General features: G+C 67.5%; 57 protein-coding genes (1 of these 57 only partly in view). 33 read left to right on the top strand and 24 right to left on the bottom strand.

The features are described 5' to 3' along the window. Window positions 1–203: 203 nt before the first annotated feature. Together ABH900_RS14390 and ABH900_RS14385 are read right to left on the bottom strand one after the other, a co-directional pair. The gene (locus ABH900_RS14390; protein ID WP_429623690.1) at window positions 204–779 is read right to left on the bottom strand and encodes a TlpA family protein disulfide reductase; all 576 of its coding nucleotides are present in this window, start codon (window positions 777–779) and stop codon (window positions 204–206) included. After that, entirely contained in the window at window positions 776–2,050 is a 1,275-nt protein-coding gene (locus ABH900_RS14385; RefSeq protein ID WP_429623687.1) for a YihY family inner membrane protein, read from the bottom strand. The genes ABH900_RS14390 and ABH900_RS14385 overlap by 4 nt, the downstream gene beginning before the upstream one ends. A 77-nt stretch (window positions 2,051–2,127) precedes the next feature. Between ABH900_RS14385 and wrbA the strand changes: the two genes are divergently transcribed. The 3 genes from wrbA to ABH900_RS14370 all read left to right on the top strand — a co-directional run bounded on the left by wrbA (window position 2,128) and on the right by ABH900_RS14370 (window position 3,618). Further along, a complete protein-coding gene (gene wrbA, locus ABH900_RS14380; RefSeq protein WP_429623702.1) occupies window positions 2,128–2,721 on the top strand; it encodes an NAD(P)H:quinone oxidoreductase in 594 nt (197 codons plus the stop codon). Further along, window positions 2,718–3,053: a DUF2069 domain-containing protein gene (locus ABH900_RS14375; protein WP_429623686.1), complete on the top strand. Its 336-nt coding sequence runs from the start codon at window positions 2,718–2,720 to the stop codon at window positions 3,051–3,053. Before wrbA ends, ABH900_RS14375 begins: the two co-directional genes overlap by 4 nt. A 79-nt stretch (window positions 3,054–3,132) precedes the next feature. Next, the gene (locus ABH900_RS14370; RefSeq protein ID WP_040009892.1) at window positions 3,133–3,618 is read left to right on the top strand and encodes an asparaginase domain-containing protein; all 486 of its coding nucleotides are present in this window, start codon (window positions 3,133–3,135) and stop codon (window positions 3,616–3,618) included. 193 nt (window positions 3,619–3,811) lie between these two features. Here the strand turns inward: ABH900_RS14370 and ABH900_RS14365 are convergent, their stop codons facing one another. The 3 genes from ABH900_RS14365 to sufT form a co-directional block, all read right to left on the bottom strand. After that, window positions 3,812–5,551 (bottom strand): S8 family peptidase, encoded by a 1,740-nt coding sequence (locus ABH900_RS14365; RefSeq protein ID WP_429623684.1) that lies wholly within the window; start codon window positions 5,549–5,551, stop codon window positions 3,812–3,814. Window positions 5,552–6,002: 451 nt separating this feature from the next. Next, the gene (locus ABH900_RS14360; RefSeq protein ID WP_429623682.1) at window positions 6,003–7,097 is read right to left on the bottom strand and encodes a branched-chain amino acid aminotransferase; all 1,095 of its coding nucleotides are present in this window, start codon (window positions 7,095–7,097) and stop codon (window positions 6,003–6,005) included. Window positions 7,098–7,156: 59 nt separating this feature from the next. Then, entirely contained in the window at window positions 7,157–7,708 is a 552-nt protein-coding gene (sufT, locus tag ABH900_RS14355; RefSeq protein ID WP_429623681.1) for a putative Fe-S cluster assembly protein SufT, read from the bottom strand. A gap of 122 nt (window positions 7,709–7,830) precedes the next feature. Between sufT and ABH900_RS14350 the strand changes: the two genes are divergently transcribed. Next, complete coding sequence (locus ABH900_RS14350; protein ID WP_429623679.1) at window positions 7,831–8,250, top strand: hypothetical protein; 420 nt, start codon at window positions 7,831–7,833, stop codon at window positions 8,248–8,250. Between the two features lie 179 nt (window positions 8,251–8,429). On the opposite strand, the gene ABH900_RS14345 is transcribed toward ABH900_RS14350, so the two are convergent. Both ABH900_RS14345 and ABH900_RS14340 read right to left on the bottom strand, forming a co-directional pair. Beyond that, on the bottom strand, window positions 8,430–9,890 hold the full coding sequence (locus tag ABH900_RS14345; protein ID WP_429623677.1) for an NAD(P)(+) transhydrogenase (Re/Si-specific) subunit beta: 1,461 nt from the start codon (window positions 9,888–9,890) through the stop codon (window positions 8,430–8,432). Continuing rightward, window positions 9,887–10,207: an NAD(P) transhydrogenase subunit alpha gene (locus tag ABH900_RS14340; protein WP_005408173.1), complete on the bottom strand. Its 321-nt coding sequence runs from the start codon at window positions 10,205–10,207 to the stop codon at window positions 9,887–9,889. Before ABH900_RS14340 ends, ABH900_RS14345 begins: the two co-directional genes overlap by 4 nt. Before the next feature lie 98 nt (window positions 10,208–10,305). Between ABH900_RS14340 and ABH900_RS14335 the strand changes: the two genes are divergently transcribed. From ABH900_RS14335 to ABH900_RS14325, 3 genes are read left to right on the top strand one after another with little or no spacing between them, the layout of a single operon-like run. Next, complete coding sequence (locus ABH900_RS14335; RefSeq protein WP_429623675.1) at window positions 10,306–10,890, top strand: RNA polymerase sigma factor; 585 nt, start codon at window positions 10,306–10,308, stop codon at window positions 10,888–10,890. After that, window positions 10,887–11,207, top strand: coding sequence for a hypothetical protein (locus ABH900_RS14330; RefSeq protein WP_429623674.1), 321 nt, complete (start codon window positions 10,887–10,889; stop codon window positions 11,205–11,207). The genes ABH900_RS14335 and ABH900_RS14330 overlap by 4 nt, the downstream gene beginning before the upstream one ends. 3 nt (window positions 11,208–11,210) lie before the next feature. Next, window positions 11,211–11,672 carry a DUF3106 domain-containing protein gene (locus ABH900_RS14325; RefSeq protein WP_429623672.1) on the top strand — a complete coding sequence of 154 codons (462 nt, stop codon included), beginning with the start codon at window positions 11,211–11,213 and terminating at the stop codon, window positions 11,670–11,672. Window positions 11,673–11,793: 121 nt separating this feature from the next. Here ABH900_RS14325 and ABH900_RS14320 read toward each other — a convergent pair whose 3' ends face one another. After that, complete coding sequence (locus ABH900_RS14320; RefSeq protein WP_429623671.1) at window positions 11,794–12,873, bottom strand: NAD(P) transhydrogenase subunit alpha; 1,080 nt, start codon at window positions 12,871–12,873, stop codon at window positions 11,794–11,796. A 52-nt stretch (window positions 12,874–12,925) separates the two neighbouring features. Next, window positions 12,926–15,247 (bottom strand): DUF1631 domain-containing protein, encoded by a 2,322-nt coding sequence (locus ABH900_RS14315; protein ID WP_429623669.1) that lies wholly within the window; start codon window positions 15,245–15,247, stop codon window positions 12,926–12,928. Between the two features lie 331 nt (window positions 15,248–15,578). Between ABH900_RS14315 and ABH900_RS14310 the strand changes: the two genes are divergently transcribed. Genes ABH900_RS14310 through ABH900_RS14295 form a run of 4 tightly spaced genes read left to right on the top strand, consistent with a single transcriptional unit; the run spans window position 15,579 to window position 18,448 of the window. Further along, window positions 15,579–16,160, top strand: a complete 582-nt coding sequence (locus ABH900_RS14310; protein WP_429623668.1) for a nitroreductase family protein — start codon at window positions 15,579–15,581, stop codon at window positions 16,158–16,160. Further along, a complete protein-coding gene (locus ABH900_RS14305; RefSeq protein ID WP_429623666.1) occupies window positions 16,157–17,107 on the top strand; it encodes a 5'-3' exonuclease in 951 nt (316 codons plus the stop codon). The genes ABH900_RS14310 and ABH900_RS14305 overlap by 4 nt, the downstream gene beginning before the upstream one ends. Further along, a complete protein-coding gene (locus tag ABH900_RS14300) occupies window positions 17,104–17,658 on the top strand; it encodes an NUDIX hydrolase (protein ID WP_429623665.1) in 555 nt (184 codons plus the stop codon). Before ABH900_RS14305 ends, ABH900_RS14300 begins: the two co-directional genes overlap by 4 nt. After that, window positions 17,651–18,448: an N-formylglutamate amidohydrolase gene (locus tag ABH900_RS14295; protein ID WP_429623663.1), complete on the top strand. Its 798-nt coding sequence runs from the start codon at window positions 17,651–17,653 to the stop codon at window positions 18,446–18,448. The genes ABH900_RS14300 and ABH900_RS14295 overlap by 8 nt, the downstream gene beginning before the upstream one ends. A gap of 108 nt (window positions 18,449–18,556) precedes the next feature. Here the strand turns inward: ABH900_RS14295 and ABH900_RS14290 are convergent, their stop codons facing one another. Both ABH900_RS14290 and ABH900_RS14285 read right to left on the bottom strand, forming a co-directional pair. Beyond that, on the bottom strand, window positions 18,557–19,231 hold the full coding sequence (locus ABH900_RS14290) for a DUF7716 domain-containing protein (RefSeq protein ID WP_429623661.1): 675 nt from the start codon (window positions 19,229–19,231) through the stop codon (window positions 18,557–18,559). Then, entirely contained in the window at window positions 19,228–20,646 is a 1,419-nt protein-coding gene (locus ABH900_RS14285) for an MFS transporter (RefSeq protein ID WP_429623659.1), read from the bottom strand. Before ABH900_RS14285 ends, ABH900_RS14290 begins: the two co-directional genes overlap by 4 nt. Before the next feature lie 105 nt (window positions 20,647–20,751). Between ABH900_RS14285 and ABH900_RS14280 the strand changes: the two genes are divergently transcribed. Further along, on the top strand, window positions 20,752–21,636 hold the full coding sequence (locus ABH900_RS14280) for a LysR family transcriptional regulator (protein WP_429623701.1): 885 nt from the start codon (window positions 20,752–20,754) through the stop codon (window positions 21,634–21,636). Window positions 21,637–21,801: 165 nt separating this feature from the next. On the opposite strand, the gene pip is transcribed toward ABH900_RS14280, so the two are convergent. Beyond that, window positions 21,802–22,743, bottom strand: coding sequence for a prolyl aminopeptidase (gene pip / locus ABH900_RS14275; protein WP_429623658.1), 942 nt, complete (start codon window positions 22,741–22,743; stop codon window positions 21,802–21,804). Window positions 22,744–22,791: 48 nt separating this feature from the next. Further along, window positions 22,792–23,649: a peptide chain release factor N(5)-glutamine methyltransferase gene (gene prmC / locus ABH900_RS14270; protein ID WP_429623656.1), complete on the bottom strand. Its 858-nt coding sequence runs from the start codon at window positions 23,647–23,649 to the stop codon at window positions 22,792–22,794. A 340-nt stretch (window positions 23,650–23,989) separates the two neighbouring features. Between prmC and ahpC the strand changes: the two genes are divergently transcribed. From ahpC to ABH900_RS14245, 5 genes are all read left to right on the top strand, one after another. Further along, window positions 23,990–24,553: an alkyl hydroperoxide reductase subunit C gene (gene ahpC, locus ABH900_RS14265; protein ID WP_004144811.1), complete on the top strand. Its 564-nt coding sequence runs from the start codon at window positions 23,990–23,992 to the stop codon at window positions 24,551–24,553. A gap of 225 nt (window positions 24,554–24,778) precedes the next feature. Continuing rightward, window positions 24,779–26,371 (top strand): alkyl hydroperoxide reductase subunit F, encoded by a 1,593-nt coding sequence (gene ahpF, locus ABH900_RS14260; RefSeq protein WP_429623654.1) that lies wholly within the window; start codon window positions 24,779–24,781, stop codon window positions 26,369–26,371. 85 nt (window positions 26,372–26,456) lie between these two features. After that, window positions 26,457–27,422, top strand: a complete 966-nt coding sequence (locus ABH900_RS14255; protein WP_429623652.1) for a LysR substrate-binding domain-containing protein — start codon at window positions 26,457–26,459, stop codon at window positions 27,420–27,422. Window positions 27,423–27,545: 123 nt separating this feature from the next. Then, window positions 27,546–27,950, top strand: coding sequence for a nucleoside diphosphate kinase regulator (gene rnk / locus ABH900_RS14250; protein ID WP_429623650.1), 405 nt, complete (start codon window positions 27,546–27,548; stop codon window positions 27,948–27,950). Window positions 27,951–28,000: 50 nt separating this feature from the next. Further along, a complete protein-coding gene (locus ABH900_RS14245) occupies window positions 28,001–28,957 on the top strand; it encodes a transaldolase (RefSeq protein WP_429623648.1) in 957 nt (318 codons plus the stop codon). A 423-nt stretch (window positions 28,958–29,380) separates the two neighbouring features. Here the strand turns inward: ABH900_RS14245 and msrA are convergent, their stop codons facing one another. Then, a complete protein-coding gene (gene msrA, locus ABH900_RS14240) occupies window positions 29,381–30,046 on the bottom strand; it encodes a peptide-methionine (S)-S-oxide reductase MsrA (protein WP_429623699.1) in 666 nt (221 codons plus the stop codon). A gap of 30 nt (window positions 30,047–30,076) precedes the next feature. Then, entirely contained in the window at window positions 30,077–30,340 is a 264-nt protein-coding gene (locus ABH900_RS14235; protein ID WP_010481810.1) for a DUF2007 domain-containing protein, read from the bottom strand. Between the two features lie 212 nt (window positions 30,341–30,552). On the opposite strand from ABH900_RS14235, the gene ABH900_RS14230 reads away from it, so the two are divergent. From ABH900_RS14230 to ABH900_RS14205, 6 genes are all read left to right on the top strand, one after another. Further along, window positions 30,553–32,301: a glutamine--tRNA ligase/YqeY domain fusion protein gene (locus tag ABH900_RS14230; protein WP_429623646.1), complete on the top strand. Its 1,749-nt coding sequence runs from the start codon at window positions 30,553–30,555 to the stop codon at window positions 32,299–32,301. A 43-nt stretch (window positions 32,302–32,344) separates the two neighbouring features. Then, window positions 32,345–32,998, top strand: a complete 654-nt coding sequence (locus ABH900_RS14225) for a hypothetical protein (protein WP_429623644.1) — start codon at window positions 32,345–32,347, stop codon at window positions 32,996–32,998. 48 nt (window positions 32,999–33,046) lie between these two features. Next, on the top strand, window positions 33,047–33,769 hold the full coding sequence (locus ABH900_RS14220; protein WP_429623642.1) for a DUF6348 family protein: 723 nt from the start codon (window positions 33,047–33,049) through the stop codon (window positions 33,767–33,769). A gap of 96 nt (window positions 33,770–33,865) precedes the next feature. Beyond that, window positions 33,866–34,426, top strand: coding sequence for a nucleoside deaminase (locus ABH900_RS14215; RefSeq protein WP_429623640.1), 561 nt, complete (start codon window positions 33,866–33,868; stop codon window positions 34,424–34,426). Beyond that, on the top strand, window positions 34,410–35,477 hold the full coding sequence (rlmM, locus tag ABH900_RS14210; protein ID WP_429623639.1) for a 23S rRNA (cytidine(2498)-2'-O)-methyltransferase RlmM: 1,068 nt from the start codon (window positions 34,410–34,412) through the stop codon (window positions 35,475–35,477). Before ABH900_RS14215 ends, rlmM begins: the two co-directional genes overlap by 17 nt. Before the next feature lie 51 nt (window positions 35,478–35,528). Then, window positions 35,529–35,924: an EF-hand domain-containing protein gene (locus tag ABH900_RS14205; protein ID WP_429623637.1), complete on the top strand. Its 396-nt coding sequence runs from the start codon at window positions 35,529–35,531 to the stop codon at window positions 35,922–35,924. 70 nt (window positions 35,925–35,994) lie between these two features. Here ABH900_RS14205 and ABH900_RS14200 read toward each other — a convergent pair whose 3' ends face one another. Both ABH900_RS14200 and ubiH read right to left on the bottom strand, forming a co-directional pair. After that, window positions 35,995–37,176, bottom strand: a complete 1,182-nt coding sequence (locus ABH900_RS14200) for a UbiH/UbiF family hydroxylase (RefSeq protein WP_429623635.1) — start codon at window positions 37,174–37,176, stop codon at window positions 35,995–35,997. Further along, window positions 37,173–38,381, bottom strand: coding sequence for a 2-octaprenyl-6-methoxyphenyl hydroxylase (gene ubiH, locus ABH900_RS14195; protein WP_429623633.1), 1,209 nt, complete (start codon window positions 38,379–38,381; stop codon window positions 37,173–37,175). The genes ABH900_RS14200 and ubiH overlap by 4 nt, the downstream gene beginning before the upstream one ends. A gap of 109 nt (window positions 38,382–38,490) precedes the next feature. Here ubiH and ABH900_RS14190 point away from each other — a divergent pair, with 109 nt between their 5' ends. From ABH900_RS14190 to ABH900_RS14145, 10 genes are all read left to right on the top strand, one after another. Continuing rightward, complete coding sequence (locus ABH900_RS14190) at window positions 38,491–39,075, top strand: hypothetical protein (RefSeq protein WP_014645992.1); 585 nt, start codon at window positions 38,491–38,493, stop codon at window positions 39,073–39,075. 8 nt (window positions 39,076–39,083) lie between these two features. Beyond that, the gene (locus ABH900_RS14185; RefSeq protein ID WP_429623631.1) at window positions 39,084–39,638 is read left to right on the top strand and encodes a cob(I)yrinic acid a,c-diamide adenosyltransferase; all 555 of its coding nucleotides are present in this window, start codon (window positions 39,084–39,086) and stop codon (window positions 39,636–39,638) included. 9 nt (window positions 39,639–39,647) lie between these two features. Beyond that, window positions 39,648–40,586, top strand: a complete 939-nt coding sequence (locus ABH900_RS14180) for a histone deacetylase family protein (protein ID WP_429623629.1) — start codon at window positions 39,648–39,650, stop codon at window positions 40,584–40,586. An 89-nt stretch (window positions 40,587–40,675) separates the two neighbouring features. Beyond that, the gene (gene lptD / locus ABH900_RS14175; RefSeq protein ID WP_429623628.1) at window positions 40,676–43,156 is read left to right on the top strand and encodes an LPS-assembly protein LptD; all 2,481 of its coding nucleotides are present in this window, start codon (window positions 40,676–40,678) and stop codon (window positions 43,154–43,156) included. Beyond that, window positions 43,153–44,499 (top strand): peptidylprolyl isomerase, encoded by a 1,347-nt coding sequence (locus tag ABH900_RS14170; RefSeq protein ID WP_429623627.1) that lies wholly within the window; start codon window positions 43,153–43,155, stop codon window positions 44,497–44,499. The genes lptD and ABH900_RS14170 overlap by 4 nt, the downstream gene beginning before the upstream one ends. 3 nt (window positions 44,500–44,502) lie before the next feature. Continuing rightward, window positions 44,503–45,483 (top strand): 4-hydroxythreonine-4-phosphate dehydrogenase PdxA, encoded by a 981-nt coding sequence (gene pdxA, locus ABH900_RS14165; RefSeq protein ID WP_429623625.1) that lies wholly within the window; start codon window positions 44,503–44,505, stop codon window positions 45,481–45,483. Next, window positions 45,480–46,283 carry a 16S rRNA (adenine(1518)-N(6)/adenine(1519)-N(6))-dimethyltransferase RsmA gene (gene rsmA / locus ABH900_RS14160; protein WP_429623623.1) on the top strand — a complete coding sequence of 268 codons (804 nt, stop codon included), beginning with the start codon at window positions 45,480–45,482 and terminating at the stop codon, window positions 46,281–46,283. Before pdxA ends, rsmA begins: the two co-directional genes overlap by 4 nt. Before the next feature lie 13 nt (window positions 46,284–46,296). After that, entirely contained in the window at window positions 46,297–46,680 is a 384-nt protein-coding gene (gene apaG, locus ABH900_RS14155; RefSeq protein ID WP_049446387.1) for a Co2+/Mg2+ efflux protein ApaG, read from the top strand. 15 nt (window positions 46,681–46,695) lie between these two features. Beyond that, a complete protein-coding gene (locus ABH900_RS14150; protein ID WP_429623621.1) occupies window positions 46,696–47,715 on the top strand; it encodes a symmetrical bis(5'-nucleosyl)-tetraphosphatase in 1,020 nt (339 codons plus the stop codon). Further along, on the top strand, window positions 47,712–48,359 hold the full coding sequence (locus tag ABH900_RS14145; protein WP_429623619.1) for a DUF1287 domain-containing protein: 648 nt from the start codon (window positions 47,712–47,714) through the stop codon (window positions 48,357–48,359). The genes ABH900_RS14150 and ABH900_RS14145 overlap by 4 nt, the downstream gene beginning before the upstream one ends. An 88-nt stretch (window positions 48,360–48,447) precedes the next feature. Here ABH900_RS14145 and ABH900_RS14140 read toward each other — a convergent pair whose 3' ends face one another. From ABH900_RS14140 to ABH900_RS14110, 7 genes are all read right to left on the bottom strand, one after another. Then, a complete protein-coding gene (locus ABH900_RS14140; RefSeq protein WP_429623698.1) occupies window positions 48,448–48,939 on the bottom strand; it encodes a dihydrofolate reductase in 492 nt (163 codons plus the stop codon). Window positions 48,940–48,944: 5 nt separating this feature from the next. Continuing rightward, the gene (locus tag ABH900_RS14135) at window positions 48,945–49,739 is read right to left on the bottom strand and encodes a thymidylate synthase (protein ID WP_429623617.1); all 795 of its coding nucleotides are present in this window, start codon (window positions 49,737–49,739) and stop codon (window positions 48,945–48,947) included. Continuing rightward, on the bottom strand, window positions 49,736–50,623 hold the full coding sequence (gene lgt / locus ABH900_RS14130; RefSeq protein ID WP_429623615.1) for a prolipoprotein diacylglyceryl transferase: 888 nt from the start codon (window positions 50,621–50,623) through the stop codon (window positions 49,736–49,738). The genes ABH900_RS14135 and lgt overlap by 4 nt, the downstream gene beginning before the upstream one ends. 95 nt (window positions 50,624–50,718) lie before the next feature. Then, window positions 50,719–51,213 (bottom strand): TPM domain-containing protein, encoded by a 495-nt coding sequence (locus tag ABH900_RS14125; protein WP_429623613.1) that lies wholly within the window; start codon window positions 51,211–51,213, stop codon window positions 50,719–50,721. Continuing rightward, window positions 51,213–52,100 (bottom strand): TPM domain-containing protein, encoded by an 888-nt coding sequence (locus ABH900_RS14120; protein ID WP_429623612.1) that lies wholly within the window; start codon window positions 52,098–52,100, stop codon window positions 51,213–51,215. The genes ABH900_RS14125 and ABH900_RS14120 overlap by 1 nt, the downstream gene beginning before the upstream one ends. 3 nt (window positions 52,101–52,103) lie before the next feature. Next, window positions 52,104–52,724 (bottom strand): LemA family protein, encoded by a 621-nt coding sequence (locus ABH900_RS14115; RefSeq protein WP_429623610.1) that lies wholly within the window; start codon window positions 52,722–52,724, stop codon window positions 52,104–52,106. A gap of 711 nt (window positions 52,725–53,435) precedes the next feature. Further along, window positions 53,436–54,252, bottom strand: partial view of an MFS transporter gene (locus tag ABH900_RS14110; RefSeq protein ID WP_429623608.1) — the 3' portion only. The gene runs 344 nt beyond the window's last position; only the last 817 of its 1,161 coding nucleotides appear in the window; its start codon lies off the right edge, out of view; the stop codon is at window positions 53,436–53,438.

Below are 54,252 nucleotides of genomic sequence, written 5' to 3'. Positions count from 1 at the left end.
GGTGGGTCCGGTTGCGGGGGTGTCCGCGGCATGGATGCCGCGGCCAAGCCCCCATGGATGGGTTTACGGCGCCCCCCGCAACCGGACCCACCCCGCCTACCCACAGGAAACCCGCTTTGGCTGTTGCTTTGGCTGTTGCTGGGGCTGCCGGCCAGCGGCCGGCACTACCGCGGGTGCAGGGCGCAGCCCTGCCGACAAACCCACTACTTGGCAGCCGCGATCTGCTTTTCGATGTCGGCGGCAGTCACGGGGCCGAGGAAGCTGTGCGCCAGCTTGCCCTGCGGGTCGATGAGATGCGTCAGCGGCAGGCCACGCGGGGTGGCGAAGTCGGCCGGCGGATCGAATGGATCCACGATCACGATCGGATAGGTCACCGGATGCTTGGTCAGGAACGACTGCATTTCCGGCACTTCGATGTCTTCATAGGCCAGGCCGACCACCTCGATGTTGCTGCGCATCGCATGCAGCGCCGACAGCTCGGGCATTTCCTTGCGGCATGGCGCACACCAGGTCGCCCAGAAATTCACCACCACCCATTTGCCGCGATGCGCGGCCAGGTCGTAGTCGCTGCCATCCACGGCCTTCATCTTCAACGTCGGGAATTCGGCGGTGGTGCGCTCGGCCGGGGTCTCCTCGACCGGTGCCGGTGTCGTTGGCGCGGGCGCCTGTGCCGGCGGCTGGCTGCTGGCCGGTGCGGGCGCCGGTGCCGGCTTGCACGCAGCCAGCGCCAACAGCAGCGCCAGCGGGAGTACCAGCGGCAATGGGGTCTTGCGGGTCATGGCATGTCTCCAGAATCGGTATAGATATCGCTGACCTTGCGCTTGAGGCGTTCGCGCAGGGGCAGCCGCAGGTCGTCCAGCGCCGCCAGTGCGGCGCGGCCCAGGCTGTCGTCGCGGTGCGGCAGGTGCTGCTCGGCCACCGGGATGCGCAGCTGGGTACATTCGTACAGATCGGCCAGGCTGACCTGATCAAGATCGCGGGACAGCAACCACTCGCCGCGCTCGTCGCGGCGCAGCAGGCCGATCTCCTGCAGCTTGCAGGCCAGGTCCTGCAGCAGCGAATCGGTCAGCATCGGCTCCAGCCGCAGGATTTCATCATCGGCCAGGCCCTTGCCCTTGGCCCGGGCATGGTGGAAGCGGCCGAGCAGGCGCAGCAGGCCATAGAACTCATAGCCCTGCGGCAGACGCAGCTCAACGGGCTGGTAGCGGAAGGCCGCCATCGACGACGCCAGCGACGCGCCCAGCAGCACCGCCACCCAGCACAGGTAGATCCACAGCAGCAGGATCGGCACGAACGCTACCGTGCCGTAGAGCTTCTGGTAGGACTGGAAGCTGCCCAGGTAGGCGCCGATGCCCCACTTCACCAGTTCCAGGATCACCGCCGCCAGGATCGCGCCAGGCACCGCGTGCCGCCACTTCACCGTGTGGTGCGGCACCACCCTGAACATCAGCGTGATGCAGACGAACTCGATCAGGATCGGCGCCAGCCGCAGCGCCAGCTCGGCCAGCCAGCGGCCCTCCTGGGTACCGAACAGCGGCATCGCGAACACCCGCGCCGACACCGCCAGCGAAGCAGCGGCCAGCATTGCGCCCAGGGTCAGTACGGTCCAGTAGACCAGGAAGCGGGTCAGCTTGGGCCGGGTCGAGCCGACCCGCCAGATCTGGTTGAAGGTCTCTTCCACGCTGTTGAGGGTGATCAGCAGCGATACCACCAGCGCGACGAAGCCGGCGGCGGTGAGCTGGCCGGCACTGGCCGAGAACTGCCGCAGGTAGCCCTCAGCCGCGCGCGCGGCATTGGGCACGAAGTTGGAGAAGACGTAATCGCTGAGCTGGTCGCTCCAGCGGTCGAAGACAGGGAAGGCCGACAGCACACCGAATACCACGATCGCCAGCGGCACCAGCGCGAACACCGTGGTGTACGCCAGCGCCGCCGCTGCCTGGAACAGGCGGTCGTCGAGGAAGCGATGCCACAGGAAGCGGCCGAAACTGATGGCCCGTGCGCGATCCCGCGCGCGCTCCATCCACAGGTTGAGCGTATCCAAAGGTTCCATCGGCGAAAGGGTACCCGATGCGGAATGCTGGCAGGATAGCCATACTGATGACCAGACGACGAGGAGAAGCGGGCACGATGGGCGAGATTCTGGTGCTGTACTACAGCCGGGGCGGTTCGGTGGCACGGCTGGCGCGCCAGATCGCGCGGGGCATCGGCGAAGTGCCGGGCATGAGCGCGCGCCTGCGCACGGTGCCGCCGGTGGCCGCAGTGACCCAGACCGCGCAGCCCCCCGTCCCCGACGACGGCGCGCCCTATGTCAGTGTGCAGGACCTGGTCGACTGCCAGGGGCTGCTGCTGGGCAGCCCGACCCGCTTCGGCAACATGGCCGCGCCGGTGAAGCACTTCCTCGATGGCCTGGGTGCCGAATGGGTCAACGGCACCCTGTCCGGCAAGCCAGCCGGCGTGTTCACCTCCACCGCCTCGATGCACGGCGGCCAGGAATCGACCCTGCTGTCGATGCAGGTGCCGTTGCTGCACCATGGCTGCGTGATCGTCGGCATCCCGTTCACCGAACCGGCACTGAGCCACACCACCAGTGGCGGTACACCCTATGGCGCCAGCCACGTGGCCGGCGCCGCCGACGACCCGCAGCCAACCGACGACGAGGCGGTGCTGGCGCGGGCCCTGGGGCGCCGGGTGGCCGATATCGCGCAACGGCTGGCCCGATGAGCGCCGCGCCACGCACGGTCCTGCTGCTGGCCCTGATGGGGCTGGCCGCGCTGTTCGCGGGCTGGTTCATCAACGACAAGCACTGGCTGGCCACCCAGCTGGTATTCACCGCACCGCCGCTGGCGCTGGCCATCGCCGTGCGGCTGGGCTGGCGCAAGGCCGGCTTCTGGGCCTCGGTGCTGGCCCTGGGCTGGTTCAGCCACGGCGTGATGAGCGCCTGGAGCCATCCGGAAACGCGTTGGCTGGCACTGATCGAGATCGCGCTGGCGCTGGTGGTGATCTTCAGCGCCAGCCTGCCCGGGCTGCGCGCGCGCTTCGGCAAGCGACGCTGACGCTGCGCCCGCCGGGCCGTATCATCTGCGTTCCTGGCCCCGCGCCGCTGTACCTGTCCTGGTTTCGCGCATGCACATGATGGAAGAGCTCCTGGTCGTCACCACCGGTGGCACGATCGACAAGATCTACTTCGACGACAAGTCGGACTACCAGATCGGCGATCCGCAGATCGGCATGATCCTGCGCGAGCTGGGCGTGACGTTCCGTTTCAACGTGATCCCGATCCTGCGCAAGGATTCGCTGCACATCAACGACGAGGATCGCGAGCTGATCCGTGCCACCATCGCCGCGCAGCCGACCCGGCATGTGCTGGTGACCCATGGCACCGATTCGATGGTGCAGACCGGCAAGGTGCTGGCGACGATTCCGGACAAGACCATCGTGATGACCGGCGCGCTGAGCCCGGCGCGTTTCCGTGGCTCGGATGCGGAGTTCAACATCGGTTGCGCGATCGGTGCGGTGCAGTCGCTGCCGACCGGCGTGTACATCGCGATGAACGGCCGGATCTTCGACCCGCAGCACGTGCGCAAGAACGTGGCCGCGAACCGCTTCGAATCGGTCTGAGGAACCGCGTGCCGACCAAGGTCGGCACCTACCCGAATCCGCGGCGCGGCCGTAGTGCCGAGCCATGCTCGGCAACCGCGCGCGAGCGCGGCACAAAGGTCCGAAGCCGGAGCAGCCGAGCGCAGGCTCGGCTCTACAGAAACAAAAACGCCCCGGCCGAAGCCAGGGCGTGCCCTTGGAGAGGGTCTTGGGCTCAGTACTGGGCGTTGAGGGTCAGGCCCGAGAAGGTGCTGTAGGCCTTCACCCGCACATACCAGGTGCCAGCGGCAGGGCTGTTGATGGTGCAGGTCTCACTGTTGCCGCTCAGGTACGGACGGCAGGTGTAGGTGGTATCGGTCGGGGCACTGCCCTGGCGCACGTACAGGTCGGCATCACCGCTGCCGCCACTGATCGCCACGCGCAGCTGGGTGCTGCCGGCTGGAACGGCGACGGTGTAGTTCAGCTCGGCACCGGTCGCGGCGCCCAGGCCGGTCACCGGCACGTTGTTCTGCAGTACGTTGCCGCCCGGATTCGGGCCACCGCCATTGATCGCCGCAGCGACAGCCGCGTTGGCGTCGACGATGCCGGCGCCGCAACCACCCGAGCAGGCACCCGGCAGCGGGCGTGCGGTGCTCTTGATGATGCTCTCGACCTGTGCCGGACTCAGCGGGCTCGGGGCGACCGACTGCATCAGCGCAACCACACCGGCCACATGCGGCGCCGCCATCGAGGTGCCGTTGTAGGACGCATAGCTGGCGCTGCCCGGCGTGGTGGTGCCGGTGTTGAGGGTGGACAGGATGCTCTGGCCCGGGCCGGAGATGTCGATGCCGGCACCATAGTTGGAGAAGCTGGCGCGCGCGCCGGCCGAGGTGGTGGCCGCCACCGCGATCACGTTCGCGCAGTTGGCCGGCACCGACGAGGACACGTTGGTGTTGCTGTTGCCGGCGGCGACCACCACGGTGGTGCCACGGCTGACCGCGCCGTTGATCGCGTTCTGGTAGGTGGCCGAGCAGGTGCCGCCACCACCCAGCGACATGTTGATGACTTCGGCCGGGTTGGCATTGGCCGGCACGCCGCTGACGGTGCCACCGGACGCCCACACGATCGCGTCGGCGATGTCGGAGGTGTAACCACCGCACTTGCCCAGCACGCGTACCGGGACAACCTTGGCATTGAACGCAGTGCCGGCCACGCCGGTGCTGTTGTTGGTCACCGCCGCCACGGTGCCGGCAACGTGGGTGCCGTGCCAGCTGGAGTTGGAGGCCGGGATGCCCGCGCCGCACTCGTTGGCGCCGTACCAGTCACCCTCGTCGTTCGGATTGTTGTCACGGCCACCGCCGTCGCGCGCCATTGCCGCGTCGCTGATGAAGTCATAGCCGGGCAGGATGTTGGCGTTCAGATCCGGGTGGTTGGTGATGCCGGTATCGATCACCGCGACCACCACTCCAGTGCCGGTGGCCTTGTCCCAGGCCGGCTGCACGTTGATCGAAGCGTTGGAGGTGCCGAAGCCCCACTGTTCGCTGAAGCGGGTGTCATTCGGGGTCAGCGTCGCCCGCATGATCTGGTCGACTTCGACGTATTCCACGTTCGGGTCGGCGGCCAGCTTGCGCATCAGCAGCTCGGATTCGGCCTGGTCGAGCGGACGATCGCTTCGCACCAGGGTCGGGCCGATGGCCAGCTTGCGGACCTCCTGCAGACCCAGCGCGCGGCCCTGGCTGCTGGCCAGGCCGGCGGCGGCGCTCTTCAGCGAAGAGGCCAGCGCAGTGGTGTTGGCCACCGGGGCACTGCCGTCGCGGTACTTCACGATGAAACGCTGATGCGTCGGCGCGGACTGCAGGCCGCTGAGCTGGACATCACCGGCCAGCGCAGGCGTGGCCAGCAGCAGCGATGACAGAACGGACGCACCAAGGACCACCCACACTCGACGCACACGCGGTTGCGTTACCTGGGACATCGTATTTCCCTTTCTAGTGGTGTGAATGCCGGAATCGGCAGAAGCACCGGCCCGAACCATGGGCTGGCTTGCGTTGGCGAGGTTCGAAGTCCGGAGAGTCAGCGGATCCCCCTATCGATCCGCCGTGCAGATGACGCTAATGACCAAAACCGGACACCACAAGATTTTCAGCGTCTTTTCAGCAAGATGAAATGTCTGATCTGAGACTTTCCGGGTCGAGGGTTTGTGAAGGTGAAGGAACTTTCGCGCGCCCTGCACGCACCTGACTGGGTCATCACGTGTCCTGGGATGACTTTGCCGACATCGGCGTCCGCAGATCTGGGGTCAGATCCCTTTTCCTGCGAAAAAGGGATCTGACCCCAGGCCCACAACGCAGAAAGCCCGTCACGGGGACGGGCTTTCCGGAAAAGCAGCCGAGCGTGGGCTCGGCTCTACAGTTGGCCGCGGGCGATCAGCCCAGCTTGACCAGCCAGTTATGGCGGTCCGGCAGGCGGCCGTACTGGATGTCGGTCAGCTCCTTGCGCAGCGACATGGTCACTTCGCCGGCCGGGGCGTTGATGTCGCCGACCGAGAAGCCCTCGCCCTTCAGCTGACCGATCGGGGTGACCACCGCCGCGGTGCCGCAGGCGAACACTTCGCTGATCGCGCCGGAGGCAACACCGTCCTTCCACTCGTCGATGCTGACCTTGCGCTCTTCGACCTTCATGCCACGGTCGCGGGCCAGCTGCAGGATGCTTTCGCGGGTGATGCCCTCGAGGATGCTGCCGGACAGTTCCGGCGTGACCAGCGTGCCGTCCTTGTAGACCAGGAACACGTTCATGCCACCCAGCTCTTCCAGGTACTTGCCTTCGACCGGGTCGAGGAACAGCACCTGCGAGCAGCCCTGCGCCTGCGCCTTCTGCTGCGGCAGCAACGAGGCGGCGTAGTTGCCACCACACTTGGCCGCGCCGGTGCCGCCCTTGGCCGCACGTGCGTACTCGGTCGACAGCCAGATCGCCACCGGCGCAACGCCCTTGGCGAAGTACGGGCCGGCCGGGCTGGCGATGACGTAGTAACCGGCCTTGTGCGCGCCGCGCACGCCGAGGAAGGCTTCGTCGCCGATCATGAACGGCCGGAAGTACAGGCTCGACTCATCGGCCGACGGCACCCAGGCGCTGTCCACGGCAACCAGCTGCTTCAGCGATTCGACGAAGATCTCCACCGGCAGTTCCGGCAGCGCCAGGCGCTGCGCCGAACGCTGCAGGCGGCGGCCGTTGGCATCCGGACGGAAGGTCCAGATCGAGCCGTCTGCATGCCGGTAGGCCTTGATGCCTTCGAAGATTTCCTGGCCGTAGTGCAGCACGGCCGCAGCCGGGTCCAGCTGCAGCGGGCCGTAGGCACGCACGTTGGCGTTGTGCCAGCCGGTGTCCTTGTCCCAGCGCACTTCCACCATGTGGTCGGTGAAGTGCAGGCCGAAACCCGGCTTCTCCAGGATCGTGGCGCGCTCTTCAGCGCTGCGCGGGTGGTCCGAACGGGTGACGGCGAAACTGGGGATGGACTGGGACACCGGAGGATTCCTGTTCTGGTTGCGGGTAGTGCCGGGCCCGCGTCACTGCGGGCCCTGGGTCAAAGCATGCCGGTCTCGAGCCGCGCCGCCTCGGACATCATGTGCTGGTTCCACGGCGGGTCGAACACCAGGTCGACGTCGGCCTCGGCCACCGTCGGGATCATTTCAAGCTTGCTGCGCACGTCGTCGACCAGGATGTCGCCCATGCCGCAGCCCGGCGCGGTCAGGGTCATCTTCACGTCGATCTCGCGCTGGCCCTCGTCCAGGTGCTTGATCTCAACCTCGTAGACCAGCCCCAGTTCGACGATGTTCACCGGAATTTCCGGGTCGAAACAGGTGCGCAGCTGCTGCCACACCAGCTGTTCCACCTGTTCATCGGAGGCGTCGGCCGGCAGCTCCAGCGGTGCCGGTGCCTCCTTGCCGATCGCGTCGCCATCCTTGCCGGCAATGCGGAACAGGTTGCCCTCGACAAACACCGAATAGCTGCCACCCAGCGCCTGGGTGATGTACCCATAGCTGCCGGCAGGCAGGGTCACGGTGTCGCCCTGCGGGACCATCACGGCCTCGCAATCGCGTTCGAAGTGGACAGGTTCGCTGCTACGGGAATACATGGGGACCGATATGGGGCCGTGGCCGCGGCCACGCAAGACGGCATTCTAGCCCAGCCGCCCCGCCGCCGCCGGTGCACCGCGGCAAACCACAGTATCCTGTGGGCGATCCTCAGGAAGCTTCGATGTCCTCCAATGCCGCGCGTGCCAGGACCGTGACCTGGCTCTGGCCCATCATGTTGTTGCTGGGTCTGGTTGTTGCTCCCCTTGCCTGGATGGTGCTGGCGCTGATCACCGGCCGACAGGTCGGCTGGATGGCGGTACTGACCGCCCTGGAACTGGCGTTCATGCTGCGCCTGGGCACGCTCGGCCCCGGCCGGCTGCGCATCGCGCTGGTCGTGCTGGGCACGTTGCTGACCGCCGCCGTGGCCAACTGGGCCATCGCCAGCGCCTGGATGGGGGGCTCGATCGGGCTGGACCTGTGGGACGCGACGATGCGGATGGGCCCACACCTGGCCTGGACCCTGATCACCCTGGCCAATGGCGCGGTGGAATGGCTGTGGCTGGCGCTGGGTGTTGCCGTAGGCGCCTGGCTGGCGCGCTGAGCGCGTAGATCCACGCCACGCGTGGATGGGATCGCCCCGGCTGCTGGCCGGCAAAAGCGTGCGGACCAATGTCCGCACCTACCAGATGCAGCCGCCACGCGTGGACGGGGGTAGTGCCGGCCGCTGGCCGGCAAAGGGGTCAGAGCCCTTTCCTGCGGAAAGGGATCCGACCCCGGTCCTCAATGCCCGCCGTCGAGCGCCTTCAGCTCGCTGACCAGCGAGGCCGCCGCTTCGGCGCCATCGCCGTACAGCATGCGCGTGTTGTCGGCGTAGAACAGCGCATTCTCGATACCGGCAAAGCCCGTACCCTTTCCGCGCTTGATCACCACCACGTTGCGCGCGTTGACCACGTCCAGCACCGGCATGCCGTAGATCGGGCTGGCCGGGTCGGTGCGCGCCACCGGATTGACCACGTCGTTGGCGCCGATCACCAGCACCACGTCGGTGTTGGCGAACTCCGGGTTGATGTCGTCCATGTCGGCGATCAGGTCGTAGGGCACGCCAGCCTCGGCCAGCAGCACGTTCATGTGCCCCGGCATGCGCCCGGCGACCGGGTGGATGGCGAATTTCACCTTCACTCCACGCTGGCGCAGTCGTTGTGCCAGCTCCCAGATCTTGTGCTGTGCCTGGGCCACCGCCATGCCATAGCCGGGCACGATCACCACGCGTTCGGCGAAGGCCATCATCGCGGCGACATCGGCCGCGTCGATCGGCTTCTGCGAACCCGAAATCGCCTGCGCCTCACCGCCGGCGCCAGCGCCGAAGTTGGAGAACAGCACGTTGCGGATCGGCCGGTTCATCGCCTTGGCCATCAACCGGGTCAACAGGATGCCGGCCGCGCCGACCATCATGCCGGCGATGATCAGCGCCTCGTTGCCCAGCACGTACCCTTCGAAGGACACCGCCAGGCCGGTGAACGCGTTGTACAGCGAGATCACCACCGGCATGTCGGCACCGCCGATCGGCAGCGTCATCAGCACACCCAGCGCCAATGCCAGTACGAAGAAGGCCACGATTGCCCAGGTGCTGAGCGTGCTGGCGGCGATGATCGCCAGTACCACCACCGCCAGTGCCACCACCAGGTTCATCACCTGCTGGCCGGGCCAGGTCACTCGTTTGTCGAGACGGCCATCCAGCTTGGCCCAGGCGATCACCGAACCAGACAGCGACACCGCGCCGATGGCCGCACCGACCACCGCCAGCAGCAGCACGGTACCCGATGGCTGGCGCGCGGCCAGGTCGGCCAGCGCCTGTTCGCTCCAGTGGGTGGTATCGCGACGGGCCAGGAAGGCATAGCGCAGCAGCTCCACCGCACCGATCGCCGCCGCCGAACCACCGCCCATGCCGTTGTACAGCGCCACCATCTGCGGCATGTCGGTGACGGCGACCTTGCCGGCCGACCACCAGGCCAGGCCGGCACCGAGCAGCAGCGCGACCAGGATCAACGGCACGTTGTGCAGTTCGGGCAGGAATAAGGTGGCCGCAGTGGCCAGCAGCATGCCCAGCCCGGCCCAGCGGATGCCGCTGCGCGCGGTAAGCGGCGAGGCCATGCGTTGCAGGCCCAGCAGGAACAGCGTGGCGGCGACCAGGTAGCTGGCCTTGACCAGCCAATCGAGCAGTTCGACAGTGCTGATGTTCAAGCCTGCGGCTCCTTCGGTTCGTCCTTGCCGCCCTTCGGCGCGCTCGGCTTGAACATTTCCAGCATGCGCGCGGTGACCACGTAGCCACCGGCGGCATTGCCGGCGCCAAGCACCACCGCGAGGAAGCCCAGCGCCTTTTCCAGCGGCGTCTGCGCGTGGCCCAGCACCACCATCGCACCGATCAGCACGATGCCGTGGATGAAGTTGGAACCCGACATCAGCGGGGTGTGCAGGATCACCGGCACCCGCGAAATGATCACGTGCCCGGCGATGGCCGCCAGCATGAAGATGTACAGCGCCACGAACCCGTCACTCATCGGCAACGCTCCCGCTCTGTCTTCGTCGGCCCATCATAACCATGGGCTGAACCCGGCGTGCACCCGGCGTCAACCGAAGCGGCGCTCACGCGTTGTCGATGGTGACCCCGAGCGAGGAACCGTACCCTGTGCTGGTGAGCAGCCCCGTCCCCCCGAGCGCCGAGACCGATGCCCTGCCGGCGTCGCTGGAGGCGTTCCTGGCCAGCGTCGGCCCGCGCGCGTTCCGTTTCGCCGAAGCCGGCCTGCGCCAGCGCGAAGACGCCATGGACGCGGTGCAGGACGCGCTGCTGCGCATGCTGGACTACGCCGACAAGCCGGCCGCCGAATGGGCACCGCTGTTCTGGAGCATCCTGCGCCGGCGGGTGATCGACCTGCAGCGCCGGCGCCGCTTCCGCCTGCCGTTCTGGCGCGACAACCAGGATGCCGAGGGCGCCGCGATCGACTGGGCCGACCCTGGCCCGGACCCGGCCCAGGCGCACGAGCAGCGCCAGCAGTACCAGCAGCTGGTACAGGCGCTGCGCACGCTGCCCGCGCGCCAACGTGAGGCATTCACCCTGCGCGTGCTGCAGGACCTGGACGGGGCCACCACCGCCCGCGCCATGGGCTGCAGCGAAGGCGCGGTCAAAACCCATCTGGCACGCGCCCGACAGGCGCTGCAGGACTACCTGGAGAACCAACCGTGAACCGCTCCCTGCCCTCCGATGACCTCCTGCGCGACCTGCACGCGCAGTCGCTGCAAGCGTTGTCGCCGGCTACGCTGGCACGGCTGCGCCTGGCCCGGCACGGTGCAACCGCAGCCCATCGGGGGCGCTGGCGCTGGTGGCTGGCCAGCGCCTGTTCGCTGGTGGTCGCGCTGGGGATCGGTGTGCAGCTTACCGGCCATGGCAATCTGGCTGGCCCGGCACCGGTTCTCGCCTCGGTGGAAGACAACAGCGCGCTATATGACGAGAATCCCGATCTGTACCTGTGGCTGGGCGATACCGACCTGGCGATGGAGTGAATCATGCCCCGACTGCACATCCTGCCGCTGCTGCTGACTCTGTCGCTGCTGCCGGCCGTCCCGGCGCTGGCGCAAAGCGCCGCGCCCGCTCCGACCGCGCGCGCCACGCCCGCCGCACCGCCGCCGGCCTGGGAACAACTGAGCGAAGCCCAGCGCGAATCCCTGCTGGCGCCGCTGCGCGACCGCTGGAACAGCGCCGATGCCGGCCAGCGCCAGCGCATGCTGTCGCATGGCCAGCGTTGGCAATCGATGAGCCCGGAGGAACGTGACAAGGCCCGCCGTGGCCTGCGCCGCTTCGAGCACATGAGCCCGGAACAGCGTGAGCAGGCGCGCGCACTGTTCGGGCAGATGCGCGACATGCCGCCGGCACAGCGCGAGGCCCTGCGTGAGCGCTGGTCGCAGATGACGCCGGAACAGCGCAAGGACTGGGTGCGCGACAACCCGCCTCCGGCGAAGCCGCGGTAAAACGCCCCGGGTAACGGGGTCAGAGCCCTTTGCTGACGCAAAGGGATCCGACCCCTGGCAGATTCCGGGAACCGGGGTCAGATCCCTTTGCCTGCGGCAAAGGGATCTGACCCCATGTCATTCACGCCTGCCAGCGGGTCTTCGCCAGCAACTCGTCTTCCCAGTCGAAGTCGAGCTGACCTTCGCGCACGAACAACGCAACGAAGTTGAGCAGGTTGCGTGCATACATCTCGCTGGCCTGGGTCGCACCGCGGCTGGCCAGGCCCAGCGGGCCTTCGATGATCACACCCCGGTGCTCGATGCTCTCCCCGGGCTGGGTCAACGCACAGTTGCCACCGCTCTCGGCCGCCAGATCAACGATCACGCTGCCGGTGGCCATTCCCTCCACCATCGCGGCGGTCACAATCGTCGGCGCCGGGCGCCCCGGCACCGCGGCGGTGCAGATCACCACATCCACACTACGCAGGTGCTCGGCCAGCCGACGCTGCTGTTCGGCCCGTTCCTCGTCGGTCAGCGCGCGGGCATAGCCGCCCTCGCCCGCCGCGCTTACTCCCAGATCCAGGAAGCGCGCACCCAGCGACTGGATCTGCTCGCGGGTTTCCGGTCGCACGTCGAAGCCTTCCACCTGTGCACCGAGCCGGCGCACGGTGGCGATGGCCTGCAGGCCCGCCACGCCGGCACCGATCACCAGCACCTTGGCCGGGCGCAGGGTACCGGCCGCGGTGGTCAGCATCGGGAAGAAGCGCGGTGCGCGCTCGGCGGCGATCAGCGCGGCCTTGTAGCCAGCCATGCCGGCCTGCGAACTGAGCACGTCCATGGCCTGCGCACGCGTGGTGCGCGGCAGCTGCTGCAGCGGGAACAGGTGCAGGCGGTCGTCTGCCGCCAGCGCGGCCAGCGCCGGATCGCTGGCCGGGGTCAACAGGCCGACCACGCTGGCACCGGGCTTGAGCCGCGCCAATACAGCGGCCGGCGGTGCCTGCACGCACAGCAGGATGTCGACCTCGCCCCAACGCCCGGCATCGAAGGCCCGCGCACCGGCATCGTCATAGGCGGCATCGGTGAAACCGGCAGCCAGACCCGCGCCGGCTTCGTACCAGACGGTGATGCCCAAGGCACCGAGCTTGCGCGCGGTTTCAGGCGTCAGCGCCACGCGCCGTTCATCCGGCGCGGTCTCCTTGATCCCCAGCAACGCCACGGCCATGCAGGTCCCCGCTGATCGGTGAGTTTTCCCGATCCTAGCAGGCAGCCCGTACTCAGTGCAGGGTAGCGCTGCCCGGATCAAGCCGATCGATCACGCCCTGCATGGCGCTGTCGAAGGCACCATCGTCGACATGGGCGCGCAGGCGACCCAGCCGCACCATCACCGCCAGTTCTTCCGGCGAGGCCACGCAGAAGCGCACACCGCGACGGTTGACGAACAGCAGGCGCGAGGAAATCGGGCTGACCCAGGACAGCTTGCCGGCCTGGACCTTGCCGTCCTTGTCGACGAAGTCCAGCCAATTGCCGATTTCCATGCGGCGGAAGCGGTCGGCATCGGCATTGTCGAAATCATCGTCATCGACCTGGCCCGCCAGCTCCACCGTGGGCGATTCGGCCACCGGCGGCGCCGGCAGCGCCACCTGCGGCAGTTCGGGCAGCGCGCGCTGCAGTTCCGGCCGCGATTCAGCGATGCCCTGCAAGGTGTCATGCAGCGCGTCGATGGCGGCGGTGGCCGCATCGCCATGCACGCCGACACTGGCGAACACCTTGGCCAGCACCGGCTGCCAGGCCTGCAGCCAGGGCTTGCCGACGATCTGCCGGCGCGCCTCGGCCACTTCCTCCAACAGGCCGTCGCCCAGGCTCAGTGCCTCGGTCACCGATGCCCCTTCCTCGCCCTCGCGCAACAGCGCCAGGGTCAAGTGGTGCTGCCAGGGCTGGCGCAGGAATCCGGTGATCGCCGGCGGCAGGGTGGCATCGCCGATGCGGCGGTCCAGCTCAGCACCAGCGCGGCTGCGGGCCATCTCCAGCTTTTCCTGGCCACGCTGCGTTTCCGCCGCACGACGCTCGGCGATTTCCACGCGGCGGCGATGCTGCACCAGGAATTCGCGGAATTCCTCTTCCAGGGTCAGGAAGATCGCCAGGTTCTCGTTGAACTCGGCCACCAGCCGCTCGATGATCTCCTCGACCTTGGCCATCAGCATGCGCTCGGCCTGGCTCTCGCCGGTGTTGCCTTCGCAGGCCTCGGCCAGCGAATTGAGCAGCTTGCGGGCAGGATGGGTCTTCTGCACGAACATGCGGCGGTCGAGCATGGCGACCTTGACGAACGGCACCACCAGGCGGCCGATCAGCTCGCGCGAGCGGCCCTCCAGCTCACGTTCGTCCAGCATCACATCAAACAGCATGCCGACCAGATCGATCGCATCCTCATCCTGCGGATCCAGCCGGGTCTGCCCGGGATCCACGCCAAGCTGTGTGGCGCTGGACAGCACCTCGCTCTTCAAACGCTGGGCCAGCGATTCGCCGTCCTCGCCGATCGCCGCACGCAGCGTCGCACTGGGCGTGGCCTGGAGCAGCGACAGGACCGACATCATTTCGCGCTGGCTCAACGGACGCTGCTGGCCGATCGCCACCTGTGCGGCCGAGGTGGCGTCCTCCCGCACGTGGCGGGTCTGCTGCAGCAGTTCGTGCAGCGCTTCCAGCAGCATGCCCTGCTGGCCCGCGTAGGCTTCACCGCTGCCGCCGTCTTCGCCATCCAGGTGCTGCTGCATATGGCCACGGCGCTCGGACCAGCGTGCGGCGAAGCGCTGCGCCCAGGCCGGTGCGGCCTGCTCGTCATCGCCGAATTCGGTGTCAAAGCCCGCGCTGTGGCGCTGTTCGACCAGATCGTCCAGCACTCCGGCCATGCGTGGGTCTGGAGCAGCCGACCGCGGGCGCTGCGGCGCGCCCATCTGCGACATCACCCCGGCCGCGGCCAGTTGCTCGTCCAGCTTTTCGTAGATGCGACCCACCGGCACGCGCAGGTCACGCTCGCACAGCTTGATCAGCACCAGGTGGACTTCCGGCGCCAGTTCGCAGCCGGCAAATGCTTCGTGGATGGCCACGCCGAGGTGCTCGGGGCTGATCGGATTGCGGTCGGCATCCAGCTCCGCACCACCGATCAACCGGCCCAGGCGGCGGTCCAGCCGTGCCAGTACCGGCTTGAAGTCACGCAGCAGCACGGTGGCGAAATTGCGTACCGCCAGCCGAGACTCCAGGACATGCTCGGCCAGCAGGCTCAGGCCATCCTCGGCCGGCCCGGACAGGGTCGCCTCGGCCGACAGCGGCTCACCGGCCGCCAAGGCGTCCCAGGCCCGTTGCAGGTGACCGGAGAAGGCGGCGGCGATGTCCTCACGGCGACGGCGCAGTTCGCGCATCGCATCCAGGAACAGCAGCTGCGACGAGCCGGCATTGCCGGCACGGTCGAACAGGGCATCGTCGAAGCGCGCCAGTGCGGCCCCGAAGACCTGGCACAGCGCCGGCAGGACCATGTCCCGGGCACGCTGCAGCTGGGCCGGGTCACCGCCCGGTGATCCCATCGGTGTGGGCACGCTCATCATTCGGGAAGGCTCCCCACCTTCTCTGGTACGACAGACAGCATGGACATCGCGACGAACGGCACACCCCATGTGCCGGTACGTCGATGGTAGGCCGGCCAGCCCGTCACGGACAGTGAAACAGTCCTCACTTCAAACCTCATGACCGGCGGCCCGGCAAGATAGATATCGTAAGCCGTGCAAGGCCTGCGAGGCGAGGGGAAGTGGCCGTCCGTTCCCCGTCAGTGGCATGACGTTCATCACAGTTTGATATTCAAGGGCCGGGCGCGACACAAACGGCGTCGTTGACCACCCCGACTATAATCAAACACCCGTGATGACCGGTTCAGACGCCATGCCCGACCCCGCTGCCCTGCTTGCCCTGGATGCCCGCCGCTCGGTGCCCTCGCGGCAACTCGGCGAGCCCGGGCCGGACCCGGCCACCCTGCAGCGGATGCTGGCCTCGGCGGTGCGCGTTCCCGACCACGGTAAGCGCGTGCCGTTCCGTTTCCTGAAAATCGCTGGCGATGCACGTCACACTCTGGGCGACTTCCTGGCCATGCGCAGCCGCCAGCGCGACCCGCACGCCGGCGAAGCCGTATTCGAGAAGGATCGCCAGCGATTCAGCCATGCGCCGCTGGTGATCGTGGTGGTGGCCAGCCCTCGCCCGGACCCGAAAGTGCCCGAGCAGGAACAGCTGATGACCGCCGGCTGCGTCTGCTTCGCACTGCTGCAGGCCGCGCAGGCGCTGGGATTCGGCGCGCAGTGGCTGACCGCCTGGATGGCGTTCGACCCGCTCGTGCAGGCGCACCTGGGCCTGGCCGAAGGCGAGCGCATCGCCGGTTTCATCCACATCGGCACCCCCAAGGCCGCGGTGCCTGAGCGTGAGCGCCCCGACCCGGCTGCGCTGTTGCGCGACTGGACGCCTCCGGCATGAGCCTGCCCGCACCCATGCCTCCGCTGTACCTGGTTGACGCCAGCATCTACGTGTTCCGTGCCTGGCATTCGCTGCCGGACCAGTTCCAGGATGCGCAGGGCTGGCCGACCAATGCTGTGCACGGTTTCGCCCGCTTCCTGCTGGACCTGCTCGAACGCGAGCGCCCGCGGCATATCGCCATCGCCTTCGATGAAGCACTGGACAGCGGCTTCCGCCACCGCCTGTACCCGGCCTACAAGGCCAACCGTGACCCTGCACCGGAGGCACTCAAGCGTCAGTTCGTACACTGCAAGGCGTTGTGCGCGGCGCTCGGCCTGGCCGTGCTGGCACACCACGAGTATGAGGCCGATGATCTGATCGGAAGCGCCCTGCATGAACACCGTGGCAGCCATCGCGGCGTGATCATCTCCGCCGACAAGGACCTGTCGCAGCTGCTGGTCGACCACGACGAGCAGTGGGACTACGCACGCAACCAGCGTTGGGACATGGCCGGCGTGAAGGCCCGCCATGGCGTGCACGCGCACCAGATCGCCGACTACCTGGCGCTGTGTGGCGATGCGGTGGACAACATTCCGGGCATCAGTGGTGTCGGCGCCAAGTCGGCGGCCGTGCTGCTGGCCCACTTCGGCAGCATGGACGTGCTGTATGAGCGCCTGGACGAAGTGCCGTTCCTGCGCCTGCGCGGCGCCGCGCAGATGGCGGTGCGCCTGCGTGAGCAGCGCGAGCACGCCCAGCTCTGGCGCCAGCTGACCACCATCGCACTGGACGCACCACTGGAAGGGAGCCAGCGCGGCATGCCACGCCAGGCCGCCGATCCGGAACTGCTCGGCGGCCTCTGCCAGACCCTGCGCTTCGGCCCGATGACCCGTCGCCGGCTGTTCGATGCGGCCGGCGTGGCAGACCCTCTTCCCACTCCATCGTTTTCCAATTCCGGCGAGCCCGCATGAGCCAGCGCAATACCGAAGCACCGCGTGTCGTCTACGAAGGCAAGTACCAGCGCATGGTCGTGCGCGGCAGCTGGGAATACAGCGAACGCACCCACGCCGGCGGCCTGGCCGCGATCATCATCGCCGTCACCCCCGAAGACAACGTGCTGTTCGTCGAACAGTTCCGCGTCCCGCTGCAGGCCCCCACCATCGAGATGCCGGCGGGGCTGGTCGGCGACATCGACGCCGGCGAGTCGATTGAAGTCTCGGCCGTACGCGAGCTGGAAGAAGAGACCGGTTGGACCGCCGCGCACGCCGAAGTGCTGATGATCGGCCCGACCTCCTCCGGCGCGAGCAACGAGAAGATTGCGTTCGTGCGCGCCACCGGCCTGCGCCGGATCGGCGCCGGCGGCGGTGATGACAGCGAGGACATCACCGTGCACGAAATTCCACGCAGCCAGGCGGCTGCCTGGCTGGTGCAGAAGATGGGCGAAGGCTACGAGCTGGACGCCAAACTGTGGGCCGGGCTGTGGATGATCGAGCACCACCTGGACGGGCGCCCACGTGGCTGACGCCGACCTGCATACGCTGCCGGCGCTGCTGGGTGCCGACGATCCGGCGATTTTCAGCGTGCACCGTGCGCAGGGAGCTTCGCCGTTCCTGCTGCTGGCCGATCATGCAGGCCAGCGGGTACCGCGTGCGCTGAACGACCTTGGATTGCCGCAGACCGAACTGGACCGGCATATCGGCTGGGACATCGGCATCGGCGGCACCACCCGTGCACTGGCCGAGCGGCTGGATGCGTGGGCGATCGAGCAGACCTATTCGCGGCTGCTGATCGACTGCAACCGCCCCCTGGTTTCGCCCACGCTGATCCCCGAGGTCAGCGACCACACCGTGGTGCCGGGCAATGCCGGGCTGTCGCCAGCGCAGCGGCAGCAGCGCATCGATGCGATCCACGCGCCCTACCATGCGCGCATCGATGCCGAACTGGATGCACGTCGTGAAGCGGACCGGCCGACGCTGCTGGTGATGATGCACAGTTTCACGCCGACCATGAATGGCGTGCAGCGTCCCTGGCATGCCGGCGTGCTGTACCACCAGGACACACGTTTTGCCCACGCATTGCTGCAGGCGCTGCGCGATGAAGGCGACCTTGTGGTGGGCGACAACGAACCGTATTCGGTCAACCGCAGCAGCGACTACGCGGTGCCGGTGCATGGTGAAGGCCGTGGCCTGGTGCATGTGGAACTGGAGATCCGCCAGGACCTGATTGCCGATGAAGCCGGGCAGCAGGCGTGGGCGGAGCGGCTGGCGCGGATTTTCAGCGCGTTGCAGCCGCGGTTGTTGGCGTTCGGATGACCCCATCCACGCATGGCGTGGATCTACTGCAGCGCTGACGGACATCCGCGTTCGGCGGAAACGAACGAGGCAGGATCCCAGTAGATCCACGCCATGCGTGGATGATTTTCATGAACGCAGCACGGGAACATCCATCCACGGGAACGGCTTGAACCCGCGAACCTGCACGCGTGCGCCGATCGCTTCAAGATCATCCTTGATCGCCTGTGCTCGACGCCGATCCAGCGCCTCACCCAGCACCAGCGGCAGCTCACGGCAGCGCGCCAGCGCCTCGCCCACCGGAATGTCGAGCAGGTGCGCCACGCGCTGTGCCGCAGCCTTGATCTGCTCGTCCGCACAGCCCGTCAGCGTCAACTGGAAGGCAGCGAAAATGCCTGGTGCGACCCCGGCTGCGCGCGCAGCGACCTGCTCGGCGGCACCCGCCTCGCCCAATGCCTCATCGACACCGTCCACCTGCAGGAAGGCATCGTACTCTGCGTAGTACGCCAACGCTCCGGCGTAATCGTGCAGGGAAGAAAGCGGACGCTGGCGCTTCTGCACATCCAGGACGTCAGCGAACGTTGCCGGTTCCAGGCAGGTCGACAGCCCCAGCGCCTGCGCGGCCTCGGGCACCTCGCCGTCATCGTCGAACGCGACGTCTTCATCGGCCGGCAACCAGAAGCGCGCCTGCAGCAGGTCGTCATCGGTGGCGTGCACCCAACCGAAGGAGGCGTACACCTCATCGTCATCGTTGCAGGCTGCGAAGGCGTGCAGCGTCTGTTGCAGGTCCAGCAGCTCGATCATGCTTCTTTGCTCAGGCAAGCGGTCGCTGCCGAGTCTACCCGCGCCGGACGCAGGCCCAACGCGATGACCACGCCGAGCGCAGCGAACAGCGCGGCACCGTACTGTGCATTGACCATGCCCTGCAGGGCATCAGGACTGGTTGCCACCTGCGTGCCGCGCGCGGCGTTGGCCACCATCACCAGCACCGCCAGGCCCAACGCACCGCCGATCTGCTGCGCGGTAGCGGCCATGCCCGAGGCAACCCCCTGCTGCGGCCCCGGCACGCCCTGCCCCGCCACGATCCACATCGCCGTCCAGCTCATGCCCTGGCCGACGCTGAGCACCACGATGCCCGGCAGCAGCGACCAATAGCTGGCGCCGTGCGGCATCGCCAGCGCCACCGCGGTGATGCCGATGGCGCCAGCGGCGAAGCCCCAGGCCAGCACCTGGCGTGGCGAACGGCGGTGCAGCATGCGCTCGGCGATACGGATGCCGAAGGTGCACACCAGCGTCGGCAGCAGGAACGCCATGCCGGCCTGCAGCGGGCTCCAGCCGTAACCATCCTGGAAGTACAGCGCCAGGAAGTAGTACTGCACGCCATAGCTGCTCATGAACGCGAAAGTCAGGCCGAGTGCCGCACGCAGGCCGGGCAGGCGCAACAGCACGAACTGCATCAGCGGGTCGCGGCTGCGCTTTTCAATCTGCACGAACACCGCCAGCAGCGCGGCCGACAACAGCAGGCAGAGAATCGTGGCCGGCGCGCTCCAGCCCCACTCCGGCCCCTGCACCAGAGTGGTGACCAGCAGGCTGCCGCCAGCGGTGACAGTGAGGCAACCGGCCAGATCGAAGGAACGACCACGCACGCGCGGACCATCGGCCGGCAGCCACGCGCCCGCGGCGACCGCACAGGCCGTGGCCAACGGCACGATCACCGCCAGCACCGCCGGCCAGCCGAACGCCTGGGTCAGCACGCCACCCAGCAACGTACCCAGCGCCAGGCCCGCGGCGCTGGCCATGCTCCAGATCGCCAGCGCGCGGTTGCGTACCGGGCCTTCCGCATACAGGGTATTGATCAGGGCCAACGTGGCCGGGAACAGCAGCGCCGCACCGATGCCCTGCGCCGCACGCGCGATGATCAGCAGCGTGGCGTTCGGCGCCAGCGCGCCGAGCAGCGAGGCCAGCGCGAACAGCAGCATGCCCAACCGGTAGAAGCGGCGCCGGCCTAGGAGGTCGGCCGCGCGCCCGCCCAGCAGCAGGCTGCCACCGAAGGCGACGGTGTAGGCGCTGACCACCCACTGCAGCTGCTGCGCGTTGATCTGCAGCGCACGACCCATGTCATGCAGGGCAACGAAGATGATGGTGGCATCCAGGGCGATGATCAGCTGTGCGGTGGCCAGCAGGGTCAGCGCCCAGCGCGGGTATTTGAGAGGAGGCATCGGCGGTCTGGAGCGGTGGGGGAGCGCAGTCTCATTGATGCGGACCAATCAATAAACCCCCTCAAGGCTATTTCTGTCATGATTTTCGGCATGAATGGAACATCGATGGACCTCAATGCGGTGCGCATGCTGGTGCAGGTGGCCGAAGCACGCAGCTTCACCGTGGCGGCCGGACAGCTGGGCCTGAGCCAATCCGGCCTGTCGCGCGCGATCGGCCGGCTGGAGGCCACGCTGGGGGTGAAGCTGCTGCAGCGGAACACCCGCAACGTGGCGCTGACCCCGGATGGCCGCCAGTTCGTCGATCAGGTCGCGCCGCTGCTGTGCGGTTTCGAGGATGCCGAGCGCCAGTTGGCCGACCGTCCCTGCACGCCTTCGGGCACGTTGAAGATCAGCGCGCCGTCGATGTTCGGGCGCAAGGTGCTTGTGCCGCTGCTGGGTCCCCTTCTGCAGCGGCACCGGCAGCTGCAGGTGGAAGCGGTACTCAGCGATCGTCTGGTCGATCTGGTCGAAGAAGGATTCGATGCTGCGCTGCGTACCGGCGCCATCGCCGACCAGCGCATCATTGCGCGGCCGCTGCGCCCTCTGCGCTGGGTGACGGTGGCCAGCCCCGCGTACCTGGCGCGGCACGGTGCACCGGCCGATGTCGCCGCGCTGCAGGACCATGCCTGCCTGGCGGTGCGCAACCTGCGCAGCGGGCGGCAGGTCGACTGGCAGTTCCTGCAGAACGGGCAACTGCGCGAGGTCACGCCGCCGGCGCGGATGGTGTTCGACAGCGGTGACCCGCTGGTGGAGGCTGCCATCGCCGGTATCGGCATCGTGCAGGTGATGGATTTCGCCGTGGCCGACGCCCTGGCCGACGGCCGCCTGCAACGCGTACTGCAGCCGTTTGAAGGCCGCAGCCGCGCGCTGTCGTTGATCTACCCGCCGTCACGGCAGCATTCGCCGAAGCTGCAGGTGCTGGCCGAGGCGTTGCTGGCTGGGGAATGGTAGATCCACGCCGCGCGTGGATGAACGTTTCAATGCAAATGCAGCCAGGCATGGCCTGGCTCTACTGATCCGTAGTAGATCCACGCCGCGCGTGGATGAGCGTTTCACCGGACATTGCCCGGCGCTACCGGTGAGGCGTTGCCGGCCAGCGGCCGGCACTACCTGCAATCAGGCAAAACCATCGGTGGCGCGCACCAGCGCGTCGACGTTCTCGGCTTCGAACGCGGAGTGCCCCGAGGCCGGGGTGATCTCCAGCTTCGCCTTCGGCCACACCTTGGTCAGGTCCCAGGCGTTGGCCAGCGGGCAGACCACGTCGTAGCGGCCGTGCACGATCACGCCCGGAATGTCGGCGATGCGATGCGCGTCGCGCAGCAGCTGGTCTTCCACCTCGAAGAAGCCGCCGTTGACGAAATAGTGGTTCTCGATGCGGGCGAAGGCCAGTGCGAAGTGCGGGTCTTCGTGGCTGTTGATGAAGTCATCGTCCACGTGCAGGAAGCTGGTCGCCCCCTCCCACACCGCCCAGGCCTTGGCCGCATCCAGCCGGGTGGCTTCGTCGTCGCTGGTCAGGCGGCGATGGAAGGCAGAGATCAGGTCATGCCGCTCCACGGCCGGAATCGGCTTCAGGTAGTGCTCCCACGCATCCGGGAACAGGCGGTTGGCGCCTTCCTGGTAGAACCATTCCAGTTCCCAGCGGCGCAGCATGAAGATGCCGCGCAGCACCAGTTCAGTCACGCGCTGTGGGTGGGTCTCGGCATAGGCCAGTGCCAGAGTGGAGCCCCAGCTGCCACCGAACACCTGCCAACGGTCGACCTTCAGGTGTTCGCGCAGTTTCTCGATGTCGGCAACGAGATCCCAGGTGGTGTTGTCCACCAGGTCCGCGTGCGGCGTGGAACGGCCGGCACCGCGCTGGTCGAACAGGATGATGCGGTACTTGGACGGGTCGTGGAACTGGCGCATCTTGTCGCTGCAACCGCCGCCCGGGCCACCGTGCAGCATCACCACCGGCTTGCCGGCCGGATTGCCGCACTGTTCGAAGTACAGCGTGTGGCGGTCGTCAACCTTCAGGGTGCCGACGTCGTAGGGGGCGATGGCGGGGTACAGCGTACGCATGCTTGCAGCTCCAGGGTGATGCCCTGCCGGGGCAGGAGAACCTCCATTCTAGGCCGGACGCCGGCCCAGGGTGATGCGATCGCGCTGCTCCAGGTCCTGCGCGGTCTGCACCTCCGCGAAACCGGCGGCGTCGAACAGCGCGCGGATCGCCTCGCCCTGGTCCCAACCGTGTTCGATCAGCAGCCAGCCGCCGGGCAGCAGATGGGCTTGACCGCCATCGACGATGCGGCGGATGTCATCCAGGCCATCCGGACCGGACGCCAGCGCGGTCGCCGGTTCGAAGCGCAGGTCGCCCTGCGCCAGGTGCGGGTCGTCGCTGGCGATGTACGGCGGGTTGCTGGCGATCAGATCGAAGCGCGCGCCCTGCAGCGGTGCATACCAGTCGTGTCCGCCTTCGGCGAAGCGGACGTTGCGCAGTTCATGGCGGACGGCATTGCGTGCAGCCACCTTCAACGCGCCAGTGCTGGCATCGGTGGCCAGCACCTGCGCCTGCGGCCGTTCGCTGGCCAGCGCCAGCGCGATCGCGCCGCTGCCAGTACCGAGGTCGGCCAGCTGCAGCGCGCGGTCCAGCGGCAGACGATCCAGCGCCAGCTCGACCAGCAGTTCAGTTTCCGGGCGCGGAATCAGGGTAGCCGGGTCGACCTCCAGGTCCAGCGTCCAGAAGCCGCGACGGCCGGTCAGATAGGCGACCGGCTCACCGGCCACGCGGCGTGCCAGCAATGTTTCGAAGGCGGCCTGGTCGGACGCGGCCAGCGGGTCGGTGGCGTGCGCGAACAGCCAGCTGCGCGGGCAGTCCAGCACGTGCAGCAGCAGCAGCTCGGCCTCGTGACGGGCCTCGGCGCCCTGTAGGCGGGCACTGGCGTCGGCTACGACCTGGCGCAGGGAGGGTTCGGTTTGGACGGACATGCCGCAATTGTAGAGTCGAGCTTGCTCGACCGCTTTTGATTGAGATGCCAGGACAGGAAAAGCCGTCGAGCAGGCTCAACGATACGGAATGAGGGAATCCGTTCAGGTTCTGGCCGACGGGATAAGGAAGGGCTATCGACCGTTTTCCCCTTCCCGGGAAGATTTTCCTTGTCAAACAAGCTGTTGCAGGATGGAGACGGTCGGGTTCAGGACCTACTCAGTGCATTTCGATAGACTACGACTATCAAATAGATGCAATCAATGCATTGTCCTTATCGAAATGAAACCCGTAATCTAGCCCCTGTCGATTCACCCACTCCCTTCACCCAGAGGAAAAACGATGTCCCTGATCAACACCCAGATCCAGCCGTTCGAAGCCAACGCTTACCTGAATGGCGAGTTCATCAAGGTTTCCGACAGCACCCTGAAGGGCCAGTGGTCGGTCCTGATCTTCATGCCGGCAGCGTTCACCTTCAACTGCCCGACCGAGATCGAAGACGCTGCTGACCATTACGCCGAGTTCAAGAAGGCCGGCGCCGAGGTCTACATCGTCACCACCGATACCCACTTCTCGCACAAGGTGTGGCACGAAACCTCGCCGGCCGTCGGCAAGGCCCAGTTCCCGCTGGTCGGCGACCCGACCCACCAGCTGACCAACGCCTTCGGCGTGCACATTCCGGAAGAAGGCCTGGCCCTGCGCGGTACCTTCATCATCAACCCGGAAGGCGTGATCAAGACCCTGGAGATCCACTCCAACGAGATCGCCCGTGACGTCTCCGAGACCCTGCGCAAGCTGAAGGCTGCCCAGTTCACCGCCGCCAACCCGAACCAGGTGTGCCCGGCGAAGTGGAAGGAAGGCGAAAAGACCCTGACCCCGTCGCTGGACCTGGTCGGCAAGATCTAAGGCAGTACCGGTCTGCCGCAGCCCCACGCTGCGGCACGCCCTTCATCCCCGTGCCGGTCCCCACGCCGGCGTGGGGGTGAACCCAAGACAGCGAACGCGCGCCAGCCTTGGCCAGCCAGCCCCTTCCACGGTCGCTGTCTTGGGTTCACCCCTCCCCCCTGCTGGTCCGCTACCTTCTACGGCGGTGCCACGCCCCCTGTTTGCCTGAAGCCAGGAGATGACCCGATGTTGGACGCCAACCTGCAGTCGCAGCTGAAGACCTATCTGGAGCGCGTGACCCGCCCGATCCAGATCACCGCGCACGCCGACGATGGCGCCAAGTCGCAGGAAATGCTGGAACTGCTGCAGACCCTGGAAAGCCTGTCGGACAAGATCTCGCTGCAGGTGCTGCGCGAGGGCCAGGGCCGCGTGCCGTCCTTCGACCTGGGCACGCCGGGCCAGGACATCCACCTGACCTTCGCCGGCCTGCCGATGGGCCACGAATTCACCTCGCTTGTGCTTGCCCTGCTGCAGGTCGGCGGCCATCCGTCCAAGGCCACCGCCGAGCTGATCGAGCAAGTGCAGAACCTCGAAGGCGACTTCAGGTTCGAAACCTACTTCTCGCTGTCCTGCCAGAACTGCCCGGACGTGGTGCAGGCGTTGAACCTGGCTGCGGTGCTCAACCCGCGCATCCAGCACGTGGCCATCGACGGCGCCCTGTTCCAGGACGAAGTCGAGGCACGCGAGATCATGTCGGTGCCGACCGTGTACCTCAATGGTGAAGTGTTCGATCAGGGCCGCATGACCCTGGAGCAGATCGTCGCCAAGCTGGACACCAACGCCGGCAAGCGCGAGGCCGAGAAGATCGCCGCCAAGGACGCCTTCGACGTACTGGTGGTCGGCGGTGGCCCGGCCGGTGCTGCAGCAGCGATCTATGCCGCGCGCAAGGGCATCCGCACCGGCATCGCCGCTGAGCGTTTCGGTGGCCAGGTGCTGGACACCATGGCGATCGAGAACTTCATCTCGGTGAAGGAGACCGAGGGCCCGAAGCTGGCCACGGCCCTGGAACAGCATGTGCGCGAATACGAGGTGGACATCATGGACCTGCAGCGCGCCAGCGCGCTGGTACCGGCCGGTGAAGACGGCCTGGTGCAGGTGCAGCTGGAGAACGGCGCGGTACTGAAGTCGCGCTCGGTGATCCTGTCCACCGGCGCGCGCTGGCGGCAGATGAACGTGCCGGGTGAGGACCAGTACCGCAACAAGGGCGTGGCCTACTGCCCGCACTGCGACGGCCCGCTGTTCAAGGGCAAGCGCGTGGCGGTGGTTGGCGGCGGCAATTCCGGTGTGGAAGCGGCCATCGACCTGGCCGGTATCGTGTCGCATGTAACCCTGCTGGAATTCGATTCCAGCCTGCGCGCCGATGAAGTGCTGCAGAAGAAGCTGCGCAGCTTGGCCAACGTCACCGTGCTGACCAGCGCGCAGACCACCGAGGTGCTGGGCGACGGCAGCCGGGTCACCGGCCTGGTCTACAAGGACCGCGTCGGCGGCGACGCCCACCGCGTCGAGCTGGAAGGCATCTTCGTGCAGATCGGCCTGCTGCCCAACACCGAGTGGCTGAAGGATGTGGTGGCGCTTTCGCCGCGCGGCGAGATCGTCATCGACGATCGCGGCCAGACCAACCTGCCGGGTGTTTTTGCCGCCGGCGATTGCACGACGGTGCCTTACAAGCAGATCATCATCGCCATGGGCGCCGGTTCGACCGCCGCACTGAGCGCGTTCGACCACCTGATCCGCTCGTCGGTGAGCAACAGCAGCGGTGCCGTTGCTGAAGCTGCCTGATCCACCGTTCCCAGATCACCGGGAACCTTGTCTGCCTGCCGGGTAACCAAGCCGTCAGCCGGTCCGTTACCCCTGGGGTGTAAGGATGAACCTACGTGATCTGAAGTACCTGGTAGCCCTGGCCGACCACAAGCATTTCGGCCGGGCTGCCGCCTCCTGCTTCGTCAGCCAGCCCACGCTGTCCACGCAGATCCGCAAGCTGGAAGAAGAACTGGGCCTGCCGCTGGTGGAACGCGCGCCGCGCAAGGTGATGCTCACCCCGGCCGGCCAGGAAGCGGCCGCACGGGCACGGGTGATCGTGTCCGAAGTGGAGCAGCTGAAGGAAGCAGCGCGGCGCAGCCGCGATCCGGAAGCCGGTACGGTTCGCCTGGGGATCTTCCCGACCCTAGGCCCGTACCTGCTGCCGCATGTGATCCCGCGCATCCGCGAGCGCTTCCCCGAGCTGGAGCTGCTGTTGGTGGAGGAGAAGAGCGATGTGCTGCTGGACCGCCTGCGCGAAGGCAAGCTCGACGCTGCGCTGCTGGCGCTGCCGGTGATCGATGACCAGCTGCACGCCGAATTCCTGTTCGAGGAACCGTTCCTGCTGGCCGTGTCCGGGCGCCATCCGCTGGCCCGACGCGACCACCTGGACGTGCAGGAACTGGCCACGCAGAAGCTGCTGCTGCTGGAAGACGGCCATTGCCTGCGCGACCAGGCTCTGGAAGTGTGCCGCCTGTTCGGTGCCAACGAGAAGTCCGAATTCCGCGCCACCAGCCTGGAGACGCTGCGGCAGATGGTTGCCGCCGACGTCGGCATCACCTTGCTGCCGAGCCTGTCGGTGCAGCCGCCGGTGCCGCGCTCGAACAACATCCGCCTGCTCGACTTCACCGGCGAAGGCCGGCCCAGCCGCCGCATTGCCATGATCTGGCGGCGCAGCTCGGCGATGAACGACTTCCTGATGGAGCTGGCCGACCAGTTCAAGCGCCTGCCGCATGCGCTGTTCACCCTCGAGGCGGTGAATGCCGACATCGGCGGCGGCAACGCGCTGTCCGGCCCGGTGCTGAACGGCTGAGCCCCTGCAGCACCGGCCCGGAATCGGCAGGAGTCGATTCCAGGCGCATTTGTCCCCACAATACAGACAGGCGGCGCCAGCAGGTGCCGCCTTTTGCATGGCTTTCAACCAAGGAGCGTCACCATGAATACCGCCAGCGGCCTGCCGCCGTCGATCACCGTTTCCACCTTCGACATGGATCGCCTGGACGCCATGCTCGAATCCCCTGCGCTGAGCCAGACGCCTGCCGCGCTCGCGCTCGCCGAAGAACTCAACCGGGCCACTGTGCTGGCGCCGGACCAGATTCCCGAAGGCATCGTCATGATGCATTCGCGCGTGGAATGCGAAGATGAAGTGTCGGGCGAAAAGCATGTCCTGACCTTGGTCTTCCCCCGCGAAGCCAACGTCGATGAAGGCAAGGTTTCCGTGCTGGCCCCGGTCGGCAGCGCCCTGCTTGGCCTGTCGGTGGGCCAGAGCATCGACTGGACCGCGCCCGGCGGCCGCAAGCTGCGCCTGCGCGTGACCGCGGTCCACAACGACCGCCCCTGATTACCGCTGCGCATCGCGCGCGATTTAATCCCCCTGCACCAGGAGCCGTAATGAGTACCCCGTCCAAACTGTCCCAGCTGCGCGAACTGTCCGTGGTCGTTGCCGATACCGGTGACTACGAGGCGATCAAGCGCCTGCAGCCGGTGGACTGCACCACCAACCCGACCCTGGTGAAGAAGGCGCTGGACCTGCCGGTCTACGCCGAGCTGATCGAACGCGAACTGGCCTGGGGCCGCCAGCAGAGCGGCGACCGCGAGACCGTGGTGCACGCCGTGGCTGATCGCCTGACCATCGGCGTTGGCGCACTGCTGAGCACGCTGGTGCCGGGCCGCGTATCCACCGAGGTCGACGCCGACCAGGCCCACGACACCGCCGCCACCGTAGCCAAGGCCCGCCAGTTCATCCAGATGTACGCCGATGCCGGCGTGCCGCGCGAGAAGATCCTGATCAAGATCGCCGCGACCTGGGAAGGCGTGGAAGCCGCCCGCGTGCTGCAGGCCGAGGGCATCGACTGCAACCTGACCCTGATTTTCAACCCGACCCAGGCGTTGGCCTGCAGCGAAGCCGGCGCGTTCCTGATCTCGCCGTTTGTGGGCCGCATCCTGGACTGGTACGTGGCCAACGGCCAGACCCCGGCCACCATCGACGAAGACCCGGGCGTGAAGTTCGTGCGCGGCGTGTATGCCGAATTCAAGCGCCGCGGTTCGTCGACGGTGGTGATGGGCGCCTCGTTCCGTTCCACCGCGCAGATCGAAGCGCTGGCCGGCTGCGACCGTCTGACGATCTCTCCGGACCTGCTGGAGAAGCTGGACGCCGACCATGGCGAGCTGCCGCGCAAGCTGGTGGCCGGTGCGGCCGATGGCGCGGCGGTAACGCCGATCGATGCGGCGAAGTTTGCCGCCGACCTCGCGGCCGATCCGATGGCCACCGAGAAGCTGGCTACGGGTATTGATGCGTTTGCCAAGGATCTGGAAGCACTGCGCCAGCGGATCCGCGAGGCACTGTGATTCCGGCCAACGGCTGAGCCCCTCGTGGCGGGTCGCTCAAGGCAGATCGTGGGACTGGCAGGGCGGGTGGGCCCTGCCTTCGACAGTTGCTGCGGCGGTCCGCCACGGAAGAAAGAAAAGAAGAGCAGAAGCGGGTCGCGCGCTGCGCTTGCTCACAAACAAAAAGGACGCGGCGAAGGCCGCGTCCTTTTTGTTTTCCTTCAGTTCGTCAGTAACCCATGCTCTTGCCCACCGTCACCGGGAAACTGTCGAAGGTGGGACGGGGGCGGCTGGCTGGACCGTTGGCGCCATGGATGGCGCCATCGAGCCCCCATGGATGGGTTTACGGCGTGTCCTGCCAGCCGCCCCCGTCCCGCCAAACCATCAGCAACCCAGAGCCGCTTTGGATGTTGATGTTGCCCGCCGCAGGCGGACCTCCGCGCGTCAGCGCGGCGCCTCCACATCCAATCCGATCGGGCAGCTCACTCCGGTACCACCGATGCCGCAGTAACCGTTCGGATTCTTCGCCAGGTACTGCTGGTGATAGTCCTCGGCGTAGTAGTACTCAGGCGCCGGGTACATGATCTCGGTGGTGATCGGGCCATAGCCGGCCGCAGCCAGCTGCGCCTGGTAGGCCTCGCGGCTGGCCAGCGCGGCCGCGTACTGGCTCTCGTCGGTGGCGTGGATCGCCGAACGGTACTGGGTGCCGGTGTCGTTGCCCTGGCGCATGCCCTGGGTCGGGTCGTGGCTTTCCCAGAACAGCTGCAACAGCCGCTCCAGGCTCACCACCGCCGGATCGAACACCACCTGCACCACCTCGGTATGGCCGGTCAGGCCAGAACAGACCTCTTCATAGGTCGGGTTCGGGGTGATGCCGCCGGCATAGCCCACCGAGGTGCTGTACACGCCCGGCTCGCTCCAGAACTTGCGCTCGGCGCCCCAGAAACAGCCCAGCGCGAAGCGGATCTGCTGCAGGCCGGCGAAGCGCTCCTTCAACGGATGGCTGTTCACGAAGTGCTGGTTGCTGTGCAGCGGCAACGGCTGATCGCGCCCCGGCAACGCCTCTTCCGGGCGTGGTAGACGCTGCTTGAAGGCCCCGATGCCGAGGATGCCCTGGCCAATTCCCAACATGATGCGCTCCTACGCCGGCAGGCCGGCAATGTCGTCGGCATCTGAAATGGGGGCGTCGGGGGCGTGGCCCAAGTCCAGTGCCGCCACGATGTCCTCGGCCTGCGGGCGCGCGGCATCCGGGATGCCGACCCGCAATACGCCGAACAGCGGAAGCTCCCCCATGCCGCCCAGCAGCGACTCGCCGAACACGAACGCGGGAATGCCGGCGTCCTCCAGCGCGTGCTTGACCAGATGGGCGTCGAACAGGTTGTCGGCCTTGTACACGATGTGCATGCGGCGGCTCCACGGGACAGGGGTCCAGCATACGCCCGGGCGCTGAATGCCGCCGGTGACGGCGAATGACCATTCCGCCGGCCAGCGGCCGGCGCTACCGGAAGATGGGTTGGTAGTGCCGGCCGCTGGCCAGCAACCCCAGGTGCCACCGGGCAGCCCTACCCGGTACGCGCTAGACTGTTGGTCTTTCTGCCTTTCTTTTTCGCCGACTCATGTCCGAGCATACCCCCGCCAGCCCCGAGACCCCCGCCGACAGCCACGAAAAGCGCGATTTCATCCGCCAGATCGTGCGTGAGGACCTGGCCAGCGGAAAGCACCAGGCGATCAAGACCCGCTTCCCGCCGGAGCCGAACGGCTACCTGCACATCGGCCATGCCAAGTCGATCTGCCTGAACTTCGGCATCGCCGGGGAGTTCAGCGGCGTCTGCAACCTGCGCTTCGACGATACCAACCCGGCCAAGGAAGACCCGGAATACGTGGCCGCGATCCAGGACGACGTGCGCTGGCTGGGCTTCGAGTGGAACGAGCTGCGCCACGCCTCGGACTACTTCCAGACCTATTACCTGGCCGCCGAGAAGCTCATCACCGACGGCAAGGCCTATGTGTGCGACCTGTCGGCCGAGGAAGTGCGCGCCTACCGCGGCACCCTGACCGAGCCGGGCCGTCCGTCGCCGTGGCGCGACCGCAGCGTCGAAGAGAACCTCGACCTGTTCCGCCGCATGCGCGCCGGTGAGTTCCCCGATGGCGCGCGCACCGTGCGTGCCAAGATCGATATGGCCAGCGGCAACATCAACCTGCGCGATCCGGCGCTGTACCGCATCAAGCACGTCGAGCACCAGAACACCGGCAACGCGTGGCCGATCTACCCGATGTACGACTTCGCCCATGCGCTGGGCGATTCGATCGAGGGCATCACCCACTCGCTGTGCACGCTGGAATTCGAAGACCACCGCCCGCTGTACGACTGGTGCGTGGACAACGTCGATTTCGCCCATGACGACGCGCTGACCCAGCCGCTGGTCGATGCGGGCCTGCCGCGCGAAGCGGCCAAGCCGCGCCAGATCGAATTCTCGCGCCTGAACATCAACTACACGGTGATGAGCAAGCGCAAGCTGATGGCGCTGGTCACCGAACAGCTGGTGGACGGCTGGGAAGACCCGCGCATGCCGACCCTGCAGGGCCTGCGTCGCCGTGGCTACACCCCGGCGGCGATGCGCCTGTTCGCCGAGCGCGTGGGAATCAGCAAGCAGAATTCACTGATCGACTTCAGCGTGCTGGAAGGCGCGCTGCGCGAAGACCTGGACAGCGCCGCGCCGCGCCGCATGGCGGTGATCGATCCGGTCAAGCTGGTGCTGACCAATCTGCCGGAAGGCCACGAAGAGCAGCTGACCTTCAGCAACCACCCGAAGGACGAAAGCTTCGGTACCCGCGACGTGCCGTTCGCACGCGAGGTGTGGATCGACCGCGAGGACTTCGCCGAAGTGCCGCCGAAGGGCTGGAAGCGCCTGATTCCCGGTGGCGAAGTGCGCCTGCGTGGCGCCGGCATCATCCGCTGCGATGAGGTGATCAAGGACGCTGACGGCACCATCACCGAACTGCGCGGCTGGCTGGATCCGGAATCGCGTCCGGGCATGGAAGGCGCCAACCGCAAGGTCAAGGGCACCATCCACTGGGTCAGCGCCGTGCACGGCGTACCGGCCGAGATCCGCCTGTACGACCGCCTGTTCTCGGTACCGAACCCGGACGACGAATCGGAAGGCAAGACCTACCGCGACTACCTCAACCCGGAATCGCGCCGCACCGTCACCGGCTATGTCGAGCCGGCCGCGGCCAGCGCGACCCCGGAGCAGTCGTTCCAGTTCGAGCGGACCGGCTACTTCGTCGCCGACCGCCGCGACCACTCCGAGGCCAAGCCGGTGTTCAACCGCAGCGTGACCCTGCGCGACACCTGGTCGGCCTGAGGACCGGCGCGGGCGCCAGCACGGCGCCCGCACGACCACGACGATGATCACCGCCCTGTCCGCCCTGCTCTGGTTCACCTCACAGCATCCGCTGCTGACGTTCTTTGCAGCGGTGGTGCTGGCCGGGCTGGTCTCATGGTGGCGGCGTTGCCTGGGCTACGTCATCGTGGTGTTCGTGCTGGCGATGCTCAACATCGTCCTCGGCAGCTTCCTCAACGCCGCCTTCCTCAATGTGGTGGGCGAACGTGGTGAAGCGGTGATCGTCAAGGCCGAGGAAACCAACTCCACGCTCAACGAACAGTACATCTGGCGCTACGAAGCGGTGCTGCGCACTGCCGAGGGCCGCGATGTGGAAGTGGTGTTCCACACCAACACCGCTTCGCTGTGGCCGCTGGAGAACGCCATCCGCATCCCGGCGCAGGACCAGCCGTTCGTGGTGAAGTACACGCCGGGTTTCCCGCGCAACTTCGTCATCCTCACCAACGAATCATCGCAGGGCATCGCGCTGGCCCGGGCCAGTGCGCGCGAGCGCGTGGAGGTGGCGGCACGCAAGCTGCACTTCAGCCCCGGCAATGCCGACTTCCGTGCGGACTATCGCCGCGAGCTGGACAGCTGGCTGCGCGACCATGGCAACGATCCACAGCAGCAGTCTGATGCACGGCGTTATCGCGCCGAACGCGACGCACTCGACCGCTAGACCCGGGCCTTGCCTGGATGCCCCACCCCATCCACCCACAGGCCCGACATGACCACGACCTCCACCGCGCTTCTTCCGCTGCTGCAACAGGTCCTGCTGGAAGGCGGCATCGCCTGCCGCGTCGACGGCGGCGCACTGTTGCTGGACAGCGGCCTGCGCCTGACCCCGCATGCAATGGCCGCGCACGCGCGCGACAACGGCGGTTGGCAGACGTCGACCGTCATCGAGGTGGTACACCCCACCCTGTTCGCCGATGGCCTGTTCGAATACCAGCACGCCAACGGTGCCGATGAGGCGGCCTCACTGCAGGCCGGCTTCCAGGCCTGGGCGCGGGTGGACCTGGCAACCCTGCAGACCGCGGTCGGTGCAGAGGACGCGCAGGGCCTGCCGATGATGGGCATGACCTATCCCGCCAGCGACGACAGCGAGGAACACGAACGCACTGTGGTGCTGGGGCCACTGGCGCATTACCGCGCGCAGGAGGTGGATGCCTCCACCTGCAGCGAGGACGACCATGGCTCCTGCCCCTGCTGCCTGTTCACCCGAAGCATGGACGCCTTCGACGAACTGCTCAAAGCGCGCCAGTTCCTGGCCATCCGCCTGTTCGCCTCGCGCGACGCCGATGGCCAGTGCGAGGCCGATTGCCGGGTCAACGGCCATGACTTCGCCCCCGCCCTGCCCCTGCTGCGCGCCTACGCCGCCGGGTGGCCGCAGGCCGGGCTGGAGTTCCGCAAGCAATACGTGGTGATCCGTACCGGCTCGCCAGGGTGACTTTACCCACACCCGGTACAGGCCGGTGCGGCTACACTGCGCGCCGGTTCCCGATGCAACCGCACTTTCTTTCATCCCACACGAGGCACCCCCGCGATGCTGTACGCGCAAGTCCACCTGACCCTTCCCGCCTGGATCCACGACCAGATCGACCTGGATCGTCGATATCCAGGCGATGAGGCCAAGGTCGCGCTGGCGATCGAGCTGTCGCGGCTGAACGTCGAGCACGCCAGTGGCGGCCCGTTCGGCGCCGTGGTGTTCGGCCCGGAGGACAAGGTCATCGCCGCCGGCGTGAACCGGGTGATGCCGCATTCGACGTCGCTGGCGCACGCCGAGAACATGGCCTACATGCTGGCCCAGCAGCGCCTGCAGACCCCGCGCCTGAACGCGGTGCTGTCGCCGGTCACCCTGGCCACCAGCTCGCAGCCGTGCTGCCAGTGCTACGGCGCCACGGTGTGGGCCGGCATCGACCGCCTGCTGATCGGCGCCAACTCGGCCGATGTCGAGGAGTTGACCCCGTTCGACGAAGGCCCGCTGCCCACCGACTGGGTCGGCGAGCTCAACAAGCGCGGCATCGAAGTGGTGCAGGGCCTGAACCGAGACGCGGCACGCAGCGTGCTGCGCGCCTATGGGGAAAGCGATGGCGCCCGTTACTGAGGCCGGCATCGGTCTGCTGTGCCTGTGCCGGCAGGGCTTCGAGCCCGAGCTGGCCGGCGAGCTGCAGTTCCGCGCAGGCGAAGCCGGTTTCGCCGGCTATGCGCGCACCCAACGTAATGACGGCTATGTGCTTTTCATGTGCGACGAGGCAGCCGCACTGGCGCCGCGACTGCGCTGGCGCGAGCTGATCTTCGCGCGGCAGAAGCTGGTGGTGCTGGCCGAACTGCCGCAGCTGGACCCGGCCGACCGCATCACCCCGATGCTGGAGGTGCTGGTCGATGCGCCACGCTTCGGCGACCTGTGGGTGGAGCATCCCGACTCGGACGCCGGCAAGCCGCTGTCCGGGCTGGCCCGTGCCTTCGGCAATGCGCTGCGCCCGGCGCTGCGCAAGGCCGGCAAGCTCAGTGACAAACCGAATGCCCGCCTGCCGCGCCTGCACGTGGTGTTCGTTGACGGCACCCATGCCTTCGTCTGCGTGGCCGACCCGGCCGACAGTGCGCCGTGGGCGCTGGGCATTCCGCGCCTGAAGCTGCTGCCCGAAGCACCCTCGCGCTCGGCGCTGAAGCTGGACGAAGCGCTGCTGACCCTGCTGACGCCGGAAGAGCGCGAAGCACTGGTGAAGCCCGGCATGCGCGCAGCCGACCTCGGCGCCGCCCCCGGCGGTTGGACCTGGGTGCTGACCCGCCAGCATATGCAGGTGCTGAGCGTCGACAACGGCCCACTGCGCCAGCACGTGCTGGACACCGGGCTGGTCGAGCACCTGCGCGCCGATGGTTTCCACTGGCACCCCGAACAGGCGCTGGACTGGATGGTCTGCGACATGGTCGAGCAGCCGCGCCGCGTCGCCGAGCGCATGGCCACCTGGTTCCGCGAAGGCTGGTGCAGGCACGCGATCTTCAACCTGAAGCTGCCGATGAAGAAGCGTTGGGACGAAACCCGGCTGTGCCTGGACCTGTTCCAGGACCAGGCCGGCAAGCCGCTGGTGGTGCGCGCCAAGCAGCTGTACCACGATCGTGAAGAGATCACCGTGCTGGCTTCGCCGCTGCGCTGACACCGTCGTGTCCGCCGGGCCTGGCCCGGCGCTACCAAGGAGGAAGAACCCATGCAACGTCGTTCGATTGCACTGCTGGCCGTCCTGCTGGTGGCCACACCGGCCCTGGCCCAGCAGTTGCCGCACACCCCGGCGCAGAGCCAACCGCTGGGCCCAACCGGCGGTGCGATCCGCCAGCAACCGCTGGGCGCTGGCCAGGTCACCGGCAGCGTCGAGATCCCGCAACCAGCCGGCGAAGCGGCGGTCACCGTGCGTTCGCTGGAACCGAGCAGCGTGGTGGGCCAGTACCGCATCCGCTTCAGCGATCTGGACGTGAACGGCGACGGCTTCATCAGCCGCGAGGAAGCACAGGCCAACCCGGCGTTGGCCGACGAGTTCAACGCGCTGGACCGCAAGCACCGCGGCAAGCTGGACCGCGCCGACCTGGCCGGCTGGCTGGTCGACTGAAAAAAGGGGACGGAGGGGATTAAGTCGTTTGTGCCACAAACGACTTAATCCCCTCCGTCCCCTTTTTGGGTTACACGCCGGCGGCGCGCTTCCAGAACGCCTGCACCAGCGGCGGCCATTTGCCCACGCAGCCCAGCGCGCGGCCGCGGGCCAGGGTCAGGTGCATCTCGTCATTGGAGAACAGGCGGTTGATCGCATCGAAGCTGTAAGCGGCAAGGTGGTTGTCGCTGCGTCGTTCGCGTGCCCAGCGCTGCAGCCGCTGCGGCGACAGGCGCGGCTGGCCACGACGCTCCGCCGACGGCGCCAGCCACTGCTGCAGGGCGGCGACATCGCGCAGCCCCAGGTTCACGCCCTGCCCGGCCAGCGGATGCACCACATGCGCCGCATCACCCAGTGCCAGCACACGGCCGGCGACGTAGTGACGGGCCAGTTGGCGACGCAACGGGAACGCTGCGCGCGGCGATGCCAGCCGCAGTTCGCCCAGGCGCGCAGCGAAGGCGCGGGTCAGTTCGCGGTTGAAGGCGTCCTCGTCCAGCGCCAGCACGCGCGCGGCTTCCTCCTCGGGCAGGGTCCAGACAATCGAGCTGCGGCGCTCGGCCACCGGCAGCAACGCCAGTGGCCCGCTCGGCAGGAAACGCTGCCAGGCCGTGGCCTGGTTGGGCCGCTCGCTGTCCACATAGGCCACCACGCCGCGCTGGTGGTAGTCATGCCGCTCCACCTCGATCCCGGCCAGCTGGCGCAGGGTCGATTCGGCGCCGTCTGCGGCCACCGCCAACGCCGCTTCCAGGCGCCGACCATCGTCCAGGCGCAGGCGCACGCCGTCTTCGTCCTGCTCCAGCGCTTCCACACGCGCCGGGCAGTGCAGCTGCACGCCGGCCGCCGGCAGCGCCGCCCACAGGCGATCCTGCAGCAGGCCGTTCTCGACGATATAGCCCAGCTCCCGGCGGCCGAAGCGATCGGCGTCGAACAGCAGGTCCTCACCGCCGGCTGCATCCCACACCTGCATGCGCCGGTAGGGCCAGGCGCGGGCCTGCGCGATGGCCGGCCACACGCCGAGGCGGTTCAGCAACTGCACGTTGTCGGCAGCGAAGGCAAACACACGCAGGTCCGGCTGCGCAGCCTGCCACGGGGCCGGCTCGCGGCCTTCCACCAGTGCAACAGAGAGACCGGCATCGGCCAGCGCCAAGGCACAGGCCGCACCGACCACACCGCCGCCGACGATGGCCACGTCCAGGCGCGCGCGCCGGCTCATGCCGCTTCTCCACGGCACAGGCGCGGCACTTCGCCACGGAAGCCCATCGCACCGCCGACCAGCATCGACTGTACCGAAGCGCGTTGCGCGGCGACCAGGCCAAGACTGCGCAGCGGCCGCAGCAGCGGCGCCGGGTTGCTGGTCAAGCGCGCCAGGCCGCCGGAGAACGCCACCGTCTGCCGACGGTCTTCCTCACGACGCGCGACATAGGCCTGCAGCAGTGCATCACTGCCGACATCGTCGTGTCCATCCTCCAGCAGTTCGGCCAGGGTCAGCGCATCGCGCAGGCCCAGGTTGAAGCCCTGCGCGCCCAGCGGATGGATGGTCTGCGCGGCGTTGCCGAGCAGCACGGCCCGCTCGCCGACCAGCGTGCGCGCCAGAACCTGGATCAGTGGGTAGGCGCTGCGCGGACCGGATTCAAGAAGGCGCCCGGCGCGCCAACCGATCGCGCCCTGCAGGCGTTGCAGCCACGCGCCATCGTCCAGCGCCATCACCGCGTCGGCCTGATCGCGGGCGACGCCATGCACGGTGCCGAAGTGGCGGTCGCCGCGCGGCAGCAGGGCGGTCGGGCCGGTGTCGGTGAAGCGCTCCCAGGCCGTGCCATCCGGCGCACGCTGGCTGCGCACGCGGGCCACGAACAGGGTCTGCTGGAAGTCGTGGCGGTCAACGTCGATGCCCAGCGCGTCGCGTACGCCGCTGCTGGTGCCATCAGCACCGACCACCAGCCGTGCCAGCAGCACGCGTTCGCCGGCCTCGTCGGCCACCCGCACCTGGCGGTAGCCGTCGACCACCTCGCCCAGGCCCAGGAACCGCAGCGGCCGGTAACGACGTAGTCGTGGCAGCTCCTGCAGCCGCGCTTCCAGCGCCTGGCCGAAGTCACGCGCCACCACGACCTGGCCGAACCACGGCCGGTCGTAGTCGGAAGCCTCCAGCTGCACGCGGCCGAAATCACCCGCACGGCTGACGTGGATGCGGCGGATCGGACCCGGCGCCATTGCCAGCTTCTGCATCACGCCCAGCGCGGTCAGCGCGTTCACCGTGGCAGCAGCGAAACTGAGGTTGCGCTGGTCGAACACCGCCGGCAGCTCGCCGGCCGGGCTGGCCTCGAGCAGGCCCACGTCGCGGCCCAACCGGTCCAGGGCGATGGCCAGACTGGCACCGACCAGGCCACCACCGACGATCAGCACGTCATGTCGTTCACTCATGGCGTTCATGATACGCGCTCGCCCTGCCCGAACACCCAACACCAACCGACCTGCGCCAACCGGCGCGGCGGGCTAGAATGAAACCTGAATCCGCTCCGGGCCCGCTGCCATGTCCGCCACCGCCAACCGTGCCTTCGTCCTGTCCGTACTCGTGCTGTTGCTGGCGGCGACCCGGGTCAACCACTTCGCGGCGATCCCCGATGCCTCCTGGGCGGTGTTCTTCATCGGCGGCTTCTACCTGGCCGGTTGGACGCGCTGGGCGTTCCCGCTGCTGATGGTGTTCGCGGTGCTGGTGGACTGGATCGTGATCCGCAGCAGCGGCCTGGATTTCTGGCAGCACTACTGCGTGTCGCCGGGCTACTGGCTGCTGCTGCCGGCTTATTTCTCGCTGTGGGCCGGTGGCATGCTGCTGGGCCGCAACTACCAGGGCGCGCGCTGGCCGGTGCTGGCCAAGGGTGCGTTGCTGCTGGTGGCGTCGGTGGCAGTCTGCCACCTGCTGGCGCAGGGCGGCTTCTACTGGACCAGCCGCAACGTGGCCGAACCGACCCTGGCCGGTTGGGCGCAGAACTATGCACAGTGGTTCGGGCCGTACCTGCGCACCACCGCGATCTACGTGGCGCTGGCCGCCGCCCTGCAGCTGGCCGTGGAGCAGGTATTGAAGCTCCAGCAGGCCCGCCGCGACATCCGCCACTGAGCCACGCCATGGGCCATCGTCTCTCGCGCATCTATACCCGCACCGGCGACGACGGCAGTACCGGCCTTGGCGATGGTCAGCGCGTGGCCAAGGATGACGCCCGCGTGGCGTCCTACGGCACCGTCGATGAAGCCAATGCCGCGCTCGGCCTGCTGCTGGCCACGGCGCTGCCGGAGGATGTCCGCGCGCTGGTGGTGCATCTGCAGCACCAGTTGTTCGACCTGGGCGCCGAGCTGTGCATCCCCGGCCACGCCGCGATCCACGCCGCCGATATCTCGGCACTGGAACAGCAGCTGGACCACTACAACGCCAGCCTGCCGATGCTGAAGGAGTTCATCCTGCCGGCCGGTGGCGAGGCGGCCGCACGCTGCCACCTGGCCCGCACCATCGTGCGCCGCGCCGAACGCGAGACGGTCACCCTGGCCCGCCACGAGGCGGTGCGCGGCGAAGCGTTGCAATACCTCAACCGGCTGTCGGACCTGCTGTTCGTGCTGGCCCGGGTGCTCGCGCGCGCGGACGGCCACGGCGAAGCGCTGTGGCAGCCACAGCAGCGCCAGCGCTGAGTCGGCCCGATGCTGGTCTTCACCCATCCGTCCTGCCTGCTGCATGACCCCGGCCCCGGCCATCCGGAATGCCCGCAGCGCCTGCAGCGCGTGCTGGATGCCCTGCACGCCGCGTTCCCCGGCCAGCTGGACTGGCGCGAGGCACCGTCGGCCAAGTTCGGCGAACTGACCCGGGTCCACGACAGTGCCCTGCTCGACTTCGTGCTGCAGCCGCAGACCGCGCCACTGCGCCAGCTGGACATGGACACCTGGACCTCACCGGGCTCGGCCAGCGCCGCCGTGCATGCGGCCGGTGCCGGCGTGGCCGCCGTCGACGCGGTGATGCTGGGCGAGGACCCGCTTGCCTTCTGCGCGGTGCGACCGCCGGGCCACCATGCCACCAGCAGCGCCGCGATGGGCTTCTGCCTGCTCAACAACATCGCCATCGCCGCCGCCTATGCCCGCGACCGCCATGGCCTGGAGCGGATCGCGGTGGTCGATTTCGACGTCCACCACGGCAACGGCACCCAGGACATCTTCCAGCACGATGCAAGGGTCTCGTACTACAGCACCCACCAGGCCGGGCTGTTTCCCAATTCCGGCCTGCGCCGCGACCGTGGCGCGGGCAACCTGATGAACATCCTGCTGCCCCCGGGCAGTGGCGGCTTCCGCTTCCGCAATGTCTGGGCCGACGAGATGCTGCCGGCCATCGACGACTTCCGTCCGCAGCTCTTGCTGATCTCGGCCGGCTTCGACGCCCACCTGCGCGATCCGCAGGCCGACCTGATGCTGGAAACCGACGATTTCGCCTGGATCACCGCCGAACTGCATGCACTGGCGCGACGCCACGCGGCGGGGCGGGTGGTGTCGATGCTGGAAGGCGGCTACGACCTGCAGGCCCTTGCCGAGTGCAGCGTCGCCCACGTCCAGGCGCTGATGTCACCCCCTCGGGACAGCGCCGCCGGATGAACCCGAACCGGCAGGATCCGACGCCCTTCATTGCCCCTATGCAAGGGATGGGGCAAGCTACCGTCCGTTTTCGCCCGAATCCGAACCGCGTGCGCCGAGCCCTCCGCCTGCTTCCCCTGCCTCTGAGCATCGCCATCTGCCTGCCGGCAATGGCCGATGAAAAGCCGCTCAACTGGGGCCTGTGCCCGGCGACCGACGTGATTCCCGCGTTCACCGATGCCCCCGTCCCGGTCCCGGGGCAGGACAAGGCCGCCGCCAGCGCCGCGCGCGAGCAGCAGCCCACCGACATCGAGGGCGACCAGCTGCTGGGCACCACCACCGTGCCGCAGTACGAGGGCAACGTGGCGCTGCGCCGGGGTGACCAGTTCGTCGGCACCGACAAGCTCAGCTTCGATACCGAGACCGGCAACTACATCGCCGACGGCAATGTCCGCTACCAGGACTCCTCGATCCGCATGGTCGCCAAGCGTGCCGAGGGCAACCAGGAAAGCGACACCCACAAGATCACCGACATCAAGTACCAGCTGGTGTCGCGCCGCGGCAACGGCGATGCCGAATCGGTCGACCTGCAGGGCGCGGTCGGGCAGATGCACCGTTCCACCTACACCACCTGCGACCCGTCGCAGCCGGTATGGAAGCTGTCGGCGCCGCAGATCGAGGTGGACAACGATGAAGGCTTCGGCACGGCCCGCAACGCCGTGCTGCGCATCGGCAAGGTGCCGGTGCTGTGGGCGCCGTACTTCAAGTTCCCGATCGATGACCGCCGCAAGACCGGCCTGCTGTTCCCGCAGCTGGGCATGTCCGGGCGCAACGGCTTCGACTACACCCAGCCGATCTACCTGAACCTGGCGCCGAACTACGACGACACGCTGATGCCGCGCTACATGAGCCGGCGCGGCCTGATGCTCGACAACGAGTTCCGCTACCTCTACAACGGCGGCCGCGGCGAGCTGCTGACCGCCTACATTCCCAACGACAAGCTGCGCGACCGCGACCGCGGCCGGGTGATGTTCAGTGGCTACCACAACCTGGATGACCATTGGCAGGCCCGTGCCAACCTGGCCTGGGTCAGTGACGAGCGCTATGTCGAGGACTTCGCCAACCGCCTGGTCGGCGTGACCGCATCGAACCTGCAGAGCACGGTCGGCCTGTACGGCACCGGCAAGAACTGGACGGGCGGCATCATGGCCGACCGCTGGCAGCTGACCGACTACACGCTTACTGAGAGCGCGCTGCCTTACAACCGCCAGCCGCGCCTGTTCTTCAACTGGGACAAGCCGGTCCTGCCGTGGCTGGAAACCGGCATCTACACCGAGGCCGTGCGCTTCACCCACGACGACATCAACTTCAAGTACGACGCCAGCGCCGGACCGGACCTGCAGTACACGCGCAACGGCCAGACCCAGCGCATGTACGGCGGCTCGCGCCTGGATGTGAAGCCCTACGTGTCGTTCCCGATCAGTGGCGCGGCCTGGTACGTCACCCCGACCCTGGCCTACCGCTACACCGCCTACGATCTGGACCAGGGCCTGGCCGACAGCGTGCGCCGCACGGTGTTGACCTCCCAGGGCATCGACCCGAACACGGCCACGCCCGAACAGCTGCGCGGCAACAAGTCGCCCAGCCGCAGCCTGCCGATCGGCAGCATCGACGCCGGCCTGTTCTTCGATCGCGAAACCACCATCGCCGGCAAGCCGTTCCTGAACACATTGGAGCCGCGCCTGTTCTACCTGCGCACGCCCTATCGCAACCAGGACGACCTGCCGATCTTCGATACCCGTGACTTCACCTTCAGCTGGGGCCAGCTGTTCCGCGACTCGCGCTATACCGGCGCCGATCGCCAGAACGATGCCAACCAGCTGACCCTGGCCCTGGGCACCCGCTTCATCGACCAGACCACCGGCAAGGAACGCTTCTCGGCCTCCATCGGCCAGATCCAGTACTTCGACGAATCGCGGGTGACCGTCACCCCCGGTGGCGCACCGGTGGAAAAGGGCAAGTCGGCCTGGATCGCCGACGGCAACTACATGATCAACGACCGCTGGACGCTGGGCGCCACCTACCAGTGGGACCCGAAGTACAAGCGCGAGGATCTGGCCAGCGTCCGTGCCCGCTACCTGATGCCCAACGACGGCGTGGTCAACTTGAGCTACCGCTACCGCATCAACTCCGGCGCCCCGGCCAACGCCAACAAACATGACCGGACCCTGCTGGAGCAGGCCGACCTGTCGTTCCTGTACCCGCTGAATGCGCGCTGGAGCCTGGTCGGCCGTTACTACTACTCGCTGCAGGACAAGGAGCCGCTGGAAATCATCGCCGGCGTCCAGTGGGACAGCTGCTGCCTGGCCGTGCGTGCGGTCGCCCGCCGCTATGTCCGCAACCGCGAAGGTGAGATGAACAATGCCATCCAGCTCGAGTTCGTGCTCAAGGGCCTGAGCTCCCTCGGCCAGGACACGGACCGCACTCTGCGCCGTGCTATCCTCGGCTACAACCGCGACGACCTCTATCTCGTCCCCCCCAGCAACACCGGGGCGACCCGGGATGACTACGATCCGAATCTGATCCCATGACCAAGCGCTTCCCCGTTCTTCTCGCCTCGCTGCTGGCGGTGTCCAGCGTGTCCGCCCCCTTGCAGGTGCTTGCCCAGCAGGCGCAGTCGCTTGACCGCATCGCCGCTGTCGTCGATGAGGACGTGATCCTGCAGAGCGAACTCCAGCGTGCGATCGCCAACATCAAGGCGCAGTACGCCGGCCGCGAAACCCAGCTGCCACCGGAAGACGTGCTCAGCCGCCAGGTGCTCGAGCGCCTGGTGCTGGTCAAGCTGCAGGTGGCCCGCGCCCAGAGCAGCGGCATCCGCATCAGCGACCAGGAACTGAACCAGGCGATGAATGCCATCGCCCAGCAGAACGGTTCGAATCTGGATGCCCTGCGCCAGCGTCTGGCCCATGACGGTATCGACTTCAACGATTTCCGTGCCTCGGTGCGCGATGAAATCACCGTGCAGCGCCTGCGCCAGAGCTTCGCGCAGAGCCGCATCAGCGTCAGCGAGGGTGAGGTCGACGCCGCGCTGAAGCAGCAGGCCACGGTCGGCAACCAGTACCACCTGGCGCACATCCTGGTCGGCCTGCCCGACGGCGCCACCGCCGACCAGATCGCCACCGGCCAGAAGAAGGCCGACGGCGTGAAGGCTCTGCTGGACAAGGGCGAGCTGGACTTCAATGCCGCCGCCGTACGCTATTCGGACAGCCCCAACGCGCTGGAAGGCGGCGACCTGGGCTGGCGCAGCCTGGATGAAATCCCGGCCGCCTTCGCGCAGATGATGGAAAAGATGAAGCCCGGTGAAGTGGTCGGCCCGATCCGCGGCCCCAGCGGCTTCCAGCTGCTGAAGCTGGTGGAAGTACGCGATTCCAGCACCGCCGCGGCCGGCGAACACACCGTGACCGAATACCACGGCCGCCACATCCTGGTGCGCGTGGACGACCACCAGACCGACGCCGCCGCCAAGGCCAAGATCGATACCCTGCGCGCCCGCATCGCCGGTGGTGCCGACTTCCAGACCGTGGCCAAGGAGTCCTCCGAGGACAACAACAGCAAGGGCCAGGGCGGCGATCTGGGCTGGTTCCCGGCCGACGCGTTCGGTCCGGCCTTCGGCCAGCAGGTGGAAGGCATCCAGGACGGTGGCGTCAGCCAGCCGTTCCGCACCGATGCCGGTTGGCACATCGTGCAGCGCGTGGCCACCCGCCAGACCGACGTGACCACCGACAACCAGCGTGCCCAGGTCCGCGAGACCATCGGCCGCCGCAAGCTGGAAGACGAGTACAACCGCTACCTGCAGGAACTGCGTGGCGAAGCCTACGTCAGCTTCCGCAGCGGTGACCGTGCGGAAAACACGGCCACGCCGCCGCAGTCCTGACCGATGCGCCCCGAGCTCGCTCTGGTACCGGGCGAGCCCGCCGGGATCGGCCCGGAGTTGTGTGTCCGCCTTGTCCAGCAGCCGCGTGAAGATTGCCGGCTGCTGGCCTTCGCCGACCCGGAGACCCTGCGCGCGGCCGCTGCCGCGCTGAATCTGCCCCTGCATGTGCTGCCCGAGGACGCCGAAGCCCGCGTCCCGGGTGATCTGCGCGTGCGCGTGGTGGCCAATGCCGTGCCCAGCCGCTTCGGCCAGGCCGATCCGGCCAATGCCGGCGCGGTCATCGGCGCCCTGCTCGGTGCCGGCCAAGCCTGCCTGTCCGGCGAACTGCAGGGCGTGGTCACCGGCCCGGTGCACAAGGCCGTCATCAACGACGGCGGCATCGCCTACAGCGGCACCACCGAACTGCTGGCCGACCAGGCCGGGGTGAAGGTGGTGATGATGCTGGCCAACCCCATCGTGCGTGTCGCCCTGGCCACCACCCACCTGCCGTTGCGCGAGGTGGCCGATGCGATCACCGCGTCCGGCCTGGAACACACCCTGCGCACTGTGCATGCCGCGCTGCGCGGCGAGTTCGGCCTGGCCGAGCCACGCATCGCCGTGCTCGGCCTGAACCCGCACGCCGGCGAAGACGGTCACCTGGGCCGCGAGGAACTGGACCTGATCATTCCCCTGCTGCAGCGTCTGCGCGCAGAGGGCATGGACCTGCTCGGGCCGCTGCCGGCCGATACCGCCTTCCTGCCCGCCAAGCTGGCCAACGTCGACACCGTGCTGGCGATGTACCACGACCAGGGCCTGCCGGTGCTGAAGTACTCCGGCTTCGAGCAGGCGGTGAATCTGACACTGGGCCTGCCCTACCCGCGCGTGGCGGTGGACCATGGCACCGCGTTGGACCTGGCCGGCCGCGGCCTCGCCGATCCCTCCAGCCTGCAGGCGGCAACGACGCTGTGTGCGCAGCTTGCGCGGCAACGTACACTGAGCGCATGAATTCCCCGCATTCCCCCTCCGGCCCGGTGTTCACCGCCCCGGCCAAGAAACAGCTTGGCCAGCATTTCCTGGCCGATCGCCACTACATCGACAAGATCGTGATGGCGGTCAACCCGAAAGATGGCGACCGTCTGGTTGAGATCGGTCCCGGCCAGGGTGCGATCACCCTGCCGCTGCTGCGCGTGCACCCGAAGCTGACGGTGATCGAGTTCGACCGCGATCTGATCGCGCCGCTGACCGCCGCCGCCGAACCGCTGGGCGCGCTGACCATCGTCCACCGCGACGTGTTGCGCGTGGATTTCACCGAGCTGGCCGACGGCCAGCCGATCCGCCTGGTCGGCAACCTGCCCTACAACATCTCCTCGCCGATCCTGTTCCATGCGCTGGACCATGCCGCGGTGATCCGCGACATGCATTTCATGCTGCAGAAGGAAGTGGTCGACCGCATGGCCGCCGGCCCGGGCAGCAAGGTCTATGGCCGTCTCAGCGTGATGCTGCAGGCCTACTGCGAGGTGACCTCGCTGTTCGTGGTACCGCCGGGCGCATTCCGGCCGCCGCCGAAGGTCGATTCGGCCGTGGTGCGGCTGGTACCGCGCGATGCCGCCACCATCAACATCAACGACCACAAGCGTTTCGCCGAGGTGGTCAAGGCCGCCTTCGGCCAGCGCCGCAAGACCCTGCGCAACGCACTGAACAACGTGGTGTCCGCCGAGCAGTTCACTGCCGCCGGCGTACGTCCCGATGCCCGCGCCGAGCAGTTGGACGTGGCCGAATTCATCGCTTTGGCCAATGCCTCCTGATTACACTGCCGGTATGGAAGACGCTGACGTTTATGCCATCTCCGTCGAAGTCGCGCCGCGCTTCCTCGACGATCAATCCGCGCCGGAAGACGGCCGCTATGCTTTCGCCTATACGATCCGCATCCACAACCAGGGCCGGGTCGCTGCCCGCCTGGTCGCTCGCCATTGGCGCATCACCGATGCCAACGGTCGTGTCGAGCATGTCGATGGTGATGGCGTGATCGGCGAGCAGCCGCGCCTGCGTCCCGGTGAAGACTTCCATTACACGTCCGGTGTCATGCTGGGGACCGATCACGGCACCATGCAGGGGCACTACGACATGGTCGCCGACGATGGCACCGAATTTGCCGCGCCGGTCGCACCCTTCGTGCTGGCCGTCCCGCGTACCCTGCACTGACACGGAGGCCGAACGATGAGTGTATGGGCGATCGGCGACCTGCAGGGCTGCTATGACGTCACCCAGCGACTGCTGGAGAAGATCCGCTTCGACCCGGCGCAGGACACCCTGTGGTTCTGTGGCGACCTGGTCAACCGTGGCGGCCAGTCGCTGGAAACACTGCGGCTGGTGCATTCGCTGCGGGAGCACAGCGTGGTGGTGCTGGGCAACCATGATCTTTCGCTGCTGGCCGTCGGTGCGCGCACCGAAGAGGAGCAACGCAAGGTCAATCCGGACCTGCTGCGCATCGTGCAGGCCGAGGACCGCGATGAGCTGCTGGACTGGCTGCGCCTGCAGAAGCTGGTGCACGTGGACCGCGAGCTGGGGTGGATGATGGTGCACGCCGGCCTGGCGCCGAAGTGGACCACGCAGATGGCCGAGAAGCATGCCGCCGAGGTGGAAGTGCAGTTGCACGGCGCCGGCTACCGCAAGCTGTTCCGCAACATGTATGGCGACAAGCCGAGCTGGGCGCCCAACCTGTCCGGCTACGACCGCTCGCGCGCGATCATCAATGTGCTCACCCGCATGCGCTACTGCACCCCGCGTGGGCGCATCGGTATCGAGGACAAGGGCACGCCGGGCACGCAGGAGCAGGGGCTGTATCCCTGGTTCGAAGTGCCGGGCCGGGTCGAGCGCGACCTGAAGGTCGTCTGCGGCCACTGGTCGGCGCTGGGCCTGACCATCACCCAGGGCGTGCACGCCATCGACACCGGTGCGGTGTGGGGCGGCAAGCTGACCGCGATCCAGCTCGATACCGACGAGCTGCGCGTGGTGCAGGTGCCGGGACGTGATGTACCTGCGCCGGTACCGCATGCGCGCCCACCGGCGCGGCCTGCGCACGAGCGGCCCGCCACTTCGCAGGGCAAGGAAGCGGGCAGTGGCAACACGCCTGCTGCGAATCCCGGCAACCGTGGCCCGCGTCGCCGCCGCCGTCGTGGTGGCGGAGGTGCCGGCGGCAGTGGCGGCAACAACAACGGCGCGCCACCGCAGGCATGACGCGACGTCGCTGGGCACCATGGACGGTGCTGCTGCTGACGCTGGCCAGCGCCAGCGGCTGTCAGCCCGGTCCGTCCCACGCCCCCGGCGCCGCCGACGATCCCCATCACGCGCCAGCATCCCCGCAGACGCCTTCGCCGCCGCTGGTCGCTGCAGCACGCGCCCAGATCGGCGTCACCACCCGTTACGATCCCGCCTACCAGGTCCTGACCTATCCCGGCGGCGACGTTCCGCTAGATCGCGGCGTGTGCACCGATGTGGTGGTGCGTGCACTGCGTGGCCAGGGCCTGGACCTGCAGGCACGGGTACATGAAGACATGCGCGGCAATTTCAGCGCCTATCCGGCGATCTGGGGCCTGTCACGGCCGGATCGCAACATCGATCACCGTCGTGTGCCCAACCTGATGCGCTGGTTCGAGCGGCACGGTTGGCAGCAGCCGATCACGGCCCTCGCCACCGACTATGAGGCCGGCGATATCGTCGCCTGGAAGCTCAACGGCAACGGCCTGCTGCATGTGGGCATCGTTTCCGATCGGCAGCGGGCCGATGGCACGCCGCTGGTACTGCACAACATCGCGCGCGGCACGCGCGAAGAGAACCTGCTGTTCCAGCACGCGATCATCGGTCATTACCGGATGCCGTAAACGATTCTGTAGAGCCGAGCCATGCTCGGCTGCAGGGTGTGTCCGCAAAGGCAGTCGAGCATGGCTCGACTCCACAGATGCGTTGCGATCAGCGGCGCACGTAGTGCACGAAGCGGAACGCGTAGGCATGGCGTTCGTCGGCCGGGTGCGGCTCGCTGCTCACTTCCCGCCAGTCCTGCACGTCCACTTCGGGGAAATGGGTGTCGGCGGGGACTTCGGCATCCACCCACGTCAGGAACAGGTCACTGGCCTGGTCAAGCAGCTGGCGGAAGATCTCGCCACCACCAATGATGCACAGCTCGCTGGCGCCCTCGCCTTCGGCAATCGCCTTCGCCGCGTCCAGCGACGCGACCGCGCGCATGCCCTCGAACGGCACCTGGCCGCTGCGGGTCAGCACCAGATTGGTCCGTCCCGGCAGCACGCGACCGATCGATTCGGCGGTCTTGCGCCCCATCAGGATCGGCTTGCCGAGGGTGAGCGCCTTGAAGTGCTTGAAATCGTCCGGCAGGTGCCAGGGCATGGCATTGCCCTGGCCGATGCCACGGTTGCGGTCCAGCGCCACGATCATCGAGAGCTTCATCGTGCTCACACCGCCACCGGCGCCTTGATCGCCGGATGCGGGTCGTAGCCATCGATGCGGATATCGTCGAACTGGAAACCGAACAGATCGGTCACCTCCGGGTTCAACCACAGCTTCGGCAGCGCGCGCGGCGCGCGCGACAGCTGCTCGCGCGCCTGCTCGAAGTGGTTCGAGTACAGGTGCGCGTCACCCAGCGTATGCACGAAGTCGCCCACGCCCAGGCCGGTGGCCTGCGCCACCATGTGGGTCAGCAGCGCATAGCTGGCGATGTTGAACGGCACGCCGAGGAAGATGTCGCCGCTGCGCTGGTACAGCTGGCAGCTGAGCTTGCCGTCCACCACATAGAACTGGAACAGGTTGTGGCACGGCATCAACGCCATCTGCGAGAGCTCGCCCACGTTCCAGGCACTGACCACCAGCCGCCGCGAATCCGGATTGCGCTTGATCTCCTCGACCAGCCACTGCATCTGGTCAATCCCGCGGCCATCTGCAGTGGCCCAGCTGCGCCACTGCTTGCCGTACACCGGGCCGAGATCGCCATTTTCGTCGGCCCACTCGTCCCAGATCCGCACCTGGTTGTCCTTCAGATAGCCGATGTTGGTGTCGCCCTTCAGGAACCACAGCAGCTCATGGATGATCGAGCGCAGGTGCAGCTTCTTGGTGGTGACCAGCGGGAAGCCTTCGTTGAGGTCGAAGCGCATCTGCCAGCCGAACACGCTGCGGGTGCCGGTGCCGGTGCGGTCGCTCTTCTCGGCGCCGTGTTCCAGCACATGCGACAGCAGGTCCAGATAGGCCTTCATGCCTTGCCCTCGGCGGCCACCGGCAGCTGCGGCTGCAGCACCGGCGCGCGGCGCGACATCACCAGCAGCACCAGGCCGAAGGCAATCAGCGGCAGGCTGAGGATCTGACCGCGGGTGAGCCAGTCAAAGGCCACGTAGACGCCGTTGTCGGGCATGCGCACGAACTCCACCGCGAAGCGGAACAGGCCGTACATCAGCGCGAACAGGCCACCGACCAGATAGCGATGACGCGGCTTGGCCGACACCGTCCACAACACGACGAACATCACCAGGCCTTCCAGGAAGGCTTCATACAACTGCGACGGATGCCGCGCGAACTGGTTCAGCGCGCCGGTGGCAAACTGCGCCTGCAACGTCGCGTGGTCCAGCTGGTTCAACGGCGCCGGCAGGCCGGACGGGAACACCACGCCCCACGTGCCGTCGGTGTACTTGCCCCACAGCTCGGCACCGATGAAGTTGCCGATGCGGCCAAAGCCCAGGCCCAGCGGCACCAGCGGCGCCATGAAGTCCATGGTGTCGAAGAAGTGCAGCGCGTGCTTGCGCGACCACCACCAGCAGGCGGCGATCACGCCCAGCAGGCCGCCATGGAAGCTCATGCCGCCGTCCCATACCTTGAACAGCAGCAGCGGGTTGTGCAGGAAATCGCCCAGCGCGTAGAACAGCATGTAGCCGATGCGCCCGCCCAGCACCACGCCGAGCATGGCGTAGAACAGCAGGTCGGAGAAGCCGTTGGCATCGACGCCCGGCAGGCGCCCGGCCGCGATGCGGCGGCGGCCCAGCAACCAGGCCGCGGTGAAGCCGAGCAGGTACATGATGCCGTACCAATGCACCTTGATCGGCCCCAGCGAGAGGGCGATGGGGTCGATGTCGTGGAAATAGATCATGGAAGACGCCTGGCAGGAGTACGGGTATTTTAGCGTCCCCGCCAGGCCCGGGGCCGGCACCGGCAACGGGTCAGGCGCCCGCCGCAGATCGGGGTTCAGCCCAGGATCTGCGGCGTATCGGGCAACGCGTCATCCTCCGACCGCGTGGCGGCCGGAAAGTGCCCTTCAATCAGGCTGGAGACCTCGTCGATGGCCCCCTGCAGCGCCGCCACCGGGTTGGCACCGCGCAGGCCCTCGCGCAGATGGGTGCAGACCCGCTGCCACTGGGCTGTGCTGACCCGGCCGTGCAGGCCACGGTCGGCGACGATCTCGATCGCGTGGTCGGCCAGCAGCAGGTAGATCAGTACCCCGTTGTTGTGGGTCGTGTCCCAGGTGCGCAGGCGGGCGAAGGCGTGCTCGGCGGCCTGGCGCGGCGTGACCCGCTGCCATAACGCATCCAGCGGCAGGTCCGCTTCGACCGCGAACATCACCTGTCCACCATGGCGCTGCTCACCGGCGGCAATGGCCTCGGTGATCGCCTGCAGCGTGGCCGGCGGGAACGCGCGCCGCACCGAGGGTGAGAACACATGGCGACACAGACGTTGGATCATCACCAGCCTCCCGAGGCGCCGCCGCCGCCGGAACGGCCACCGCCGCCGCCCCAACCGCCACCGCCACCGAATCCACCACCTCCGCCGAAGCCGCCTCCGCCACCCCAGCTGCCCCCTCCCCAGCCCCCACCGCCGGCAAAGCGGCCGGGATGGCCGGACAGCATCGCCACCACCAGGCCGACCACGCCGGCCACACCGCTGGCCAGCAGCGTGGAGGTGAACAGGAACGCAGCGACGCCCGCACCGGCGCCGCCGAGCAGGCCGCGCAGCGGGCGCGGTACACGCGAGAAGACCCCACGCAGGATGCTGCCGGCAAAGACGCCGATGAACAGCGCCAGGAACAGGCTGTCGCCACCACCGCCGGGTTCGCGGCCACGGTGACCACTGACCGGTGCCGGCAACGGCTCGCCATCGACCAGCTTGACCAGCATCGCCGTAGCGTCGGTGATGCCGCCGGCATAGTCGCCGCTGCGGAAGCGTGGGACCAGGTATTCCTGGATGACCCGGTTGGCGATGGCATCGGGGATGGCGCCTTCCAGACCATAGCCCGGTTCAATGCGCACGCGCCGGTCGTCCTTGGCCACCACCAGCAACACGCCGTCATCCACGCCCTTGCGGCCGATCTGCCACTGGTCGAAGACGCGGGTGGTGTACTGGGCAATGTCCTCCGGCTGGGTAGTGGGCACCACCAGCACCTGCAGCTGGCTGCCCTTGCGCTGCTGAAGATCCAGCGCCTGCTGCACCAGCGCCTGCTTCTGCGTGGCATCCAGCGTGCCGGTGGTATCGACCACCGGCGAATCCAGCGCAGGAATCGGCGCCAGCTGCTGCGCGTGCGACGTCAGCGGCAGCCAGAGCAGAAGGGCCAGCAGCGCAGTGGCCAGGCGCATGGCTCAGTGGCCTGGCTGCGGGGCCGGCTGCTGCGGCTGCGCGTTGCCGAAGTCGACCGTGGGCGCGTTGGAGATCTGCGCCTCGTTGTCCACGGTGAAGTTCGGCTTGGTCTTGTAGCCGAAGATCTTGGCGGTGATCACCTGCGGGAACGAGCGGATGTAGGTGTTGTAGTCCTGCACCTGCTGGATGTAACGACCGCGGGCGACCGTGATGCGGTTTTCGGTGCCTTCCAGCTGCGCCTGCAGATCGCGGAAGTTCTGGTCGGACTTCAGCACCGGATAGTTCTCGGTAACCACCAGCAGTCGCGACAGCGCACTTCCCAGTTCGCCCTGGGCCTGCTGGAACTGCTTCAGCGAGGCCTCGTCATCGGCGTTGACGTTGATCTGGCCAACCCGCGAACGGGCGTTGGTGACTTCGGTCAGCACGCGCTCTTCCTGGCTGGCGAAACCTTTGACGGTCTGCACCAGGTTCGGTACCAGGTCGGCACGGCGCTTGTACTGGTTGAGCACTTCGGACCAGCTGGCCTTGACCGCCTCATCCTTCTGCTGGATGGCGTTGTAACCGCAGCCGGAGAGCAGTGAGGCCAGCAGCATCAGGGGCAGGACGCGGGTAAACAGGCGCATGGCGAAGGTTCCGGGTGGGCTTGGCGCCGAGCATGCCATGGTTGGGGTGAAAGTTCGGCCATCGGCGCCGCCCCCTCCGCGGTGGTTGTGTTTGCTGGCTATCAGGGTTGACCGGGAGGGTGGGTTGGCTGGGGGACGCCGTGAATACGTCCTTGTAGGCTCGGTCGCGCTTGCTCGTGTGCGCTGTCCTGCGCACACGGCAAGACCGGGGTTGGGCATCCTGCCCAACCCGCCCGTGGCATGCCTCGGGCCCATGGCGCTCACGCCCCCAGCCCCCCCCTCCCGGCCACGGACGGTTTCCTGCGCACCGCGGGAAGATCAAAAAGAAAGAGCAAAAGCAAAAGCCCATTCTTCAAGCATTCGTGTCGACCAAGGTCGACACCTACCAGAGCGGGACGCCGTTGCGACAGGCCGCGGGAAACTGTCGAAGGCGGGGTGGGTCAGTTTGCGGGGGCGTGAGCGCCATGGATGGCGCGACCGAGCCTACATGGGTGAGGGCGCTTTGCTTGCGAAGCATTGCTTCGCAAGCGCCCGAACGCCCAGCCGCCAGCGGCTGGGCCGGGCCCCGGAGGGGTACTTGCGGCGTCCCCCGCAAACTGACCCGCCCAGCCATCCCACGGATTGCCCGCTGTTGCTGTTGCTGTTGCTGTTGATTCGGCAGTTGCTCGTAGCGGGTGCAGGGCTGCAAGCCATGCCGGAAACCCTCCCCTCTCAGCAGGCTTCAGCCACCGCAGTGCGCGTGCGCCCCAGCCACGCCAGCAGCAGGCCCGACGCCGCCAGCAGGCCACCGGCCACCGGAATCGCGGCGTAGCCCAGCCCCGAGCTGATCACCGCACCACCCAGCGCGGCACCCACCGCATTGCCGAGGTTGAACGCCCCCACATTGATCGACGAGGCCAGGCCCGGGGCGTCGGTGGCCGCTGCCATCACCCGCATCTGCAACGGCGGCACGATGGCGAACGTGGCCGCACCGAACAGCAGCAGGCCCAACGCGGCGGTGGCGTGGCTCATGAAGGCCAGCGGCAGCACGAACATCAACACCGCCAGTACTGCCAGAAGAATGCGGGTGGCACCGTCCAGCGACCAGTCGGCCATGCGCCCACCAATGCCGTTGCCGAAGGTGAAGCCGATACCGATCAGCGCGAGCGACATCGCGATGAAGGCGTTGGAGGCTCCGGTCAGCTCGGTCAGCACCGGCGCCACGTAGGTGTAGAGGGTGAACATCGCACCGGCACCGAGCACCGTGGTGCCCATCGCCAGCAGCACCTGCGGCTGCAGGATCGCCTTCAGTTCGCGGCGCACGTCCGGTCGCGAGCCCGGCGCCGAGGCCGGCAGCGCCAGGCCCAATGCGGTGATCGCCACCAGGCCCAGCACGGCGGTACCAGCGAAGGACAAGCGCCAGCCCAGCTGCTGGCCGACCCAGGTCGCCAGCGGCACGCCACCGATGTTGGCGATGGTCAGGCCCATGAACATGGTGGCCACGGCCGCCGCCTGCTTGTCCTTCGGCACCAGGCTGGCGGCCACCACT

Origin of the sequence: Stenotrophomonas sp. AN71 (assembly GCF_050435725.1) — a bacterium.
In the GTDB taxonomy this organism is placed as follows: Bacteria; Pseudomonadota; Gammaproteobacteria; order Xanthomonadales; family Xanthomonadaceae; genus Stenotrophomonas.
Note: the sequence above shows the minus strand (reverse complement) of the source record. Positions and strands in the feature narration are given on the sequence as shown.

Excerpts from the sequence above, each read along its gene's own strand:
- ahpC (WP_004144811.1), top strand. The coding sequence starts at position 23,990 with ATGTCCCTGATCAACACCCAGATCCAGCCGTTCGAAGCCAACGCTTAC.
- ABH900_RS14205 (WP_429623637.1), top strand. The coding sequence starts at position 35,529 with ATGCAACGTCGTTCGATTGCACTGCTGGCCGTCCTGCTGGTGGCCACA.
- wrbA (WP_429623702.1), top strand. The coding sequence starts at position 2,128 with ATGGGCGAGATTCTGGTGCTGTACTACAGCCGGGGCGGTTCGGTGGCA.
- ABH900_RS14235 (WP_010481810.1), bottom strand. The coding sequence starts at position 30,340 with ATGCACATCGTGTACAAGGCCGACAACCTGTTCGACGCCCATCTGGTC.
- ABH900_RS14305 (WP_429623666.1), top strand. The coding sequence starts at position 16,157 with ATGAGCCTGCCCGCACCCATGCCTCCGCTGTACCTGGTTGACGCCAGC.
- ABH900_RS14115 (WP_429623610.1), bottom strand. The coding sequence starts at position 52,724 with ATGCGCCTGTTTACCCGCGTCCTGCCCCTGATGCTGCTGGCCTCACTG.
- ABH900_RS14220 (WP_429623642.1), top strand. The coding sequence starts at position 33,047 with ATGACCACGACCTCCACCGCGCTTCTTCCGCTGCTGCAACAGGTCCTG.
- rsmA (WP_429623623.1), top strand. The coding sequence starts at position 45,480 with ATGAATTCCCCGCATTCCCCCTCCGGCCCGGTGTTCACCGCCCCGGCC.
- pdxA (WP_429623625.1), top strand. The coding sequence starts at position 44,503 with ATGCGCCCCGAGCTCGCTCTGGTACCGGGCGAGCCCGCCGGGATCGGC.
- ABH900_RS14310 (WP_429623668.1), top strand. The coding sequence starts at position 15,579 with ATGCCCGACCCCGCTGCCCTGCTTGCCCTGGATGCCCGCCGCTCGGTG.
- ABH900_RS14120 (WP_429623612.1), bottom strand. The coding sequence starts at position 52,100 with ATGCGCCTGGCCACTGCGCTGCTGGCCCTTCTGCTCTGGCTGCCGCTG.
- rnk (WP_429623650.1), top strand. The coding sequence starts at position 27,546 with ATGAATACCGCCAGCGGCCTGCCGCCGTCGATCACCGTTTCCACCTTC.
- ABH900_RS14215 (WP_429623640.1), top strand. The coding sequence starts at position 33,866 with ATGCTGTACGCGCAAGTCCACCTGACCCTTCCCGCCTGGATCCACGAC.
- ubiH (WP_429623633.1), bottom strand. The coding sequence starts at position 38,381 with ATGAGTGAACGACATGACGTGCTGATCGTCGGTGGTGGCCTGGTCGGT.
- ABH900_RS14340 (WP_005408173.1), bottom strand. The coding sequence starts at position 10,207 with ATGAGTGACGGGTTCGTGGCGCTGTACATCTTCATGCTGGCGGCCATC.
- pip (WP_429623658.1), bottom strand. The coding sequence starts at position 22,743 with ATGCGTACGCTGTACCCCGCCATCGCCCCCTACGACGTCGGCACCCTG.
- ABH900_RS14180 (WP_429623629.1), top strand. The coding sequence starts at position 39,648 with ATGCTGGTCTTCACCCATCCGTCCTGCCTGCTGCATGACCCCGGCCCC.
- ABH900_RS14390 (WP_429623690.1), bottom strand. The coding sequence starts at position 779 with ATGACCCGCAAGACCCCATTGCCGCTGGTACTCCCGCTGGCGCTGCTG.
- ABH900_RS14135 (WP_429623617.1), bottom strand. The coding sequence starts at position 49,739 with ATGAAGGCCTATCTGGACCTGCTGTCGCATGTGCTGGAACACGGCGCC.
- ABH900_RS14230 (WP_429623646.1), top strand. The coding sequence starts at position 30,553 with ATGTCCGAGCATACCCCCGCCAGCCCCGAGACCCCCGCCGACAGCCAC.
- ABH900_RS14150 (WP_429623621.1), top strand. The coding sequence starts at position 46,696 with ATGAGTGTATGGGCGATCGGCGACCTGCAGGGCTGCTATGACGTCACC.
- ABH900_RS14200 (WP_429623635.1), bottom strand. The coding sequence starts at position 37,176 with ATGAGCCGGCGCGCGCGCCTGGACGTGGCCATCGTCGGCGGCGGTGTG.
- ABH900_RS14170 (WP_429623627.1), top strand. The coding sequence starts at position 43,153 with ATGACCAAGCGCTTCCCCGTTCTTCTCGCCTCGCTGCTGGCGGTGTCC.
- sufT (WP_429623681.1), bottom strand. The coding sequence starts at position 7,708 with ATGTATTCCCGTAGCAGCGAACCTGTCCACTTCGAACGCGATTGCGAG.
- rlmM (WP_429623639.1), top strand. The coding sequence starts at position 34,410 with ATGGCGCCCGTTACTGAGGCCGGCATCGGTCTGCTGTGCCTGTGCCGG.
- ABH900_RS14145 (WP_429623619.1), top strand. The coding sequence starts at position 47,712 with ATGACGCGACGTCGCTGGGCACCATGGACGGTGCTGCTGCTGACGCTG.
- ABH900_RS14190 (WP_014645992.1), top strand. The coding sequence starts at position 38,491 with ATGTCCGCCACCGCCAACCGTGCCTTCGTCCTGTCCGTACTCGTGCTG.
- ABH900_RS14370 (WP_040009892.1), top strand. The coding sequence starts at position 3,133 with ATGGAAGAGCTCCTGGTCGTCACCACCGGTGGCACGATCGACAAGATC.
- ABH900_RS14245 (WP_429623648.1), top strand. The coding sequence starts at position 28,001 with ATGAGTACCCCGTCCAAACTGTCCCAGCTGCGCGAACTGTCCGTGGTC.
- ahpF (WP_429623654.1), top strand. The coding sequence starts at position 24,779 with ATGTTGGACGCCAACCTGCAGTCGCAGCTGAAGACCTATCTGGAGCGC.
- prmC (WP_429623656.1), bottom strand. The coding sequence starts at position 23,649 with ATGTCCGTCCAAACCGAACCCTCCCTGCGCCAGGTCGTAGCCGACGCC.
- ABH900_RS14140 (WP_429623698.1), bottom strand. The coding sequence starts at position 48,939 with ATGAAGCTCTCGATGATCGTGGCGCTGGACCGCAACCGTGGCATCGGC.
- ABH900_RS14315 (WP_429623669.1), bottom strand. The coding sequence starts at position 15,247 with ATGATGAGCGTGCCCACACCGATGGGATCACCGGGCGGTGACCCGGCC.
- ABH900_RS14325 (WP_429623672.1), top strand. The coding sequence starts at position 11,211 with ATGCCCCGACTGCACATCCTGCCGCTGCTGCTGACTCTGTCGCTGCTG.
- lgt (WP_429623615.1), bottom strand. The coding sequence starts at position 50,623 with ATGATCTATTTCCACGACATCGACCCCATCGCCCTCTCGCTGGGGCCG.
- ABH900_RS14125 (WP_429623613.1), bottom strand. The coding sequence starts at position 51,213 with ATGATCCAACGTCTGTGTCGCCATGTGTTCTCACCCTCGGTGCGGCGC.
- ABH900_RS14285 (WP_429623659.1), bottom strand. The coding sequence starts at position 20,646 with ATGCCTCCTCTCAAATACCCGCGCTGGGCGCTGACCCTGCTGGCCACC.
- ABH900_RS14280 (WP_429623701.1), top strand. The coding sequence starts at position 20,752 with ATGGACCTCAATGCGGTGCGCATGCTGGTGCAGGTGGCCGAAGCACGC.
- ABH900_RS14255 (WP_429623652.1), top strand. The coding sequence starts at position 26,457 with ATGAACCTACGTGATCTGAAGTACCTGGTAGCCCTGGCCGACCACAAG.
- ABH900_RS14350 (WP_429623679.1), top strand. The coding sequence starts at position 7,831 with ATGTCCTCCAATGCCGCGCGTGCCAGGACCGTGACCTGGCTCTGGCCC.
- apaG (WP_049446387.1), top strand. The coding sequence starts at position 46,297 with ATGGAAGACGCTGACGTTTATGCCATCTCCGTCGAAGTCGCGCCGCGC.
- ABH900_RS14290 (WP_429623661.1), bottom strand. The coding sequence starts at position 19,231 with ATGATCGAGCTGCTGGACCTGCAACAGACGCTGCACGCCTTCGCAGCC.
- ABH900_RS14385 (WP_429623687.1), bottom strand. The coding sequence starts at position 2,050 with ATGGAACCTTTGGATACGCTCAACCTGTGGATGGAGCGCGCGCGGGAT.
- ABH900_RS14320 (WP_429623671.1), bottom strand. The coding sequence starts at position 12,873 with ATGGCCGTGGCGTTGCTGGGGATCAAGGAGACCGCGCCGGATGAACGG.
- ABH900_RS14225 (WP_429623644.1), top strand. The coding sequence starts at position 32,345 with ATGATCACCGCCCTGTCCGCCCTGCTCTGGTTCACCTCACAGCATCCG.
- ABH900_RS14335 (WP_429623675.1), top strand. The coding sequence starts at position 10,306 with ATGGTGACCCCGAGCGAGGAACCGTACCCTGTGCTGGTGAGCAGCCCC.
- ABH900_RS14300 (WP_429623665.1), top strand. The coding sequence starts at position 17,104 with ATGAGCCAGCGCAATACCGAAGCACCGCGTGTCGTCTACGAAGGCAAG.
- ABH900_RS14185 (WP_429623631.1), top strand. The coding sequence starts at position 39,084 with ATGGGCCATCGTCTCTCGCGCATCTATACCCGCACCGGCGACGACGGC.
- ABH900_RS14375 (WP_429623686.1), top strand. The coding sequence starts at position 2,718 with ATGAGCGCCGCGCCACGCACGGTCCTGCTGCTGGCCCTGATGGGGCTG.
- ABH900_RS14365 (WP_429623684.1), bottom strand. The coding sequence starts at position 5,551 with ATGTCCCAGGTAACGCAACCGCGTGTGCGTCGAGTGTGGGTGGTCCTT.